Origin of the sequence: Vreelandella arctica (assembly GCF_037070215.1) — a bacterium.
GTDB lineage: Bacteria > Pseudomonadota > Gammaproteobacteria > Pseudomonadales > Halomonadaceae > Vreelandella > Vreelandella arctica.
In genome coordinates this window covers 1-57033 of sequence record NZ_JBANSN010000021.1, presented here as the reverse complement: position 1 = coordinate 57033, position 57033 = coordinate 1, and the positions used below count along the sequence as shown (strand labels likewise).

Here is a 57033-nt window from a genome sequence, read left to right as displayed (position 1 = left end):
TGATCGCACGCCACATCAGGCCCTGCAGAATACCGTTTACCCACATGGAGGCGATATACAGCACGGTACCGATCGTGGCCAGCCAGAAGTGCACGGCGATCAGGTTGACCGAGTACATTTCAGTGCGACCGAATACGCGCGGGATCAGGTGGTACATTGAGCCGATAGTGATCATCGCTACCCAGCCGAGCGCACCGGAGTGAACGTGGCCAATGGTCCAGTCCGTGTAGTGCGACAGCGCGTTGACCGTTTTAATGGCCATCATCGGGCCTTCAAACGTCGACATGCCGTAGAACGATAGGGCCACTACCAAGAAGCGCAGTGTCGGATCCGTGCGCAGCTTATGCCAGGCGCCTGACAAGGTCATCATGCCGTTGATCATGCCGCCCCAAGAGGGCGCCAACAGGATGATCGACATGATCATGCCCAGCGACTGTGCCCAGTTCGGCAGCGCCGTGTAGTGCAGGTGGTGCGGACCTGCCCACATGTAAATCATGATCAGCGCCCAGAAGTGGACGATGGAAAGACGGTAAGAGTAGATCGGTCGCTCAGCCTGCTTCGGCACGAAATAGTACATCATGCCCAGGAAGCCAGCGGTCAGGAAAAAGCCTACCGCGTTATGGCCGTACCACCACTGCACCATGGCATCCACCGCACCAGCGTAGATCGAGGTGGAGTACATTGGGGTAACCGGGATCGCCGCGTTGTTGACGATATGCAGCACTGCAACGGTTAAAATAAACGCCGCAAAGAACCAGTTCGCCACATAAATATGCGACGTGGTGCGCTTTTTAATCGTCATCAGGAACACGATGGCATAGCTGATCCAAACGACTGCAATCAATATATTGATCGGCCACTCTAGCTCAGCGTACTCCTTGGTCGTGGTGTAGCCCATGGGGAGCGACACGATCGCTGAGATAATAACGGCTTGCCAGCCCCAGAACGTAAAGGCCGCCAGCCTGTCCGAGAATAGCCGTGTCTGGCACGTTCGTTGGACAACGTAATAGGACGTTGCAAAGAGCGCTGAGCCACCAAAGGCGAAGATAACGGCGTTAGTATGTAACGGACGCAGGCGCCCGAAGCTAGTCCAAGGTAGGCCGAGGTTCAGCTGCGGCCAGACCAGTTGGGAGGCAAGGATAACGCCAAGCGCCATACCTACGATGCCCCACACAACGGTCATAATCGCGAACTGCCGAACCACCTTGTAATTGTAGGTCGGGTGTTCCAATGCTGTGCTCATTTCATGTTCCCATCGAACGCGGTTAGGGGGTAACCCGTGGCATTTTGCACGGATGCGGCCACCCGCTTGATGATGCAGGTCAAGATCCGACGAGGATTCTAGCGCAGCCGAGGCTTAAGCTGAACATGCCAATAGGTTAATCATTGAATTATTAGGAGCGGTGCATGTCACATTACGCTTTGTCTGACTATATTTCGCTAACGCCAGACGCATTAAACGAAGAGACTCATCTCGACTCAAACGGCTGTTATCTGGTGCAGGGCATGGGGCCGTTGGCGGTTCATGGTGAGGCCAAGATAGGACGCTTGCTGTTTGCCCATGGCGCTGGCGCCGGCCAGCAGTCCGCTTTCATGCGTCAATTTGTCACCTCTTTGGCTGGGCGGGGCATACAAGTTCTATGTATTGATTTCCCCTATATGCAGCAAATGCAGGAAACCGGCAAGCGACGCCCACCGCCGCCGATCGCGCAGACGCTTGCCCAGTTTGCCGAGTGGTATGCGCTACTTGATTCCCTGTTTGACGGGCCGCTGTGGGTTGGGGGGAAATCAATGGGCGGCCGCGTGGCGACGCTGTTAGCCAGTCAACAACCGTGCCCTGGTGTCGTGGTGGCCGGTTACCCGTTTCATCCCACCAAAGTGCCGGAAAAGCTTCGTTTGGAACACTGGCCGACGATTACTTGCCCCATGCTAGTGATACAAGGCGAGCGAGATCCTTTCGGTACTCAGGAGGAGGTCACAAGCTATACGCTGCCCGCTAATGCACAGCTGGCTTGGCTGAAAGATGGCGATCACGATTTCAAGCCACGGCGCTCTTCTGGGCTAACGCAAACGTTTTTGATTGACGAAGCCACCCAGGTTGCGGCATCCTTCGTCCGCGTTCACAGCCAAGGCTTGAAAGAAGAGGGCAACGCGCTAGCTTAAAAGCAGTTTTTAAGCGCAGCATGTTGACATTGAAACAACCTTCTGTAGAATGCAGCGCCACGTGACCAGCGGGTGGTTAGCTCAGTTGGGAGAGCACCAGCCTTACAAGCTGGGGGTCACTGGTTCGAACCCAGTACCACCCACCATATTTAGTAATCGCTAAAATGGTTGGAATCGTGAAGTAAAAAGTAAGATTAAGCTTTGATGTGCATAACGGACCGGTAGTTCAGTCGGTTAGAATGCCGGCCTGTCACGCCGGAGGTCGCGAGTTCGAGTCTCGTCCGGTCCGCCAACATCAAATCAGTATCTGCTTTATGAGCAAGTAGCATTAAAGTACGTTATCGCTATTCGGACCGGTAGTTCAGTCGGTTAGAATGCCGGCCTGTCACGCCGGAGGTCGCGAGTTCGAGTCTCGTCCGGTCCGCCACGATAACTGCTAAGCAAGGTTGATAAGTGCCTGTAGGACTTATTAGCAGATTGGGTGGTTAGCTCAGTTGGGAGAGCACCAGCCTTACAAGCTGGGGGTCACTGGTTCGAACCCAGTACCACCCACCATCGCCTACCATTTAAAGCGCCTCTGAACCGCTGCAAATGCTATGCATACGATGGTTGTAGTAGTAATGCGCCTTAACGTGGACCGGTAGTTCAGTCGGTTAGAATGCCGGCCTGTCACGCCGGAGGTCGCGAGTTCGAGTCTCGTCCGGTCCGCCATTAAGCGTTTAGATTGAAAATGTAATATCGGCATCAGCCGAACGAATTCCAAAAAAAGCCCGGATCATTGATCCGGGCTTTTTTATTGCGTGCAGCCCGTAGGCTGCACGCTAGCCTTAGCCGATAGCGCTGACACCCGCTTTGGCAACTTGTACGTCCTGGTCGGGTTTAACGCCGGAAATGCCCACGGCACCCACCACATGGCCATCCACTGTGATCGGCACGCCACCTGAAAGTAGACCCTGCAGCGGCGCAGAAATAAACGCTGTACGGCCGCCGTTAATCATCTCTTCAAATACCTGGGTCTCTTTACGACCTAGCGCTGCGCTGCGCGCTTTTTGCGTGGCAACATCGGCACTGAAAGGGGCGGCACCATCTAAGCGGCGCAGGCCCAATAAGTGGCCGCCGTCGTCGGTTACTGCGATAGTGACCGGCCAGTTATTGCTGTCGGCTTCTTTTTGCGCCGCGTCTAATACATTGATGACATCGGCTTGAGCGAGGATGGCTTTTGTTTGCATGGTGTAATCCTTTTTAAGGCAGGGAGTGAGTCGCCGCGCTATTAAGTAGCAGCGCGGCGGTAGGGGTTAAAGAGTAACCACTAGCGCTAGGGAAGTGCCGCATCGACGATTTCAACCCAGTGGCGCACCGGCGTACGGTTGGCGCCAGCCAAGTGGGTTTGACAGCCGATATTGGCAGTGACAATCATCTCTGGATTACCGGCCTCCAGGGCATTGAGCTTATTGTCGCGCAGTTGGGTGGCAATTTCCGGTTGAGTAATCGAGTAAGTGCCCGCCGAGCCGCAGCAGAGGTGCGCATCCTGCACCGGCGTTAACGAAAAGCCGAGCTTGGTGAGTACGCCTTCCACTGCACCGTTAAGCTTTTGCGCGTGTTGCAGCGTACAAGGGCAGTGAAATGCCAGCCGCTTGGATTCTTTAACGTTCAATGCTTCCAGGGGCTCATCGCGCAAGATTTCGACAATGTCTTTGGCCAAGGTGCTGACCTTTTGCGCTTTAACGGCGTACTCAGGATCATCCTTGAGCATATAGCCATACTCTTTAACAAAGGCGCCGCAACCGCTGGCGGTTTGAACGATGGCTTCAGCGCCTTGTTCAATGTAGGGCCACCAAGCGTCGATATTGGCGCGCATACGAGCCCGCCCATCGTCCTGGGCGTTGAGGTGAAAATCAACCGCGCCACAGCAGCCTGCTTCAGCCACCGGCGTTACACTAATGCCGAGCCGATCTAGGATCCGCGCGGTAGCCGCATTGGTATTGGGTGACAGCCCCGGCTGCACGCAGCCTTCCAGAATCAGCACTTGCCGGGTATGACGGTGCGCATCAGGGCGTACGCCTGCATCTATCGGTTCAGCGGGCATTTTATTGCGTAGCTTGCTAGGCACCAGCGGCTTAAAGGTTTGACCCAGCTTTAGCAGCGCCTGAAAGCGTTTAGGTTCGACCATCATCTTACGCAGCGCATAGCGCTGAGCCCGCTCGCCAGCAGGGCGGGGCACCCGGCGCTCAATTTCGGCACGGCCAATGTTGAGCAGCTTGTGGTACTCCACGCCTGAAGGGCAGGTGGTTTCACAGTTAAGGCAGGTCAGGCAGCGGTCAAGGTGCAGGCGAGTCTCTTCGGTGACCTGGTCGTCATCGTCGCGGCTCTCAAGCAGCTCCTTCATTAGATAGATGCGTCCGCGGGGGCCGTCACGCTCATCGCCCAACAGCTGGTAGGTGGGGCAGGTGGCGTTACAGAAACCGCAGTGAACGCAGGTGCGCAAAATGCTATCTGCTTCCTGAATGTGCGGCTTCTGACGGTCGGCATCGGTAAATTGCGTCTGCATGTCAGCTCTCCTGATTAAAACGCCGCATAAAGACGACCGGGATTGAATATGCCATGGGCATCCAGCTCCGCCTTTAAGTTACGATGATATTTTTCCACCACCGCATTCAGCGGTGTGAAAGGCTCAACGGCGCCGCCCTGGGCATGGGGTGTGTAACAGGTGGCATGGCCGCCTACTGCTTTGCAGGCGGCGCGCAGCGTATCAGCGTCCAGCGCTGTTTTTACCCAGCGCTGACTGCCTGCCCAGTCGTAAAAAATATCGGTTTCGGCAATATCCAGGTTCAGCGGCGCGGTATTGGGCGGCAGCGATAGCCGCCACAATGCTTGGCCGTCGTTGAGCTGGAAAAATGGATGGCTATGGTCGCGTAGGGATGTCCAGAAGCTTGGATCAAGCGATTCGCCGCCTAAGCGCTCCTGGGTTGCCTGTACTGAGCTTTTACCCCCCTCTAGGCGCAGAAAGAGCTCACCGTTATGCCAGGCAGCCGCCGTGATCGGTAGCGGCTGACGGCCCAGCTCGGCCAGCTTTTTCAGCGCATCGTTAAGGTTGAGCGATAAACGCAGGCTGTGCGTGGCGTTAGGGATCGGCAGCACCTTAAACGAAATATCGGTCAGTACGCCAAGCGTTCCCTGGGCGCCAGCCATCATGCGCGAAAGATCGTAACCGGCGACATTCTTCATCACTTCGCCACCAAAGCGCAGCAGCTTGCCCTCTTGAGTGATTATCCGTGTGCCGAGCACAAAATCCCGCGCCGCACCCGCCCAGGGGCGGCGTGGGCCGGAAAGGCCGGTCGCAACGGCACCACCAATGGTCGAGGCTTCGCCAAACATGGGCGGCTCAAACCCTAACATTTGGTGTTTTTCTGCCAGCGCAGCTTGAAGGGCGCTTAGCCGCGTGCCAGCGCGCACGGTGACGATCAATTCCACCGGGTCGTAGCTGACAATGCCACTATGTTCGGCCATCTGCAGCGCTTGGCCTTCCACCGGTCGGCCATAAAAAGCGCGGGTATCTCCGCCTACAATACGTAGCGGAGTGCGTGCGTCATATGCACTGCGCACCTGCTCACACAGCGTGTCAGCGATATCGCGGTCGGCGGCATGCATCGCTAGTTCGGTCATGGTCTATTCCAATATTTATTTTGCCTAGTGGTTATCTTGACTAGGTCACTATTAAAAACGGGGCAGATCCGGGTGCGGCAGTTCGTTATTGTGAACATGCATGGCGCCAAACTCTGCGCAGCGCGCCAGGGTTGGAATATTCTTGCCGGGGTTGAGCAGTCGCTTAGGGTCAAATGCCGCTTTCAGGGCATGAAAAACGCTAATCTCATCCGGCTGGAACTGGCTGCACATTTGGTTGATCTTTTCGCGCCCAACACCGTGCTCACCTGTGATCGAGCCGCCTGCCGCGACACAAAGCTCAAGAATCTTGCCGCCCACCTCTTCGGCAAGCGCCAACTGTCCCTCTTTATTGGCATCAAACAGGATCAGCGGGTGCATGTTGCCATCACCTGCGTGGAATACGTTGGCAACTGCCAGGCCGCTTTCCTCGGAAAGCGCGGCAATGCCTTTGAGTACGCGGGGGAGTTCGCGGCGTGGAATCGTGCCGTCCATGCAATAATAATCGGGTGACATACGGCCCACTGCAGGAAAGGCATTCTTACGCCCGGCCCAGAACTTGGCGCGCTCGGCTTCATCGCGGGCCTGCTGGATATTGGTGGCCCCAGCTTTTTCAAGTACCCGCCGTACGGTATCGCAATCGTCGTCCACGTCGGCTTCTACGCCATCCAGCTCGCAGAGCAAAATCGCTTCGGCGTCGAGGGGGTAGCCTGCTTTGACAAAATCTTCGGCGGCTTTGATGGCAAGTTTATCCATCATCTCCAGGCCGCCGGGGATAATGCCAGCGGCAATAATGTCGCCCACGGCGCGTCCCGCTTTTTCGACATCGTCGAAGCTGGCCATCAGTACTTTGGCGGTTTCGGGCTTGGGCAGCAGCTTAACGGTAATTTCGGTGACCACGCCAAGCATGCCTTCTGAGCCATTCATCAACGCCAGCAGATCAAAGCCGGGCGCATCGAAAGACTCGGCGCCCAAGGTCATGTGCTCTCCCTCAATGGTGAGCACGTCGACGCGCATCACGTTATGCACTGTCAGGCCGTATTTGAGGCAGTGTACGCCACCAGCATTTTCGGCCACGTTACCGCCGATCGAGCAGGCAATTTGCGAGGAGGGGTCCGGCGCGTAGTAAAGTCCGTAAGGCGCAGCAGCTTCAGAAATTGCCAGGTTACGCACGCCAGGCTGAACCCGCGCCATGCGGGCATCGGGGTCCACACTCAGTATTTTGCTAAAGCGCGACATGACCAGCAGCACGCCTTGCTCCAGTGGCAGCGCGCCGCCAGAAAGGCCAGTGCCCGCGCCGCGGGTAACGACGGGCACGCCCAGCGCATAGCAGCGCTTCAGCAGCCCTTTTACCTGCTCCAGGGTTTCAGGCAGTGCCACCAGCATCGGTAGCACGCGATAGGCCGCTAGCCCATCGCACTCAAAGGGGCGGAGGTCTTCTTCACGGTGCAGCAGCGTCATATCCGGGACCGCTTGCTGCAGGTCGCTCAAGACCTCGCTTTTATCTCGCTGAACCAATTCGCCGTCCAGACGCTCATCAAAGAGGATATTCATCACGACATCCCATGCTTATTATCATTAAAGGCAAACGTTGAAAATTTAGGCGCATACCGCCAGCTAGCATGGCCTCAATTTGAGCTTTTTTTATCCATCTGTCTAGGTGGTGGTGCATTGGTCTGACCAGTAATTGGTCGACAGTGATGCCTTCTTTGTTTAGTACTGGGTGAAGTGCTGGCAAGCTGGTCATATTGCCCATCAGGAGAGTTACCATGGCAGCAGAAAATCAAGCCTTGTCACCCGGGCAGCGAAGGCCGGATCAAGTGGCCACCCGGCTTGAGCGGCTTATTCTTGATGGCGTTTTTCGCCCCGGCCAGCTGCTTCCTTCGGAACGACGGCTGTGTGACCGGTTGGGCGTCTCCCGCGCATCGCTGCGCGAGGGATTAAGAATTCTGCGCAGCAAAGGAATTATCGATACCCGGCAGGGCCACGGCTCAACGGTAGCTACGCTACTGCCCGTCAGCAATCAAAGCCCTTTAATGCACTTGTTTAAAGACCATCCACGTACGCTGTTTGATCTGCTGGAAGTGCGTGCTTTACTGGAAGGGGAGTCGGCGTGGTTAGCGGCAAACAGAGGCACTTCCGCCGACCGAGTGTTGATCACGCGGCGTTATCGTGAAATGGCCGACTACGTGGAATCAGCCGAGACGATCGATGTCGAGCGTCTTGCCAGGCTCGATCACGCTTTTCATTTAGCGGTTTCCCAAGCCTCGCACAACCCGGTACTGGTACACACGCTGCAAAGCCTGACCGACTTACTGCTTAGCTCGGTTTTCGCTTCGGTCAAACACCTTTATCATTTGCCGGTACCGCGGGCGATGATCAATCAGCAGCATGCCCAATTGCATGATGCCGTTGTCAGCGGCGAGGCGGCGCAGGCAAAACAGGTAGCGCTGGAGCATCTCTCCAGCATTAGCCAGCTGCTGCGTGATTTAGAGGTAGAGCATGATCGGCTGGAGCGCTCCTCCATGCGCCTTGAAGAGTGGCAGTAGAAAAGCCAAGCACCAAGGGCCAAGAGTCCAAAACACCAATAACAACCCAGGAGGTTAATGTGGCACTTTATCAATACGGCGAGCATCGCCCAGAGGTTCACGACGACGTTTACATTGCGGAAACGGCAGATGTTATCGGCCAGGTCACCTTAAAGGCGCGCTCAAGCGTTTGGTATCAAGCCGTGTTGCGCGGTGATACCGACCATCTTGAAGTAGGTGAGGAGAGCAATATCCAGGATGGCGCCGTGCTGCACGCAGACCCAGGCTTTCCGCTCAAGGTAGGTAAAGGCGTAACGGTAGGGCACCAGGCGATGCTGCATGGCTGCACCATCGGTGACGGCTGCCTGATTGGTATCCAGGCGGTCGTGCTTAATGGTGCGGTGATCGGCGAGAACAGCTTGGTGGGTGCCGGTGCCTTTATTAAGGAAGGCGCAGTGTTTCCGCCCAACTCGCTAATCGTCGGCTCGCCGGCCAAGGTAGTGCGGGAGCTTTCCGAAGAAGTCGTGGCGGGACTGAAGAAGAACGCTCAAAGCTATGTTGAACGCGGCAAACTCCATAGCCAGCAGCTAAAACGCATTGATTAACGCGTAAAACTAGATGTGCTAAATAGCAACCCCCCAGGCCTTGGCCTGGGGGGTTGCGTTTCTAGCATCGTTATTACCGCCAGTTCTACTTCATGGTCACATTAACGGATCCGTTACGCCAATCACGTAGAACGCAATGAGAGCGATGATACCGGTAAAGATAAGGTAGTAGATCGTCGGCAGAATCGTCTTACGGATGGTGGCCCCTTCACGGCCGAGCAGGCCCACCGTTGCTGATGCCGCAACCACGTTGTGGATAGCGATCATATTACCCGCCGCCGCACCGACTGCTTGTAGTGCCACCATCATGGAGGTGGAAAGGCCCAGGGTTTCAGCAACACTGAACTGGAATTCTGCCAGCATCAGGTTCGAAACCGTGTTGGAGCCTGCGATGAAGGCGCCCATCGCACCGACCGCCGGGGCAAAGAAGGGGTAGATGCCGCCAACACTGTCGGCCACCGCCTGTGCCATCATCACCGGCATCGAGACCAGGTCCGCACCGTTAACGCCGGAGTTGATCAGGATACGTACCATCGGCACGGTAAAGATCAGCACGAAGCCAGCACCAAAAATGGTTTTAGTGGATTCCGACACCGCTGCGCTCATCTTTTGCGGATTCATGCGATGCAGGAAGTAGGTCACGATAACCACGGCCAGGATGATACCGCCCGGCAGGTAGAGCGGCTGAACACCGCCGCTAACACCCGCTTCACCCAGAATATTGTTCCAGCTAAGGTTAATCGAGGTCAGCGCGACGCGTAGCGGTTCGATGGTGCGCGAAGCGACCAGGAATAGCGCCAGCAATACGTAGGGTACCCAGCCTTTGAAGGTGGACATCGGGGCTCTGCCGACAACGTCATCCAGCTTGATCTGCAGGTTGCCGATCCACTCGTCTGGCCACGAAGTCGATTCAGGGAAGTCCCAGGTATCTTTAGGCATCAGGAAGCCGCGTTTGGCCGCCGGAACCACAATCGCCAAGCCTACCATCGCGCCGATCATCGACGGGAACTCAGGGCCAAGCAGCACGCCTACCAGCATGTAAGGCACCACGAAGCAGATACCGGTGAAGATGGCGAAGGGAGTAATCGACAGCCCCTCTTTCCAGGAGCGGTTAGCGCCGAAGAAACGCACCATGACGGTGACCAGAATCAGCGGCATTAAAATACCCACGATGCCGTGAGTGATCGCCACTTCGCTGGTTACCAGTTGGAAGAAGACATCCCAGCTGGAGCCTACCGAGTCAAGTTCAGTGGTAATGCCCGCCCGATCCAAGCCGCTACCAACACCCACCACAATAGGTGTACCTACTGCGCCAAAGGAGACCGGTGTTGATTGGATCATCATACCCACGACGACTGCCGCAAGAGCCGGGAAGCCGAGCGCGACCATCAGCGGTGCCGCCACGGCGGCTGGTGTACCGAAGCCAGACGCGCCTTCGATAAAGCAGCCGAACAGCCAAGCAACAATCAGCGCCTGTACGCGACGGTCAGGGCTAATACCGGAGAAGCCATTACGGATAGCCGTAATACCGCCGGAGTGCTTAAGCGTGTTAAGCAGCAGGATGGCACCAAAAATAATCCATAAAAGGCCAGCGGTTTGGATCAAGCCTTGAATGGTGGAAGCCGCGACACGGCTAAACGACATATCCCAAACGGTTAAGCCAATGATGGCGGCTGTCAGGAAGACGAGAGGCATCGCTATCTTGGCAGGTATTTTAAACCCAACGAGTAAAATACCGGCCATCAACAGCGGCAAGAAGGCCAGAAGTGCAAGTATCGTTTCATTCATGGAAGGAACTGCCCCTTGTTATTAATTTGGTATGCTCCGCAATAATCGCCCGGCGTTTGTATCGCCAGCCGGGTGTAGTAGAAAGATACGTTTAGGCTAACCAGATGACTACATTGGAAAATTGGTCTTACCAGTGTAACGGTCGTTTTGAACGTAAGCTTGCGCTACTGGTTTTTACCTAATTGGTTGTTTTTAAATTATTTTTAGGTGGATTTTCAAGGCGTGTGCCCAGCTGGCCCATTAGACTAATAGACAGTGCTAAGTAGTCTCTCTTGCACGGTTAGATGGTTGGGCTCATTGTTAACTACGCTAAATGTGTAAAAGAGCTTTCTAAGCCCTTTTTACCCATTGTTTTCACCAATGATCCTCTCAACAAAAAGGCGGTAGTGATGGCACTAAAGCTTTATGACCTGTGTGGCCGAGATGAACGGCTACGCTTTTCACCTTATTGCTGGCGCGTGCGCATGGCGCTCGCCCATAAAGGCTTGGAATTCACCACCGTGGCGTGGCGATTCCTCGACAAAAAAGCGTTGGAGTTTGCTGACTACGACAAAGTGCCGGTGCTCTGCGATGGCGATAAAGTGGTGACTGATAGCTTTGAAATCATGCGCTATCTGGATAAAGCCTATCCCGACGCTCCCATGCTGGGTGAAGGGGCCAGTTATCAGCGGGTTTTACTGTTCAAATACTTTGTTGAACGTAGCGTAACACCAGCACTGTTTCGCATTATTGCCATGGATCTGCTTGCGGCCATTCACCCAGACGATCGCGACTATTTCCGCAAAACTCGTGAAGCGCGGTTTGGTTGCACATTAGAAGAGTTCCATCAGCCAGAGCAGGGCAAACAGCAGCTCAAGCAGGTATTAGCACCTGTGCGCGACTTGCTACGGGACAGCGCCTTTTTAGACGGCGATGCACCTGCCGGTTCCGATTACCTACTGTTCGGCAGCATGATGTGGGCGCACGTCGTATCGACACAGACGCTAGTAGAGGCTGGCGACCCGGTCGATGAATGGTTTAAGCGTATGCTCAGCGTACACGGTGGGGAAGCTAGCAAGGCCCTGACCGTGCGTGATCTATAACGCCAACTGCGCGATATAGCTGACAGGGGCGGTACGCTAACGTACCGCCTGATTAATATGAAAGCTTGGTAAACTCATGGCGAGTGAATCAACGTTTTCAACAAGGAGATGGCAATGATTGACCTGTACTACTGGACAACACCTAACGGCCACAAAATCTCCATCATGCTCGAAGAAGCCAAACTGGCGTATCGAGTGAAGCCAATTAATATCGGCCGCGGTGAGCAGTTTGACCCTGAGTTTCTCACCATCGCCCCTAATAACCGCATTCCCGCCATTGTCGATCACGCGCCAAAGGATGGCGGGCAGCCGCTTTCGATGTTTGAGTCTGGCGCGATTCTGGAATACCTCGCCGATAAGAGCGGTCTTTTCCTGCCTGCTGCGGGCCGCGAACGCTACATCGTGCTGCAGTGGCTACACTGGCAAATGGGCGGTTTAGGCCCGATGGCAGGCCAAAACCACCACTTTTGCCACTACGCCCCGCAGAAAATTGAGTACGCCATCGAGCGTTACGTGCGTGAAACCAATCGCCTTTACAGCGTGTTGGATCAGCGCCTGGCGAATCACACTTATGTGGGCGGCGATGACTATTCGATTGCCGACATGGCGATCTACCCCTGGATTGTGCCCTGGGAAAAACAGCGTCAAACCATTGAAGAGTTTCCCGACCTGGAGCGCTGGTTTGAGATGGTCAAAGCACGCCCAGCCGTACGCCGGGCGTACGCATTGGTTGAAGAAGTAAATCCCCAGGCAGGTGTGGAAATGGACGAGCAAGCGCGTAAGCATTTGTTCGGTAACCGCTAGTCGTCGGGGTGCCGACAGCGTTTTGCACTAACCAGAAGTGAGCAGGCGCAGCATGAGTAAAAAACCATGTTGCGCTGCACAAAAAGCACTGCTAGCTTTAATGGCAGCAGAGGCAACAGCCTGGCTAACAACCGCCTAATGAGACGTGTTTATGTGCTAGCTCACACCTGGAGATATGAAGATGACGAAAGCTACTGATAAGACAACGCAACAGTTTGAATCCGCTTTTGTTTCACCCATGCGTTCTTACACTTTAACCGCCCTTGATTACTACGATCAGCTTTTCAGTGCGCAGATGGACGCTTTCCGTGCCTACTCTGATATGGCAATTTCACAAGCGCGCACTTGGCTTGATGTAAAAGACGCTGATAGTTTCAAGAAAGCGATGGAAAGTCAGCAGAAAACAGCCAGTGAATTCATGGAACGCGTAAAAGGTGACACTGAAAAAGTGACATCAATCGGTAAAAGTTTCGCTCAAGATAGCCAGCAACATGCGGAAGAATCCACGAAGAACGTGGTAGAAAAAGCGAAACAATAAGTTAGCTTTAGACTATCTAAAAGCGCTTTGCCCTATAGGGGCGCGGCGCTTTTTTGTATCTAGCTAACGGCAAAAGGTGTAATGACCGTTAACGCTTAGCTTTAGATTCAGCTTCAGCTTCTGCAGCAGCTAGCTTGGCTTGCCGGTCAGGCTTGCCCGGTAAGATGGCATCCAGCAATAAAGCGGCGAGGGCGGCAGGCACTAAGCCCGACTTAAGCAACAGCCCCAATTGACCAGGCATGGTTTCTGAGATTGCCTCGACGGCAGGCAGACCGATCCCCAGGCTTAGTGACACGGCGATGATCAGCATATTGCGCTGATCCAGCTCGCACTCTTTGATGATTTTAAGCCCCGCCGATGCGATCATACCGAACATCACTACGCCTGCTCCGCCAAGTACCGCAGGCGGCATGGCGGCGACCAGCCCACCCAGCTTGGGAAATAGCCCCATGGCGATTAATAGCAGCCCGCCGATAGTCACCACGTGGCGACTGACTACGCCAGTGAGGGTAATTAGGCCAACATTTTGCGCATAAGCGGTGTTGGGCAGGGTGTTGAAAACGGCGGCAAATGAAGTCGCTACCCCATCGGCCATAACGCCGCCAGAGAGCTCTCGGTCTTTTGCGGGGCGGCCAGCCCCGGTGGTGGTAATCGCGGAGATATTGCCAATCGTTTCTAGCCCCACCACAAACATAATCAGCGTCATGCCGATGATCGCGGTGCCTGAAAACGTCATGCCGTATTCCAGCGGCTTGGGCAGTGCGAACCAGGCAGCGTTACTTAGCGAGGTAAAATCGACCTTGCCAAGAGCGATGGCCACCGCGTAGCCAGCCATTAAGCCAAACAGAATGGAAGAGGCTTTAATAAAGCCCCGTCCATACTGGTGAATGGCAATCGTCACGCTGAGGACAAACAGCGCCAACAGCAAGTTACCAGGCGATGCGAAGTCATCCGCGCCAACGCCACCCGCGGCGTAATTGAGGCCTACCGGCATCAACGTAATACCGATCAGCAGCACCACGATGCCGGTCACTACCGGCGAGAACCAGTGGCGAATCTTCTTTAAAAAAGCGCCGAGAACAATTTGCAGCAGCCCAGCCACAAAGGAAGCACCGAGCACAGCGGGCAGGCCAAATGCTTTAGCCAATGGTAGTGCCACCGGCAAAAAACCAAAGCTGGTGCCCTGCACAATAGGCAGGCGGGCGCCTATTGGTCCAATACCGATGGTTTGTACCAGAGTGGATACCCCCGCCACAAACAGCGCCACCTGGATTAAAAAGATCTGCTCCGCCGGATTGGCGCCAATCACGCCGGCAATAATAATTGGCGGCGTTACGTTACCCGCGAACATGGCCATGATGTGCTGTAGGCCGAGTGGAATCGCTTTTGAGAGCGGCGGCATCGCATCAGGGTTTTGATTGATAGTACGCGAAGGCCGCGTTTGGGCATCGGGCGGAGAAGACATTAGGGAGCCTTTATTCGCAGTGGGTGGCATTGTTTATTTATTGCATCCAGTTACTAATAAAAGTGTATACAAGAAATAAATGCAAGCAGCCATTGGCGAATAGTCTTTAACGCTTCAGCTTATTGTTCGGCACGCGCCCTTAACCGAAAACGTGCAATACGGATAATTTGCTCAATGGCCGTTTGTCGTTCGGTGGCTGCGTCGTTGTGCAGGCGCTTTTCAAAGGCAGCAAGAATGTCATGCCGATCTAGCCCTTTAACGGCAATCACGAAAGGAAAACCGAACTTCTCCTTGTACGCAGCGTTAAGGTCTTCAAAGCGCGCAAACTCCTCAGGGCTGCACTGGTCGAGCCCGGCGCCTGCCTGTTCGCTGGTTGAATCTTGAGTGAGTTCACCTGCCATGGCGGCTTTGCCTGCCAAGTCTGGGTGCGCCTGAATCACTTTAATTTGCTGTTCACTGCTTGCCTGCTGCAACATAAGACCCATCAGCGCGGCCAGTGCGTCGGGCGCATCGTGGGCGTCAGTCAGGCCATGCTGCCAAGCCGCTTCGGCTACCCAGGGGGAGTGCTCATAAACATCCCCATAGTGATGGGTAAGCATTTCCAGGCTGCACTGACTCGGTGCGGGGGAAAGCAGTAACGGGTGAGTTGTAGGCATTGGCACTCTCCAAAACGAATAATATTAAAGCGACGATTGTTCAAATGTGCTGGAATGGAATTACTGTATACAATAAATAGCAGTAACGGTACTCTTTGACCAATAGGTCAAGACAACCAAACAACGTTATAAATAAGGAGTGGCCATGGGGCGTTTAACCACCCACGTACTGGATACCGCCAGAGGTCAGCCCGGTCAGGGCATTATCATTGAGGTGTTTCACCTTACCGGCAGTGATCGCCAGCATCTGAGTACCGTCATCACCAACAGTGACGGGCGTTGCGATGCACCTATTTTAGAAGGTGATGCGCTTACACCAGGGGAGTATGAGCTGGTGTTCCATGCCGGTGATTACCTGCGTGCCCAGGGCGTTGAAGCTAATGAGCCGCGCTTTTTAGACGTAATCCCGCTGCGCTTTGGCGTTGCCGATGCCAGCCAGCACTACCATGTGCCGCTACTCCTCTCGCCCTATGGCTACTCAACTTATCGCGGTAGCTGATTTGTCTGAAACCTGGCTGCTCTCGCTGAGTTTTCAGGCAAACCTAACGGGATTTATTTTATGCAAGCGTACCTAATCGAGTTTGTTAACTTACTGCTGCGCTGGCTGCATGTGATTGCTGCCATCGCCTGGATCGGTGAGTCGATCTATTTTGTCATGCTGGATAATAGCCTGCGCGCACCGAAAGCTGAGGAGGACCGCGAGAAGGGCGTCTTTGGTGAAATGTGGTCGGTGCATGGCGGTGGTTTTTACCACAACCAGAAGTACGCCACCGCGCCCGCCAAGCTACCCAACGATCTGCACTGGTCATTCTGGAAAGCCTATACCACCTGGCTTTCCGGCTTTGCGCTGTTTGTGATTCTCTACATGGTCAATCCGGGCTTCTATCTGGTAAACCCCAATAGCCCCTGGGAGTGGGCCGCCAACATGACCGGCTGGCAGGCCAACGTGCTGGCACTGGCATTTCTACTCGGTGGCTGGGTGGTTTATAACGAGCTGTGTAAGCGCATTAGCCCCAACATGGATCGCGACGGCCTGCTCAGCATTGCGGTTGCCGTGATGATGGTGATAGTTGCCTATCTAAGCACGCAAATGTTTACCGGCCGCGCCGCCTTACTACTCACTGGCGCGGTGATGGCGACGGCGATGTCGGCTAACGTCTTCTTCTGGATTATCCCCGGCCAGCGCCGCATGGTAAAAGCCATGAAGGCAGGTGATGCCCCCAATCCGCTGGATGGCAAACGCGGCAAGCAGCGCTCGGTGCATAACACCTACTTCACGCTGCCGGTCGTGTTGCTGATGGTGAGTAATCACTACTCCTTTATTTACTCCCACGAGCTTGCCTGGGTGGTGATGGTGCTGTTTATCTTTGCCGGTGCCTTGATCCGTCAGTTCTTTGTATTGATGCATGCAGGCAAAACCCAGCCCGCCTATCCCGCCTTTGGGGTAGGGCTTATTCTGTTAGCCTTTTGGGTGGCGGCGCCGAGTGCTTCATCACCGAGCGGTGATGAAGGTGCGCAAGGGCCGGATCAGGCGCAAATCACTGGCTTGATCGAGCAGCACTGTGTTCAGTGCCACGCTCGCAACCCCGAACACGCCGGTTTTTCAGCGCCGCCCGCCGGGTTTGCTTTCGATAGCTGGGATGAGATTCTGAGCCAAAAGGCGCAAATTCAGCAGGTTGTCGCCAGCCAATATATGCCGTTGGGCAATATGACCAACATGAGCGATGAAGAGCGCGATATCATCGCCGCTTGGGAGGAATGATCAGAGAGGCTAGCTATGAGTGATGCGCAGGCGCCGGTAAAGCGGCGCGCTCCTGCTAAAGAAGTTAAAAATAGCAAAGAGGGCGATGAGCGCCACGATGCTATCTATCGCTCCGTCAGCGACGCGATTGTTGAGCAGCGCTTAAAGCCCGGCGCCCGGCTGCGCGAGGATGCCCTGGCGGACGTGTTCGGCATTAGCCGCACCGGTATTCGTAAAATCCTGCAACGTTTGGCATTGGAGCAGTTAGTCACGCTAACACCGCGTCGTGGCGCCAGCGTCACCCGACCCACCGCCGACGAAGCCAAAGACGTATTCGATGCCCGCCAGTTAATCGAATGCGGGCTGATGCCCGATGTAGCCCGGCGCATGAGTGAAAAAGAAGCAGCAGAACTGCGCGAAATGGCCCGCCAAGAGCGCCAAGCGCTGCGCAGCGGCCAGCAGAGCGTGGCCATTCGGCTCTCGGCCGATTTTCACGTGCGCCTTGCGCAGCTCTCAGGTAACGCCACCCTGGCAGAGTTTGTCGAACGGCTCTGCTCGCGCTCATCGCTGATACTCGCCGTCTACGGCCATCGCGGCCACCTGGGCTGCGAATCTCACGATCACGACGACCTGATCGGCTACCTGGAAGCAGGCAACGGCGAGCGCGCCAAAGCCTTTATGAGCCGCCACCTAAAAGCTATCGAAGCCTCGCTATCGATGGTCGAAGAGGAAGAGAACGTGCCGGATTTGCAGCAGATATTTGGGGGTTAGGGGGAGTAGTTTGTAGTGTTAGCGCTTTTAACACGGCTTGAGGCTCTTTAGATACGACTTTTAATAGCACTAGAGCGGGGCCGTGAAGCCCTGTGTGGATCGCCGATCCGATGCCTCGGTGCAGGAGGTGGTGCGGGCTTGAGGCTATAATCCCTCGGCTAACCGATTATGCCCGTTGGAGCCAATAACCCGGCTTGCGGCTTTGATGCATTAGCGCCACTACGTGACAGGTAGAAATTGAAGGCTTATAGACGATAGCGTACGGAAATTTTGTCAGCAAAAATCTGCGTGTTTGCTTACCGAATTTCGGCCACGTTTCTGGCAAAGACTTTATCGATTCGAAAGCAGACTCCAGTTCGCTGATGAATCATCCCCCAAACCAACTGCCTGCTGTTCGTACCATGAATAAGCCTCTTGTAGCTCGCCATAAATCTCTGGATGAAAACTCAGCTCAGCCATTATGTGGGACGCTTAATTTGGCCTTTAATTTCTTCCCATGACACCCCTTGAACTTTGCCAGTCTCAAGCTCATCGAGCCGCTGTTCAGCAAGAGAGAGCTAAGCCGCATCCACCCCCTTCATCGTGCTGAGTTTCAAGGCTAGAAATCAGACAGTGGGCAAGCAAAGCTCGATCATTGGCTGAAAGCCTTTTTGTCTCTTGAATGACTTGTTCGAGTCTCATGATCGTGGAACCTCTTCGCCTTAGCAGATTTACTCTTTAATTCTAGCATGCCGGAGACGGGGGGAGAGAAACGGCATAACGCCGCATTCAGCGGCTCGTTCGCTGCAATGCTTTGTTGGAAGCGCTCATTTCATCCATTTCATCTGGATTACTGAGGTACATCTTAACAAGTTGGTATTTATCCAAACCTCTATTGCTAAGACCAATGTCCTCTCGAATAGCCTTGTACAAATGGTCAACGGCTTTCAGAACGTTACCACCTTCAGAAGATATCTTTTGAAAGTTTAGCTGGGCATTTATTACCTTTGGTGAACCCCACAGAACTACGTTCGTTTTGAATCCCACCATAAAATCGACAAGCTCTTGTTGAGTAGGTGGCTTGAGTGAAACACTTTCGTTGCCTTCAGCCATCATGCGGGCCGCTATGTCCAAAAAATCTTTGTATATTTCAACTTTCCTTGCACGATGCGCCTCTTCAATCTCTCGCTTCTTTATCTGAGATTGAGTGTAGAGGGCTCCGCCAACACCAACCAAAACAGTTGCCATTGCACCAACAATGGCTGCAGATACTGACGGGTTGGCACTTTCTAAGAACGTCAGAAGTCGGGCAGCCACAAGCCAAAGGAGATAGATCGACCCGAAAATCAGTGCAAATCCGAACAGGATGCTGACAAACTGCCAAACTTTAGAAGTTTTGCTCATAGCTATCCTTTAGCTTCTAAACGTTTATTCATACGTATGCGCGTTTTCCTGGGAAGCCAAAAACTACCAATAAGCAACAAGTGACTGATATAAAATGAAAATACTCACCTTATCCTGATAAAGGCCAGCAGAAAATTACGTATGCGCTTAAACATATATAATCTTTTTATAACTCATCGTTTTTAATTATTCTAATGTAGTGAAGTACTTTCAGAAAAATGAGCACACATTCCCTAGAGCCTACCAGAAAAAAGCGCACTACAGATCGAAAATAGCTCATTCCGCTGAGTTTTGATACCACGAGATATGTTGCTTGGTAGCGCCAGGGGGAGAATATCGAAAGGTTCCCAACTGGCCGCGGTAGCCCGCGACCCAAAAAAAGCGCCATCGGCAAAACCGATGACGCTTGCATGAGCTTCTAATCAGCTAGTTACGACCCGCTTGTCTACTGCTCAGCATACGCAGGCGCAGCCTTAAACTGCCGCATCAACCCATAGTAGAACAGCCCTCCTAGACCTGCACCAATCAGCCAGCCATAGCCGCCCAAGCTGGATAGCGCAGGCACTAACACGGTAGAGAGCGAGAACAGGGCCGCAACGCCAAAGGCGATAAGCGCGCGGGTGTTCCAGCCGTTTACATAGTAGTAGGCGCTGCCCGGTGCTGATGAGAACAGCTCCTGCATGTTTAGGTGCTGACGCTTAATCAGGTAGTAGTCGACCACGATAATGCCGTAGAAAGGCGCGACGATGGCCCCTAGCGCATTTACAAAGCCGGGCACGCCAATCTGGCTGATAACCGAGAGCCATAGTGCGCCGACAAAGAACGCGATTACTGCGGTAATCAGACCGCCCATCTTGAAGCTGATCTTGCTGGGGAACAGGTTGGCCAGATCGTAAGCGGGTGGAATGAAGTTGGCGACTAGGTTGATGCCGACTGTAGCGGCAAAGAAGGTTAGCGCGGCGATAATGGTTAGCGGCAGTGAATCGACCCGTTCAACGATATCGGCGGGGTTGGTCAGCGCCTCGCCAAACAGCACCAGGGTACCGGCGGTAATAATCAGTGCGATAAACGAGAAGAACGCGACATTGAGCGGCAAGCCTAGCAGGTTGCCCAGCTTCATCTGGCGTTCGGTTTTCACAAAGCGGGTGAAGTCGCCGAAGTTGATCACCACCGCCGCGAAATAGGCCACCATGGTGCCCACAATCGCCATAAAGGCCGCGATCGAACTGCCGCTGGTTTCACTGCCACCGCTAAAAATGGTGCCAATGGCAGGGATCAGTTCACTTCCTGCCTGGTACCAAACAATGATCATCAGCACCAACATCACTACGTAGACCAGCGGGCCAGCCCAGTTCAAGAAGTGTTTAATGCGTTCAATGCCTTGCCAGAAAATTGCGATCTGAAACAGCCATACAATCACAAACGACACCCAGGCCACGCCGGAAAGCCCCAGGAAGGTGCTGCCGCTGCCTGCGCCCACAAAGGCGGTAATGAGTAGGGTGACAGCGGTGGAGGCGAAGTAGGTCTGCACGCCGTACCAAAATATCCCCACGATGGCGCGCAGCATCGCGGGCAGGTTCGCACCGCGTACGCCCATGCTGGCACGCACCATGACGGGGAAAGGAATGCCGTATTTAACGCTGGGCTTACCGGTGAGGTTGACCAGAAACATCACGATCACGCCCGCCAGAATAATCGCCGCCATTACCGCCCAGCCGTTCAGGCCGTAGGTTAAAAACAGTGAGGCAGCGAGTGTGTAACCAAACAGGCTCTGGATATCGTTAGACCAAACGTTAAATATCTCAAAGGCGCCCCAGTTACGATCCTGGGGTTTAAGCGGCGCCAGATCCTCGTTATAGAGCGTGGGATCGATGTGTTTAATATCCAGGTCACTAACGTCGTTACTCTCTTTCATCTTATTAGCTCTTCGGTTGGCAAATGGAGTTACTGACTAAAGCGCTGGCAGGGAGCCCAGTACTTCATCAACAAATAGTAGGTAACACCGGCGGGGATCAGGCTGGCGTACCACGAGATCGCCGAGAAAGAGAGCGCCGCCACAATACCCACCGCTGTGGCGATGAAAGCGGCCAAGTTAATACCCTGATAAGGTCCGTTACCGTCATACAGTTTGTCGATATCCAGCGTGCGACGACGAATCACATAATAATCGACCACCAGAATGGCGAAGATAGGGCCTAGGAAAGCAGAGTAAGTTTGTACAAACAGCTGGAGGCCTGCCGCAGAACCCGGCTGAACCAGTTTCCAGGGGAAAGTGGCGAAGGCCAGCAAGCCAACGATCACCGTGGCGACCGAGAACTTAATCTTGAAGACGTCCATCAACACATAGGTCGGCGGTACCACGTTGTTAAGCACGTTGGTGGTGACCTGGGCAAAGGCGATGAACAGCAGGGTGGTCATTAACAGCGGGGTGTTGTCGACGGCGTTGGCAAACACCTGAATAGGATCGGCGGTGCCAGTAGCCTGGGAGACCATATAGCCGATCAAGCCCATAAACAGCGTGCAGGGCAGAATCGACATGGCGTAGATGGTGGTCAGCAGGCTCTGGGCCGTGCCCTTTTTATGCTCGCGAGAGTAGTCGCTGACGTTGAGCATCATGGTGCTGTAGATGCCCAGGAACAGCATGGTCGCGCCCCAGAACGGCATGCCCCAGGAGCCTTCCATGGTTAGTAGACTGGCGGAAAGCTCATCGCCATAGCGTTGCACCGTGGCGTAAAACATATACACCAGCGAGGCGAGGATAAAGGCACTGCCGATATTCTCTAACCACTTGATGCCCTGAAAGCCCATCACCGACAGGCCGATTTGCAGAAACTGGAAGGTAATGAAGTAGAAGATAAGGTTGTCGAAACCGAACAGGGTAGCCGACACCATATTGAGCGCCCCGGCACCAATCCAGCTTTGAAAGCCGTACCACACAACCGCCGGTACCGCGCGTACCAAGCCCGGTAAGCGCGTGCCCGTAAAACCAAATGCGCTGCGCGCCTGCACCATAAACGGAATGCCGTACTTGTAGCCTGCGGCCCCGTTAATGGCCAGGGCAATCCCGATCACAAAGCAGCCGATGGCAATGGCCAGCGTGGCTTGTAACAGGTTCAGAGTGCCGACCACGTTGGAGCCCATGGCAAAGGTGCCGATGGAAACGCAGCCGCCGAACCATGCCAGAAAGTAGGAGCCGCGCCCCATAATCCGAGTGTGTTGAGGGGCCAGGCTTTCCGCCCCGAGTGCTTTTGATCCAGCATCGGATCGTTCTTCTGACGCAAGAGCCGAGGGTGAAGCGCTCATGATGTCGTCCTCGCAAGATTATCGGTTTTATTGGCAGCTTGGGTACGTTGAGTACCCAAGCAACGCTTGCGGCGTGGCGTGCTAATGGACGTACTGGTTTTTAAAATATAGTTTTCGAAATTCTGTTTAATCTATTGTTATTAAATGCTTTGTAGTCATTTTTATGCTTTTTTCAGCTGTTATGACTTATGCGGTAAATCCAGATTGGAAAGTTCAGAAAACTTACCGGTGAAGGTCTTTGGCCGTGGGTAGGCAAGATCACCATGCTTACTGGTGTAAAGCCCTAAACTGATCAGCGATTCCGCCAGTTTCAGCGCGGCGGTAACACCTTCTACTACCGGCAGGCCCACTTCGTGACTAATCTGTTGGGTCAAGTTGGCCATGCCGCCGCAGCCTAAAACGATGGCGCCAATGCCATCTTCATCCCTCGCGCGGCAGCACTCTTCAACAATGCGCGTAAACGCCGCGTCAGGGTGATGCTCAAGATCCAACACGGGGATTTCAGCGGCGCGTATACGACGGCAGTGGTGACTAAAGCCGTACTGTTGAAGTAGATGCTCGGCGATAATGCCGGTGCGGCCCAGGGTCGTGACGATGGAAAAGCGGGTGCTTACCAGAGTGGCCAGATGAAATGCTGCTTCGGCAATCCCAATTACCGGCGCACGGGTCAGTTCTCGTGCGGCAAGCAAGCCAGGGTCGCCAAAGCAGGCCACTACATAAGCATCGATACCGCCTTCGCGCTCGCCTTTTAGCACTTCCTCGGCCACGCCCACCGCACTGACCACTTCGTCAAAATGGCTCTCGATGGAAACCGGCCCCGCGTCAGGCTGGGAAGCGCTTACGGTAGTGCCAGCGCATGCCTGTTGCTGTGCTGCCTGATGAATAGCAGCGGTCATCGAGGCCGTGGTGTTAGGGTTAATAATTCGTATATGCACGTTAAATAATCCGCATGTAAACAATATAACTTTTCTTGTATACAAAAATAGGGCGGTTTCTAGCCAGACGCAAGGGTCTAGCCGCGAATACACGACGAAAGTGATAGGCTAAAAGTTTGACCAATTGTTCAAGATTCAATGGCTTAACGGTTTTGATAGCGAGAAAGGCTATTGGTGTCAGATGATTAGCGTCCAGCTGCGTTGCGGTACGCTATTAATGTCGCTATTTTGTATACAAATAATTAGTTGCCGCACTGGCATTGCTCATCGAATAGAAGCTAATCAGTGCTGGTCAGAAATATGACTGAAGGAGCTAACCATGTCGTCCTCATCCAAGGTGCATTACCCACGCGATTTGATCGGTTACGGACGCAATCCGCCTCACGCCAATTGGCCCAATAAAGCCAAAATTGCCGTCCAGTTCGTGCTTAATTACGAAGAAGGCGGCGAAAATAGCGTGCTGCATGGCGATACCGGCTCGGAGCAGTTTCTGTCGGAAATCATCGGTGCACCGGCTTATCCAGATCGCCACTTGAGTATGGAGTCGATCTACGAATATGGCTCCCGCGCCGGGGTGTGGCGCATTCTGCGCGAGTTTGAGAAACGCGACCTACCGCTCACCGTGTTTGGCGTTGCCATGGCGCTGGAGCGCAACCCGGATGTGGCTCTGGCCTTTAAAGAGCTGGGCCACGAGATTGCCTGCCACGGCTACCGCTGGATTCACTATCAGGAAGTGCCCGAGCATGTTGAGCGGGAGCATCTACAGCAGGCCATGGAAATTTTTCAGCGTCTTTACGGTGAAAAGCCCGAAGGTTGGTACACCGGCCGCGATAGCCCCAATACCCGGCGGCTAGTACTGGACGAAGGCGGTTTCCTTTACGATAGCGACTACTACGGCGACGACTTGCCTTTTTGGACGCAGGTGACCGATAGTCAGGGCAGTGACCACAACCATCTGATTGTGCCCTACACGTTGGACAGTAACGATATGCGCTTCGCCGCGCCGCAAGGTTTCAACACCGCGGATCACTTCTTTACCTACCTGCGCGATGCCTTTGATGTACTTTACGCAGAAGGGGAGGAGGCGCCCAAAATGCTCTCGGTGGGCATGCACTGTCGTTTGTTGGGGCGCCCGGGGCGTTTTCGCGCGCTGCAGCGCTTTTTGGATTATATCGAAACCCACGACCGCGTTTGGGTGGCCCGCCGGGTCGATATCGCCCGTCACTGGGCGGAACATCACCCGGCAACTCGTTAATAAAGCAGCTTAATAGGATGCCATGACGCCGCATATCGGACAGCGAATTACTGCCCAGTTTGACGCGCTAACTGCTCAAGAGCAGCGGGTGGCGAGCTTTATTCTTGATCATTTTGATGATCTAGCGGTATACAGTGCCGCTGATTTGGCGCGCTTGACCGGGGTATCCAAATCGACGGTCAGCCGCTTGTTCAAGCGCTTGGGGTTCGAGAGCTACCGCACCGTTAAAGACCACGCCCGGCAGCTACGTAACCTGGGCGTGCCTTTGGTGATCGACGCTAACGCCATGCAGGAAGAGGCCGGCGCGCCGTTCCAGCGTCATTTGCAGCGGGAGCAGGATAATCTGCAGCGCTGCTTGAACGGCATTGCGGCGGATCAATTTGCTGCGCTGGTAGAGCGGTTGGATAGCGCGCGTCATGTGGTCGTAATCGGTTTTCGTAACAGCTACCCGCTAGCGCTGCATTTTCGCCAGCAGTTGATTCAGGCGCGCACCCAGGTGCGGGTGGTTCCTCACCCAAACCAATCGTTAGCGGAAGAGATCGTCGATCTGACCGAGCAGGATGTGGTGGTGCTGTTTGGTTTTCGCCGCCGTCCAGCGGCCTTTGCTTCGCTAATCGATGCACTTGAGCGCTCACCTGCCAAGGTAGCCTTACTGGCTGACCCCACCGCGGTCAATTTCGCCTCACAGGTAACGTGGTTTTTTGAAACGCCGCTGGAAAGCCTCTCCGCCTTCGATAGCTACGCCGCTGCCAATAGCCTGATCTGCCTGATTGCCAACGGCGTTCTGCATCGTCGTCTTGCAGAAGGTCGAGAGCGCATCAGCGCCATCAGCGATGTTTACGCTGAGCTTAGTGAGTTGGAAGCGCCCACCATGAGCGTGGATTGGAGCGCTCAGTAGCTGGAGTCTCTTCATGGTGCACCTCAGCGTATTGGCCGCTGAAAACTGCACCAACTCGTTGCATCACTCTCCTTTTATCCCTTCTTTTCAATGCGTCAGTCACTGCATTTTGGTTCTTGATGCTCTCTAAGCTGCTGTTCTGAAAAACGTTAGCCACTTCTGGTATCGCTGTTGCTATTAGCTGGTCAAGTGAAACGAAAGTTTCTTTGTTAGAAATAATGCAACAAAGCTTTCATTCGCTTTGCTTCCATCGCCAAGACCACCACTGCTAATTATTCAGCGATGCGTCTCTAGCAAAACCCAGATTTTGCAGAGCATGCGCCTGCCAGGAGATCTTTATGAAATCGCTATCCCACCGCTTCAATCACTCTTTTTCGAGCCGCTTTAAGCGCTTGCAGTCCGGCATTTTAGCTACAGGGTTGAGTGCCGCTGTTGTCCTCGGCGCTATTACTACTAGCCCAAATGTTCAGGCGGATGCGCTAGAAGATATCGAATCACGCGGCACTATCCGGGTGGCTGTCCCGCAAGACTTCCCGCCGTTTGGCTCGGTAGGCACCGACCTGCAGCCTCGGGGCTACGATATTGATATGGCCCAATACCTCGCTGACGAAATGGGCGTGGAGCTGGAAATTATCCCCGTCACCAGCGCTAACCGTATTCCCTATTTGCAGACCGGCCAGGCGGATCTGGTGATCTCCAGCCTGGGTAAAAATCCTGAGCGCGAAGCGGCGATTGATTTTTCTGATGCCTACGCACCGTTCTTCCTAGGCGTGTTCAGCGCTGATGAAGATGAAAGCGTGGAAGGCCCAGAAGGCTTGGCCGATAAAACCGTCGGGGTAACCCGCGGCGCCGTGGAAGATATGGAGCTTTCCAATATTGCCCCGGACTCCACGACGGTGCAGCGCTTTGAAGATAACGCCACTACCATTTCTGCGTTTCTTTCCGGCCAGGTCGATTACGTCGCCACCGGTAACGTCGTCGCCGCTGAGATTGCCGAGCGAAACAGTGACCGTGCGCCCTCGCTGATTTATCAGCTCAAAGATTCACCCTGCTATGTAGGAATGAATAAAAATGAGCCTGCGTTGATGGAAGAAGTGAATCGCCTGATCGCCCAGGGCCTGGAAGATGGCACCTTGAATGAGCTGTCCCAGCGTTGGTTCAGTGCCGACCTACCTGAAAACTTCGGTAGCTGAGGGGCGACATGGGGCCAACACTCGATTTTCTTACCCTGTTGCCCTACGTCAGTGAGCTTCTCAAAGGATTTACCACCACGGTCATTTTGACCGTGGTGACGACCTTAACGGGATTGTCGCTGGCAGTGGCGGTAGCATATTTACGCGTGAATGCGCAGCCATGGGTGCGCTGGGGGCTAGGCGGCTACGTCGAAGTCACCCGCAACACACCCTTCATTGTGCAACTGTTCTTTATCTTCTTCGGGCTACCGGGGCTCGGCATCAAAATTGATGCCATTACTGCAGCGTTTATTGCCATGACGCTCAACCTGGCCGCTTACAGCGCCGAGATTCTACGTGCCGGTATCAGCGCCACGGCGAAAGGGCAGTTGGAAGCCGGGCGGGCATTGGGTATGACCACGCTGCAAAGTTATCGCCATGTGGTGTTAGTGCCTGCTTTTGCGCGCGTTTACCCCGCGCTCATTAGTCAGTCGATCATCGTGATGCTGGGGTCGGCGGTGGTGTCGCAGATTTCGGTTTTCGATCTGACCTATGCCGCCAACTTTATCCAGTCACGCAACTTCCGCAGCTTTGAAGTCTACCTGCTGATTACGCTGGTCTATTTGCTCCTCGCCTTCGGTATGCGGCGCAGCTTTATGCTGGTGGGTAAGCGCGTATTCGCCTATCAGCAAGGAGAGCAACGATGATTGAGTTCACCTTATGGGACATTTTACGCAACCTGCTGCTGGCAACCCGCTGGACGATTGTGCTGTCGCTGATTGCCTTTGTGGGCGGTGCGACGGTGGGGTTGCTGTTGACCTTTATGCGTCTCTCCAGCAACCGCTGGCTGCAGCGCTTAACGTCTCTTTATGTCGACCTGTTCCAAGGCACGCCGCTATTGATGCAGCTGTTCTTGATCTTCTTCGGCGCCGCCGCCATGGGGCGCCCTATCTCTGCCTGGCTGGCGGCTTCCATCGCACTAACGCTGTTCACCAGTGCTTTCCTATGTGACATCTGGCGCGGCTGTTTAGAGGCGGTGGCCAAAGGGCAGTGGCACGCATCGCGGGTGTTAGGGATGAACTACTTCCAGACCATGCGCCATGTGATTTTGCCTCAGGCGCTGCGGCTTTCGATTCCGCCCACGGTGGGGTTCTCGGTGCAGGTCATCAAAGGCACGGCTCTGGCCTCTATCATTGGCTTTGTCGAGCTGACCAAGGCGGGCACCATGCTTAATAACGCCACCTTCGAACCCTTCACCATCTTCGCCCTTGTGGCTCTGCTTTACTTCGCGCTGTGCTACCCACTTTCCTGCTACGCGCGCTATCTGGAGAAAAAGCTCTATGACGCTGGTTTACGTTGATAACGTTCATAAAGCCTTTGGCGACCTGGAAGTGCTTAAAGGTATTAACCTTTCGGTTGCGCAAGGCGAAGTGGTGGCGATTATTGGTCGCAGCGGCTCGGGTAAAAGCACCCTGCTGCGTTGTCTGAATCAGCTGGAAAAACATGACAGCGGCCAGATTACCATTGCCGATAAGCAGCTGGATGCGGCGTCAATGTCGCCCAAAGAGCTGAGTGAAAACGTCGGCATGGTCTTCCAAAGCTTTAACCTGTTTCCCCATAAAACCGTGGGTGAAAACGTCTGCTTGGCGCCGCTGGTAGTGCGTGGTGAAGAGAAGGCTGACGTCGATAAAATTGCCCGCGAAGTGCTTGAGAAAGTCGGCCTCTCAGACAAATACGATGCTTACCCGGCGCAGCTCTCTGGTGGGCAGCAGCAGCGGGTCGCCATCGCTCGGGCGCTGGCCATGCGCCCTAAAGTGATGCTGTGCGATGAGGTGACTTCAGCGCTCGACCCAGAACTGGTCGGAGAAGTGCTGCGCGTACTGGAAGCGCTGGCGGCCGAGGGCATGACGCTCATTCTGGTCACCCACGAGATGAGCTTTGCCCGTGATGTGGCCGACCGCGTGGTGTTTATGCACCAGGGGCGCATCCACGAAGAGGGCGCCCCCAGCGAACTGTTCAGCAACCCACAAACGCCTGAGTTGAAGCAGTTTATTTCAGCAGTGCTCTAGTCGATCCACTTCTAGCCGGTCCACTGCGTTGCCTGGGCGAAAATAAGAAAGCCCAGGGCAATCACGATCCAGACGCAAAAAAGTGGGAAGAAGAATTTGACCCACTTTTGCCACGGCACGCCCGCCAGCGCCAGGGTCGCCATGAAGTAGCCCGAGGTTGGGTAGAAGATATTGCCGATGCCATCACCCAGCTGGAAAGCCAGCACCGACGTTTGACGAGTAACGCCGATAATGTCGGAAAGCGGGGCCATCAGCGGCATCGTCACCAGGGCCTGGCCACTGCCGGAAGGGACGATGAAGTTAAAACCTAGCTGAGCGAAGAACATGCCAATTGCCGAAAGCAGGGTGGGTAAGCCACCGACGAGGTTGCCGAGCCCGAACACCAGCGTGTCCATGATCTGGCCATCTTCCAGCATCACGGCAACGCCCCTTGCGACGCCGGCGATCATGGCCCCGACCAATACGTCGCGGAAGCCCTGGTTGAAGCCTGAACATATTTCGTCGGTATCGAGGCCCGCAATAAGGCCCACTACGATGCCCATGATGATAAACAGGCCCGCCATTTCCATCATGAACCAGCCTTGCTGCAGTACGCCATAAACGAGTACCGCGAAGAAAGCGAAGGTGGCGATGGCCGCCAGCTTCTGGCGAGCAGTGGCGATTAAGGCTGAGCTATTGTCAGCATGCTGATAAAGCGAGCGCTTTTCAGACTCGGTGGCGTCGCTGCTCATCAGGCTAAGAGCCGGTGTCTGGCGCACACTGCGGGCGTAGCGCATAACGAAGAAAATGGCCGCGGCCAGCATTACTACAAACGCCATGATGCGCAGGCCATAACCGGAATAGAGAGGCAGATCTGAGAGTTGCTGGCCTAGCCCCGTATTGATGGGGTTGAGCACGCCCGTTGTGAATCCAACCGTGGTGGCGCAGAGGGCCACCGCCGCGGCGGTGACGGAATCAAAGCGCAAGGCAATCATCAACGGCAAGATGACCGGCACATAGACCAGGGCTAACTCTTGGGTGCCGATAACGGTTGCGATGAGGGCAAACACCGTCATCAGCACGGGGATAGTGAGCAGGCTCTTTTGCGCAAAGCGGCGCGTTAACTTATCCACACCTATTTCAATAATGCCGGTGCGCCTTAGCACCATGAACATACCGCCGATCATAAAGGTAAAAAAGACGACTTCCCCGGCACTCATCAAGCCATTCGGGATCGCCAGCATGAAATCGACGAGACCAACCGGGGAAGAAGCGATCTGCTCATAAGTGGTGGGGTCAATAGTGATTCGTCCGTTCGGGCCCGGAACACGCTCGAACTGCCCGGCAGGTACAAAATGCGTTGCTATCGCGGCCAGGCCGATAAATATGAACAGCACCACGTAAATATCCGGGATTCTGCACCAGCTTTTTTTCGGCGCTCGGCTATCCGGCGAAGAGGGAGTTTGTTGGGTCATGCTATGCCTCGCGTTTGTTATAAGTAGCCGACCTGAGCAACGGTGAGCGGACGTCATGCCGCGTTGAGGTTGCTGTTTTGGACATGCTCGTATGATCTTGGAATTATGAAACGAAAGTTTCTAAAGAAATTACTATTGGGAGGAGTGTTTCACAAGGTCTTTGCTAAAGATTGCTTTATTGTGCTTCGCTAATCTTGTATACAAGACATATATCGCCTGTTTTTACTACGTTATATAGGTTAAAAAATGCCAGCTAACTACTACGCCCCTACCGGCGGGCACCCGCCGCAAACCCAAATAACCGCTGACCGTGCGGTATTCACTGAAGCATACGCGCTGATTCCTAAAGGGGTGATGCGCGATATCGTCACCAGCAACCTACCGTTTTGGGAAAGCACCCGGTTGTGGGTGCTGGCGCGGCCGCTGTCGGGGTTTGCCGAGACGTTCTCCCAGTACATTATGGAAGTCCAGCCCCAGGGTGGTAGTGATAAGCCCGAGCCAGACCCCCAGGCGGAAGGCGTGCTGTTTATTGTGGAAGGTGAGTTAACGCTTACTTTGTCAGGCGAGCACCACGTTATGCAGCCCGGCGGCTATGCGTTTATTCCCCCTGGTAGTAACTGGCAGGTGCGAAACGAATCTAACGCGCCGGTGCGTTTCCACTGGGTACGCAAGGCGTACGAGTTTGTGGAAGGGCTTGAGGTGCCAAAGGCGTTTGTCACCAATGAGCAGGATATTGCGCCGATCGAGATGCCGGGCACCGAAGGGCGCTGGGCTACCACGCGTTTTGTCGACCCGGCGGACGTTCGCCACGATATGCACGTCAATATCGTGACCTTTCAGCCCGGCGGCGTGATCCCCTTTGATGAAACCCATGTCATGGAGCACGGCCTGTACGTGCTTGAAGGCAAGGCCGTTTATCACCTGAATCAAAATTGGGTCGAGGTGGAAGCGGGGGACTTTATGTGGCTACGCGCCTTCTGCCCCCAGGCTTGCTACGCCGCTGGCCCAGGGCCGTTCCGTTATTTGTTGTATAAAGATGTTAATCGTCATGCTTCTCTTCGCCTAAATGCACGATAAAAAGGCGAGGGCAGGCCGAAGAGGAGGTCCTACGCCAAGGATGGCGTCGGTAGCGCCCACGGATGGGTTCACAGCGCCTCCTCGTAGGCCTACCCTCGACTGAGATATATCTCAAGGGCAGCTTTCAAGGATAACTCTATGCTAGAACTAAAAGCCGAGCCGCTAACGGCTGAAGCCTTCTCTCCTTTTGGCGATGTGATGGATGCGCGTACTTCCGCGTCGTTTCCTATTAACGCCGGGCGCACCCAGCGTCACCATGATCTGGCTAAGGTAGAAACCTTGGGCGATAACGCCCGCACGCTGATTAATATCTTCGTGAGCCAGCCGATTACACTACCGCTGGAGCTAACGTTTCTAGAGCGTCACCCCCAGGGCAGCCAAGCGTTTATGCCGCTGCATCAGGAACGTTTTATCGTTGTAGTGGCGCCGCCCGGGGAACATATCAATCCTGACGAAGTGCGTGCTTTTGTGACCGATGGCCGCCAAGGCGTGAATTACTGTGCAGGCACTTGGCACGCCATCCAGTCAGTGCTAGAACGTGAGGGCGAGTTCTTGGTGGTGGATCGGGGCGGCGATGGCAATAACTGCGATGAGTTTCCCCTGGCAATGACCGTTATGTTGGAATAATACGTACATTTCGTGTTGCAGGGCTGTCATATAGAACGCGTTAAACTGATAAGCTAGTGTTATTAAACAAAGTCACTACACGCTCATTAGCATGGTTGGAATATTATGAACGCACTGCACTTCTCTACGATCCGTCGTACCAAAATTGTCGCCACCCTTGGGCCTGCCAGCGACCGTGAAGGCGTATTGGAGGCCATGCTCAAGGCGGGTGTTGATGTGGTGCGTCTTAATTTCTCTCACGGTACCGCCGATGATCACCGCCGCCGGTTAACCGAGGTGCGTGAAATTGCCGCCAAACTGGGCCGCAGCGTAGCGGCTCTAGGCGACCTCCAAGGCCCCAAGATCCGCATTGCACGGTTTAGAGATGGCTCCGTAGTGCTTAAAGAAGGCCAGCCGTTCATTCTCGATATGGAACTCGACGGCGATGCCGGTGATATCCACCAAGTGGGTTGTGACTATAAAACCTTGTCACAAGATGTGGTCGCCGGTGACCGCCTGCTGCTAGATGACGGACGTTTGGTGCTGGATGTGGCTCGCGTTGAAGGACAACAGGTTCATACCACCGTGGTTGTGGGCGGCAAGCTCTCCAACCATAAAGGCATCAACAAGCAGGGCGGCGGCCTCTCCGCCCCGGCGTTGACCGAGAAAGACAAGGAAGACCTCAAAACCGCTGTTGATATTGGCGTCGACTATCTAGCCATTTCCTTCCCTCGTCATGCCGAAGACATGCTGGAAGCACGCCGTTTACTGGGCGAAGCGGGTAAGGGAATTGGCCTAGTCGCCAAGGTCGAGCGCGCTGAAGCGGTCGCTGATGACGCCACCCTGGACGGCATTATCGAAGCGTCTGAAGCAGTCATGGTGGCGCGCGGCGATCTAGGTGTGGAAATTGGCGATGCTAAGCTGGTGGGCGTTCAGAAACGCATGATCAAGCGCGCCCGCTCGCTCAACCGTGCTGTCATTACTGCCACACAGATGATGGAAAGCATGATTTCAGCGCCGCTACCTACGCGTGCCGAAGTCTTTGACGTCGCTAACGCGGTATTGGATGGCAGCGATGCGGTCATGCTCTCAGCGGAAACCGCCGCGGGTGACTATCCCTTGGAAACCGTCGAAGCGATGTCGCGTGTTTGCCTGGGCGCTGAGCGGGAGAAATCTGCCCAGGAATCCGGCCACCGCATTCATGAAGGCTTTACCCGCCCAGACGAAACCATTGCGCTTTCCGCTATGTACGCGGCCAACCACATGACCGGCGTCACAGCCATTGCCTGCATGACCTCATCTGGCTATACGCCATTGATCGCGTCGCGCATTCGTTCCGGCCTGCCGATTGTTGGCTTGGCGCATAACCCCATCGCTCAGCGCCGCATGGCACTCTACCGTGGGGTCGTTTCGCTGCCGTTCGATACCTCTGATATGACACCCACCGAGCTAAACGACCGTGCGCTGGAACTGCTGGTGAAGACCGGTATCTCCAAGGCAGGGGATCACGTGATCCTTACCCGCGGCGACCATATGAACGCTCATGGCGGTACCAATACCATGAAGGTGATGGAGATTACCGATCAGCATGCTGAGCCTAGCAACAGCTAATGTAGCTCGCGGGCTGCTGCTGGTCTGCTTGCTATTAACAGGTTCCCCCGCAGCAGCGGGGGGACCTCCTATTGTGGCGGCGGCCTCTGATCTGCAGTTTGCGCTGACGGAGGCCGCGGAGCAGTTTCAACAAGAAACAGGCCACGCGCTGCGGCTAAACTTTGGTTCGTCGGGCAACTTCCGTCGCCAAATCGCCCAAGGCGCACCTTTCGAACTGTATCTTTCTGCTGATGAGCGTTATGTTCAGGCGCTTTATAAAGAGGGCCACACCCAAGACGAGGGCGTTATTTACGCCATTGGTCGGTTAGTGTGGCTGCAGCGCGCCGGGCGCGGTGATTTGCCCAGTGCTGATGCGCCGCTTACTGGGGTAGAGGCCGCGCTGGAAGCACAAGGAACTACGGAACGTATCGCCCTGGCGAATCCTGAGCACGCGCCTTATGGCGTGGCGGCGCAGCAGGCGCTTGAGCACGCTGGGCTTTGGCAGCAAACCGAGCCGCTGCGAGTGCTGGGCGAAAATGTCTCACAAGCGGCGCAGTTTGCGCTTTCCGACGATGCGCGCGGTGGTCTGGTGGCTTATTCCTTGGCCTTAGCGCCTGCGCTTAGTGAGCGAAGTGAGTACGCACTCATCCCTGAGGGCTGGCATAGCTCGCTTCGACAACGCATGGTGTTGACTAATCAGGCGGGAGAAGTGGCCAGTAATTTTTATCACTGGTTACAGCAAGACGAAGGGCAATCCATCTTGCGCCGCTACGGTTTTAGCGTTGAATAATGGATGGCTCTTAATGGATTGGTCGGCACTCTCAGTCTCGCTACGCCTTGCAGGCTTTACCTGCTTACTACTTATCCCCATCGCTATTTGGCTAGGCCGCGCCCTGGCCTACGCGCGTTTCCGGGGCAAAGGTCTATGCGAAGCGCTGATTGCCCTCCCGCTGGTACTGCCGCCTACCGTACTGGGCTTTTATCTGCTGTTGAGCTTTGGCCGCGATGCGCCGGTGGGTTCGTTTTGGGCAGAAATGACCGGCAGCGGGCTGAATTTTACCTTCACAGGCATATTACTGGCCTCACTGATCGCCAATCTGCCGTTTGCCGTGCAGCCCATTCAGCGCGCCTTTGAACATGTGCCCCACAACCTACGAGAAGCGGCCTGGTGCAGCGGCTTGAGCCCCTGGCAAACGCTGCTGCGTATCGAACTGCCCTTGGTATGGCCAGGCATTATGTCCGCGGCAGCGCTAACGTTTGCCCATACGCTGGGCGAATTCGGCGTCATCTTGATGGTGGGGGGCGCTATTGATGGCGAAACCCGCACCCTTGCCATTGCCATCTATGATCGCGTTCAAGCCTTTGACGAACAGGGCGCGGCACAGATGTCGGCGCTGTTGCTGTTGGTGTCGTTTATTACCTTGGGGCTTGTCTATGGACTGGCCGGGCGCAGGCGGTGGGTACGTGGCTAATTCGCGCATCACCGGGCCGATCGAAGGACTAGGCGTGGCGGTCCACCAAACGGGGCCGATTCCGCTGGCCGCCGAGTTTATCTGCCAACCCGGCGAACTGCTGGCGCTGGTAGGGCCGTCGGGCAGCGGGAAAACCACTCTGCTGCGGACTATTGCCGGGCTTTATCGCCCTCAAAATGGGCGTGTGGAATGCGCTGGCGACGTTTGGTTTGATGCTGAACGTAAGCATTCACTTCCGCCCCAGCGTCGGCAAGTCGGCATGGTGTTTCAGGACTATGCGCTGTTTCCCCACTTAACCGCGTTAGAAAATATTCAACTGCCGCTGCGTCATCTGCCTCAACCTCAGCGCCGAGAACAAGCGGAACAGTGGCTGGCCAAGGTGCGTTTAGACGGGCTGGGCAAGCGCTACCCCAACGCGCTTTCCGGTGGGCAACGCCAGCGTGTCGCGCTAGCCCGCGCCTTGGCCCGCGATCCGAAAGTGCTGTTGCTCGATGAACCGTTTTCAGCGGTGGATCAAGTGACCCGTCGGCGTTTGCAGCGCGAACTGGCACTGCTCCGCCAGCAAATCGAGATTCCCATCGTGCTGGTAACGCATGACCTGGAAGAAGCCACGGCACTGGCGGATCAAATCTGCGTGTTGCATAACGGCGTAAGCCTTCAGCAGGGTTCGCCCGAGGTGCTGTTCAGTCGCCCAGCCACGCCGCTAGTAGCACGCTTGCTGGACCGCCATAATCTCTTTGAAGGCACCGTCGTAGAGTTAGAAGGCCAGCGTCGCCTGCAGTGGGGGAAAACTTACCTGGAAGTCGCTGAAGGACTTACCAACCTGCCACTGGGAGAGACCGTGGCCTGGTATTTGCCGCCTTCCGATATTGTGCTTCACCGTCGTGATCGGCCTTCGCAAGGCGAGCGGGAAAACCCGCTGGCTGCCACGGTCAGTGAGGTAGTGGTGTTGGGTGGCATTACGTCAGTTTCCTTAAGCGTTGACCACGGTGATATGTTACGTTTCGACATTGCCACCCATGCTGCACGTCGCAATCAGTTAACCCGCGGGGCAGTGGTGAATGTTTCACTGCTGGCGGCAGGAATACACCTGTTGCCAGGCCACCGAGTTCGCGCAGATGCGCATGACAAAAGGAAGTAAGCATGGATCACACGCGTCGCACGCTGCTTAAAGCATCGTTACTGTTACCGCTGGCGGCGCTGTTGCCGATGTCGTTACTCAGCTCGTTTGCCTGGGGGCAGGCAACGAAAGAGATGCAGACGCTGGCGCTGGCTATTCATAGCGAGGGCGGGCCGCACCGTTTAGAGGTCGAGGTGGCAGAAACATCCTCTCAGCGACAGCGCGGATTGATGGGGCGTGAGAGCCTGCCGAAAGCGCAGGGCATGCTATTTCGTTTTGAGAATGAGCAATCGGCCAACAATGCCTTTTGGATGTATAACACGTTGATTCCTCTCGACATTGCTTTTATCGATGCGAATGGCCATATCGTGGCGATCAACACCATGCAGCCCTGCGAATCTACTTCGCCGAGTGAGTGCCCCTCTTATCCAGCGGGTGCGACGTATCATTCAGCGCTAGAGGTTAATGGCGGCTACTTTGCCGAGCGCGGCATCAAAGTAGGTGACTGTGTGTCTATCCCTGAAGAAGCCGGTTTCTGCCAACCTGCGAATTAAGCGGGGCGAGGGTTGCGGCGAAACTTCAGCACAATCAGAGCGATACCCGCGACTACTAAGCCACCGCCCACCAGTTTATGAAAGCCTAGGCTGTCGCCCATCAATAGCGCGCCTAGGCCGACCGCCAATACCGGTACGAGCAGCGTCATGGGTACTACGCGATTAACCGGATGGCGGCGCAACAGCGCGTACCAAATCCCGTAAGCCACAATCGATGACATGACCGCGGTGTACACCATCGCCCCCCAGCCTACCCAGCTTGCCTGCCGCATCGCCTGCCACTGACCGCTTTCAAACAGCCACGAGCCCAGCGCTACCTGGGGCACTGCAAATAGCGCCACCCAACCTGCAAGCGCTAAGGGGGCGATGGGTGGGCCGCGTTTAATCAATAGCTGCGATACCGCCCAACCGAGAGCGCTCATCAATAAAATACTGAGCGGCAGAGGCGAAGGCAGTGTGGGCCCTCCGGCGAGCACGATCACTCCGGCAAACGAGAGTAGCAGCCCCGCGATACGTTTGGGTCCCAGCTTCTCTTTAAGAAATACCACGGCTAGCAGCGTCGCAAAAGGCGTACCCATTTGTACCAACAGCGCCCCAGTGCCTGCTTCGGCCTGCCCCAAGCCAATAAATAGCAGGGCAAAGTGGAGACTGCCGAAGGTGATGGATAACAGCAGCAAAAACGGCAGCTGTGCCCGCGCTACCGGGTAGAAGGGCACCAGCAGCACCGCGACCAGCATAAAGCGCAGCGTGGTCATCAACAGCGGCGGCAACTCCACCACACCGACCTTGATCACAATGATATTCAGCGCCCAAATGACGATAACAAATAGGCCAAGCAGCAGGTCGCGTAGGGGCACATTGATGTCCGTTCATTGATGTTTTTTGCTAGATGAAAACGAGCGTCATTGCATACGCTGCGCGATCTCTCGCCACAGTGCAGCGTAGGCGCGACCGCCTGGACTGCTGCGGGCGAAATGCCCGACCGGCGCGCGTTCGACACCCATGCGCTCGACCGCACTAGCGTTTGGCACGGTCGTGGACAAGCGCCTCGGCCAGCGCTCGCTGAGACTCTCCATCACCTCGCGGTGGAGGGTTTTGCGGCGGTCGGCGAGGGTTACGAACGGCCAGATTGGGCAAGCCTGCTCGACCGCGTCCAGGTGAGTGTCCAGTTGCTCGAGGGTGCGCAAAGACAGGGTCGTCGGCACCACCGGCACCAGTAGGGCATCGACGCTGGAGAATATCTGGTCGGCGAGCGCCGACAAGCTCGGCGGGCAGTCGAGTATCACCAGGTCGTAACTGGTCATTACTGGCTTGAGGATCTTGCGCAGTCGACTAGGCTTGCGGGTTTCCATCGACGCTTCCAGGTCGCGTGAGCCCAGCGCCGCAGGCAGCAGGTCGAGCCCTTCAATGTCGGTCTCGCGGATCGCCCGATCAAGGTCGGCCTTGCCCTTGACCAGTTTGTCGACACCACCGCGCACTTTGGGTTTGCTGCGCAGGTAGAAGGTGGTGGCTGCCTGGGGGTCAATATCCCACAGCAACACTCGCTTGCCGTCGCGTGCCGCTTCAGCGGCGAGATTGACGGCGGAGGCGGTCTTGCCCACGCCGCCCTTGATACTGTAAAGCGCCAGCATCTGCATGGGAAACTCCTTGATTGGTAACTGTTTTAGTCTAACCGATTGGCCCACACGGATACGTGACGTTTCTATGACGGCGGCGGTGGTAGTAGCGTCACACCGCTGTGATACACGCCGAAAGTCGGTCATTAATAGCCGATAGAATGGCTTTCCTTCCCCTCAAGAATACCTACAATGGAGTGCTTATCGCCAACATGCACGCAATGCGCACCGTTATTTAGGCGATACAGTGATAGACCTCCTAATAAAGTCACCATAAAAATCGATAAAAAAGGATCTACTATGACGCTTACACGCTCAATGGCTCGTTTCACTGCCGGCTTGGCCGGTGCGGCACTGCTTTCCGCTTCTCTATCAGCACAAGCTCGTGAACTCTCGGTTTCTACCGTTTTGTCTGACGCTTTCCCCTGGGGTCAGGCGGCGGAGAAGTGGGCAGAATTGGTCGAGGAACGCAGCGGTGGTGAACTCACGCTGCGCGTTTACCCCAACTCTCAACTGGTTTCCGGCGACCAAACCCGCGAATTTTCCGCTATGCGTTCTGGTCTAATCGACGCTGCTGTGGGCTCGACGATTAACTGGTCGCCCCAGGTGCCGGAACTCAATTTGTTCTCCTTACCGTTTTTCATTCCCGATGAAGCCGCCGTGGATGCGGTCACCGGTGGTGAAGCGGGGGGGCTAGTGTTTGAAGCAATCGAATCACGTGGGGTTATCCCGTTAGCCTGGGGTGAAAACGGTTTCCGCCAGGTTTCCAATTCGCGCGGGCCAATCAGCCAGCCGGATGACTTGGATGGTCTGAAGATTCGTGTGGTGGGTTCGCCGTTGTTCCAGGATACGTTCTCAGCACTGGGCGCCGATCCCACCCAAATGAGCTGGACCGATGCTCAGCCAGCGTTAACGACTGGTGCGGTAGATGGCCAGGAAAACCCGCTTTCGGTGTTTGACGTGGCGCGTATTGATCAAGTGGGCCAAGAGCATTTAACACTCTGGAACTACATGAATGATCCGCTGATTTTTGCCGTTAACCAGCAGGTTTGGCAGTCGCTCGATGAAGAGCAGCAAACCATGCTGCGTGAAACCGCCAAGGAAGCTGGTGAGTGGGAAATCGCCATGACCCGTGAAGAGGAGAGCGAACGCTTAGCGGCGATTCAAGAGCGCGGTGTGACGGTGACCGAGCTTTCTGATGAGCAGTACCAGGCGTTTGTCGATGCGACACAGTCCGTTTATGAGAAATGGGCGCCGCGCATTGGTGAAGAAGTGGTCAACGCCGCACAAACGGCTATCGACGCACGTTAATTACCTATGTTGTTCTAACTCCCGGCCCTCAAGGCTGGGAGTTTTTTGCTGTGAGGCTGCCATGAAAGGCTTTCCTGATGCACGCCCCGAGCGCTGGCTGGGCGCGCTGGCGTTAATCATTATCTCATTGATCAGCCTGGGTAATGTCATTACCCGCTATCTGACCGGTGGCTCTTTTTCATTTACGGAGGAGTTTTCGGTGTTTTTGTTGGTAGTGCTGACGTTTGCCGGGGCCTCGGTGGCGTTGCGGCGCAATCGCCATATCCGTATTGGCTTTCTGGAGCGTGCGTTGCCGCCTAAATACCGCCGTGCCTTAATCCTTTTTCAAACGCTGTGCGTTGCCATTGTGCTGGGTTTGATCACTTGGTATGGCGGCAAGTTGGCTTGGCAGGAGTACCAGTGGGAGTCGCTTTCGCCGGGGCTGGGGTTACCTCAGTGGTGGTATTTAGTCTGGTTGCCAGTGCTTTCCGCGGCCATGTTATGGCGCTTGTTCCAGCAAACCGCTGACCGTTTGACGGGGAGGCTCACCGATGAGCCCTGATGTTTGGATGATTCTGGCCTTTGCAGGCTTGCTGATTGCGGGTGTGCCGGTGGCGTTTTCATTAGCGCTTTCCGGGGCTGTCGGTATCGTGCTTGGCTTGTCTCCGGATATGCTGGCGACCCTGGGCACTAATACCTATAACAGCATCGCCAAGTACCCCTTGATTGCGATTCCGTTATTCATTTTAACCGGGCTTATCTTTGAGCGTTCCGGTGTGGCGCTTCGCTTGGTGCGTTTTGCCCAGGCGCTGATTGGCCCTCGCCACGGCGGCTTGGCGCTGGTCGCAGTATTGGTATGTATGATTATGGGCGGCATGAGCGGCTCTGGCCCTGCCGATGCGGCGGCCGTGGCGATGGTGATGCTGCCCAGCATGACCAAAGCGGGCTACCCCAAGCCGTTTTCGGCCACGCTGATTGCGGCCTCAGCCTCGACGGCGATTCTTATACCGCCTTCAGTGGCACTGATTCTTTACTCGATTGTGGTGCCCGGTGTTGATTTGCGGGCGCTGTTTGCGGCGGGGCTGTTTCCTGGCATGTTGGCGGGGATAGCACTGCTGGTGCCTGCCATGATCGTTTCCAAACGCTATGGTTGGGAGGGCGGCACGCCGGTAGAGGGTGCTGAACAGCTCAGTGTGCGCACCACTTTTAAACAGGCGATACCGGCGCTGTTTGCGCCGGTGCTGATTTTAGGCGGCTTGCGTTCAGGCTTGTTTACACCCACTGAAGCCGCCGTGGTGGCGGTGGCCTATGGCGCGATTGTCGGGCTTTTTCTTACTCGCGAACTGTCGCTACGCGATTTGTGGGAACTGTTAGGCGAGGCGGCGATTATCTCGGGGGTGGTGATGCTGATTATCGCGCTGGCCGGAATTTTTGCCTGGGCGGGCACCATGCTGGGCACCTTCCGCCACTTGGCGGAGTGGATCATTAGCCTGACCGATAACGGCGTGCTGCTGCTTATTCTGGTGATGTTGGCGGTGCTGGTCGCCGGGATGCTGCTGGATGCGATCTCGATTTATCTGATTATGATGCCGATCTTGATACCCGTGATGCAGCACTTTGAATGGAACCCGGTGTGGTTCGGCATTCTATTGGCAATGAACATTGCTATTGGCCAGTTTACCCCGCCGGTGGCGGTGAATTTGATGGTGACGACCGAGGTGGCCAAAATTCGTTTGGAGCAAACGCTCGGCTGGGCGCTGCTGTTTGTGGTGGCAATGGGGTGTGCGCTGGCGCTGGTGGCTATTTTCCCCGCTATCGCGCTGTGGCTGCCTACCGTGTTGGGCTATAACGTTTGATGTGGGCTCAGAAATTAGTGACCATAAGGCATTGCTCATGTCTAACAAGCAGTGCATATCCTTATCCCCTATGCCAAAACGGTATAGGGATTAACGCTTACTAAACGTTACCAACCACTAAACTACTATCTACCAAGCTGAAATGCGTTTTAAATAGCGATAGGTACTGCGGCATGTCGTTAAGCACGCTTTTTTCGCTAAAGGCTTAGTTTTTCGCTAAAGTAGTATTAGCAGGCATCCAACGGGTGCTTGTAACAGATTGTCTTAAAAACAGTTTGCCTTGAAAATAGAATGTCTTGAAAAACGTTTTGGAGCAGAATCACCTATGGGAACAATTCACTAGGTGAGCCCAAAGCGTGTAGTGCTCATAACATCAATATAAAGAGGTGTGTTCATGAAACGCCATACGTTTTCTACCGCTGCTTTCTCCGGTGCGCTACTGGCCGCCGCTGCTTTCGCCTCTCCGGCGATGGCACAGGACGACGAACAATTCATCACCATCGGCACCGGTGGCCAAACCGGCGTTTACTACGTCGTAGGGCAGTCGATCTGTCGTTTGGTTAATCGTCTTGAAGACGCTGATATTAAGTGTAACGCACCTTCCACCGGTGGTTCTGTCGCCAATATCAATGGCATCAAGTCCGGCGAATTGGACATGGGTGTCGCTCAATCGGATGTCCAGTACCAAGCCTACAATGGTACCGGGAATTTCGAAGGCGAGCCCTATGAGGACCTGCGGGCTGTGTTCCGTGTCCACGGCGAGCCATTGACCCTGCTTGCACGTGCTGATTCAGGCATCGAGACACTCGATGATTTGGAAGGCAAACGCGTCAATATCGGTAACCCAGGCTCAGGCCAGCGCAACACCATGGAAGTGGTGATGGACGCCAAGGGCTGGACCGAAGATACGTTCTCTTTGGCATCTCAGCTTGATGCGGCCGAGCAAGCAGCGGCACTCTCCGACAATAACGTCGATGCCATGGTGTATGTCGTTGGTCACCCCAATGGTTCCATCCAAGAAGCGACCACCACTGTTGATGCTCGTTTGATTCCGCTGAATGACGAAGACATTCAGGGCATCATCGATGAATACCCGTACTACTCCGCATCGGTTATTCCGGGTGGTCTGTATCGCGGCAATGACGAAGATGTCGAAACTTTCGGTGTAGCAGCGACATTTGTCACCACTGCTGAAGCTGACGAAGAAGTTATCTACCAGACTGTAAAAGCGGTTTTTGATAACTTTGATCGTTTCAAGCAGCTGCATCCGGCTTTCGAGAACCTAGTTCCAGAAGAGATGGTAACTCAGGGCCTTTCCGCACCGTTGCATGATGGGGCGGCGCGTTACTACCGTGAGCAAGGCTGGATTGAGTAATCCTTCAGCCTGAGGTGTTGCTACCTTAGTAAGAAATGCGCGGTTACCCCAGGGTGCCGCGCATTTTGGTTTAGAATGTTGATAGGGCACTTAGAATGTTGATAAGGCACTTAGAATGTTGATAGGGCATTTCGATATGGCAATGATGCGTCAATCGACTCGGAGAAGGGCAGTCATATGACAGAAGATAAGAACAGGCCTTCGGGAGTCGGAGGAGACTTGGAGGATATGGTCGCCTCCAGCGACACGGGAGCCCGCAAACCGGCCGGTATGCCCGGCAAGCTCTTGGTAAGCATTGCGGCAGCGTGGTCCCTTTTTCAATTGTGGATTGCATCCCCAGTGCCCTTCGTTCTGGGCTTTGGCGTGTTTAGTGCCACGGAAGCCCGCTCTATTCATTTAGCCTTTGCGTTGTTCCTGGCGTATATGGCCTATCCGGCACTCAAGCGCTCGCCGCGAGACCGTGTGCCGATCCAGGATTGGGTACTGGCGGCGGCGGCGGCCTTTTGTGGCGCTTACATGTTCATGTTTTATGAGCAGTTATCGCAACGCCCCGGCGCACCGATACTGCAGGACGTTATTATTGGCATCGCCGGGATACTGCTGTTGCTCGAGGCGACACGTCGAGCGCTTGGCCCGCCGTTAATGATTGTGGCGTCTGTTTTTCTTCTCTATAGCCTGGCTGGCCCTTGGATGCCGGGGATTCTTTCCCATGGTGGGGTGAGTCTCTTTGGTTTGATTAATCATCAGTGGTTAACAACTCAAGGGGTCTTCGGTATTGCGCTGGGTGTCTCAACCAGCTTCGTATTCCTGTTTGTTTTGTTCGGTGCTCTGCTCGATAAGGCGGGCGCTGGCAATTACTTTATCAAAGTGGCGTTTTCGCTGCTTGGTCACTATCGCGGTGGGCCAGCGAAAGCCGCCGTGGTGGCGTCGGCCATGACCGGTCTGATTTCCGGGTCCTCTATTGCTAACGTGGTAACCACCGGTACCTTTACGGTGCCGATGATGAAGCGTGTTGGGTTTTCCGCTGAAAAGGCGGGGGCTGTCGAAGTGGCGTCATCGGTCAATGGACAGATTATGCCGCCGGTGATGGGGGCGGCCGCTTTTTTGATGGTCGAGTATGTGGGCATTTCGTATGTCGAGGTGATTAAGCATGCCTTCCTGCCTGCGCTGATCTCCTATATAGCGCTGGTCTATATCGTTCACCTTGAGGCCCTCAAAGCCAATATGAAGGGGCTGCAAAGCAGCAACCCACCTAAGCCGCTGGTCAATAAAGTGATCGGTTTTCTTGGTGGCCTGCTGCTGATGATGGTCACCGCGTTGGCAGTCTATTATGGTCTTGGCTGGCTCAAGCCGGTGTTGGGTGAGGCGACGCCCTGGGTGGTGGCTGTTGGGCTTACGGTTATTTATATCGCTCTGCTCAAGCTGGCGGCCGGCTACCCCGAGCTTGAGCTCGATGATCCTAACGAACCGATTTATTCGCTGCCGCAAACCAAGCCCACGGTGCTGGTTGGCTTGCAGTACATCCTGCCGGTGATTGTGCTGGTCTGGTGTCTGATGGTGGAGCGCTTATCGCCAGGGTTGTCGGCGTTCTGGGCCACTGTGTTCATGATTTTTATCATTCTTACTCAGCGCCCGATCACGTCGATTTTTCGCGGACGCAGCGATATGCGTGCGGATCTGCGTGAAGGTGCGATGGATCTGTGGAATGGCCTGGTCACCGGTGCCCGCAACATGATCGGCATCGGCATTGCGACGGCTACCGCCGGTATTATCGTCGGTGCCGTCTCGCAAACCGGGGTGGGCCTGGTGCTAGCCGAGGTGGTGGAAACGCTGGCCATGGGCAACTTGATGCTGATCTTGCTGCTTACCGCAGTGCTTAGTTTGATTCTCGGCATGGGGCTACCTACAACGGCTAACTACATCGTCGTCTCGGCACTACTGGCGCCGGTCATCGTTAACTTGGGCGCTGAAAATGGCTTGCTGGTGCCGTTGATTGCGGTACACCTGTTTGTGTTCTATTTCGGCATCATGGCCGACGTTACCCCGCCGGTGGGGCTTGCGTCCTTTGCGGCGGCGGCAGTATCCGGTGGTGACCCTATTCGAACCGGCTTTCAGGCGTTCTATTACAGCCTTCGTACCGCAGCGCTGCCTTTCCTGTTCATCTTTAATACCGACCTGCTGCTCATCGATGTGACCTTCCTTCAGGGGGTGCTGATCTTTGTAGTGTCGACCATCGCGATGCTGATCTTCGCCGCGGCGACCCAGGGCTTCATGATTACGCGCAACCGTTGGTATGAGTCTATTGTACTGCTGCTGATTGCGTTCACGCTGTTCCGCCCCGGCTTCTGGATGGACATGATTCATGATCCCTACGAATCCATCCCGCCCGCGCAATTTGTCGAAGCATTGGGTAGTGTCGATGAAGACTCCACGCTGCGCTTGCAGATTGCCGGTCTTGATGATTATGGCGATCCCATGACCACTTACATGACCCTGCCGGTGCCTGAAGGTGAAACAGGCCAAGAGCGGCTTGATAACTTGGGTATGGAGCTCTTTATCGAGGATGGCACGGCGACCGTTGACATGGTGACCTACGGCAGCCAAGCGGCAGAGCTTGGTTTCGACTTCGATCAAGAAATTATCGAGGTTCTGGCCCCCGTTGATCGCTGGACGAAAGAGCTAATGTGGATTCCTGCCTTCTTGCTCTTTGGGTTGATTGTATTGATGCAGCGTCGGCGTCGTGATAACACGCAAGCTGCTGCCACCGCATGAAGGAGAGTGCCATGTACAGTAAGATCATGTTGCCGGTGGATTTGAACGAGGAGTCTTCCTGGTCGAAGGCGCTGCCCACGGCATTGACGCTATGTCGCACTTTCGGCGCCTCGCTTCATGTGGTGACGGTACTGCCGGACTATCGCATGCCCATGGTGGGTTCCTACTTCCCCAAGGACTTCGCTAAAAAAGCGCATGTCGCGATCACCGATGCGCTTCACGCGTTCATCAAGACGAATGTGCCCGATGACATTCAGGTGCAAAGTGTCATTGTGGATGGTTCGCCTTGGGAGGCCATTATCAAAGCCGGTAAGAAACTGGACGTGGATCTGATCGTCATGGCCTCTCACAATAAGCGTAAGTTTGTCGATTATGTGCTTGGTCCTAATGCAGAGCACGTTGTGCACCATGCCAAAATGTCGGTAATGATTGTGCGCTAGACATTCAAAGCGTCACGTAGCAACAACCAAAAACTCCGGGCAGCTAGCCCGGAGTTTTTTTATGGCTGGTACCTAACGTTGGCTACATACGCTTTTGCTAACGCAGCAATTAAATTGGCGTTTTAAGGCCATCTCATGGATTTTTTGTACGCATAGCCTTTCAGTCAACGCCTCGGGTCTTCAGGTCAGCTACATTAAGAGAGCATTAAGAAAGCACTGAGAAAAAGCACTGAAAGATAGTGTTAAGCCATTAAGTTGGCATTAATGCCAGCAGCGCTAACAAGCGTTGATGCTTTGAGGTAAACCCTGAGTTCAGGACCTAGTATCAGGTACAACAGGAGTGATGCCATGAATGCGGCTACAACAAAAACAAACCACCATTCAGATCAGCCCAGCGTTAAAATTACTATTAATAAGGTCGGATTGGATCGGCCTAGAGCGTGGTTGGCTGCGGGGGTAGAAGATTTTCGCCGCGCAACGGTGGTCAGTCTTTCGTATGGCATGTTTTGGGTGGGCTTGAGTATCGCGATCACCCTTGGCGCATTTACGCTGGGGTACTGGTATTGGCTGCTGCCCATGATTGCTGGCTTTATGTTTATCGGGCCCTTGGTCGCGGTCGGTTCGTATGGCATCAGCCGAGCCTTAGAACGGGGGCAAGTGCCTAACCTGGGAGATGCATTCGGAAGCTGGAGACCCCATGCCGGTCAATTGGCGATGATGGGGGTCATGATGATGATCTTCTTCCTGGCCTGGATTCGTTTAGCCACTCTGCTATTTGCCCTGTTTTTTGGATTTGAAGTTCCTAGTCCCGCGACCCTCTATACATCGCTACTGACCACCTCAGAAGGCTTAGGCATGCTTGCCGTTGGCACAGTGGCAGGTGGCATTTTAGCATTCGGCGCGTTTGCTATTAGCGTCGTGGCGATACCCACACTGATGGATCAAGACTTAACCTTCATGGAAGGGATTGAAGCCAGCGTACGCTGTGTTGCCCGTAACTTTCGCGTGATGTTGTTGTGGGCGGTGATTTTAACGCTGTGTGTGTTGGTAGGTGTGATGACATTCTATATTGGCTTGGCGCTCATCTTGCCGGTATTAGGTCACGCCAGTTGGCATGCCTACGAAGAATTAGTGCGTTTTGAGCCGCTTGAGAAAATTAGCTCGTAACTCAGCTGTGAGCGAATAACGCTTCCATTACGATAAAAACATTACGAAAAAACAGTATTGAGCCTGACCTATTTAAGGAGATAGCGTAATCTTTATGCTGTCTCCTTTTATTTCTGGGCGTTTAAACCAACGGGTCTTTTGGCGTGAGGTGTTTACTGTGAAAGCGTTATTAATGGGGTGGGCTGTGCTGATATTCAGCATTCCCCTAGCGGGACTCGCTGAAACAGCCGATGGCTTAGAGGAACCCAGCGGGCCGGTTATTTTGACCGTTAGCGGTAATGTTGGCCTTACGAACGTGGGTGGTGAAGCGCAGTTTGACCGCGCCATGTTAGAGGCGTTACCACAGCACGAGTTCGATACTACCACACCCTGGACAGAAGCTAGTAACCACTATCGTGGGCCTTTAATGCGCGACTTGCTGGCGCGTTTAAACGCGGAAAGCGATACGGTACATGTCGCCGCCCTGAACGGCTACGAAGCGGAAATACCGGTGAGCGATTTTGAAGAGTATGACGTTATCTTAGCCCTTGAAAAGGATGAAAAAGCGATCCCCATTCGTGAGTACGGTCCGTTATGGGTGCTTTATCCCTTTGATGAGGATGAAGCGCTGTTAAGCGAAAAAATACGCTTCAGGGCGGTATGGCAGGTTATGCATATTGATGTTCGCTAGCGCTTCAACCGCACAGGCTTCCAGCCTGCTGCGTTATCCTCGCCGTTTTAAGCTCGTTGCCATCGTTGCGGTTTTGCTATTTGCCGCGGCGTTGGTCGTCGCTACCCTGGCTGCCTGGCGGCAGGAAAATCTCACTCAGAGTCTGCGTGAAGATACCGCCTGGGTGGTTTATAAGCTGGACCGCGATGCGGTACAGCTCTTGAACCATCTATTGGCTGTGACGCGTGAGTCGCTTACGTCCGAGACGCATGATGAGCTAAACCTACGCTTTGAACTGTTATATAGCCGCATTACGTTGCTCAATGAGGGTGAGGTCAGCACGTTATTGCAACAGATCGGTACGGCTCGGGAATTATTGGGCCAAATCCAGCAACAGCTGGATGTGCTGGATAGTATGTTTTATCCCTATGGTGGGCCTGAAGCCGAGGGGGGAATTGATCAATTACCGTTGACGGTGCTGGAAGAGGAATTGCAGGCGCTAACGCAGTTAACAGAGCGCCTGGTTATTGCGATTAATGGCTATTTGGCCGAGTCGGCGACCGAAGAGCGCGCCCAGCTCAGCCTGCTCTACAAGCTCCTCATGTCACTAATCGTCGGAATGAGCTTAGCGGCTTTTCTGGTGATTGCTTTCCTGGTGCGCGAAATGCGCGAAAGTGCGGCGGTCAGGCGCGAGCAGGAGCAATTAGGCCAGCAATTGGAGGTTACTGCCAAACAGGCGCAGGCGGCGAATCAAGCTAAGTCAGACTTCCTCGCCATGGTCAGTCACGAAATTCGTACCCCGCTGAACGGTGTGATTGGTATGAGTGAGTTATTACGGGAATCGGCGAGTCCCGCTCAGGTAGAGGATTACGCTCACACGATTTACGATAGTGCCAATCAACTGCTGGCAATGATTAATGAAATCCTCGATTTTTCTAAAATCGAAGCCGGTCACTTAACCCTGGAAACATCGCCTACTGCGCTAAAACCACTTATCGATAGTGTGGTGGTGCTGCTTGCACCCAGGGCAAAAGTTAAAGGATTGACGCTTACGGTTAACGTCGACCCCCTGGTGCCTGCGTGGGTGTTGGTCGATGCTGCCCGCCTGCGGCAGATACTGCTAAACCTGATCGCCAATGCGATCAAGTTCACTGACCATGGCGAGGTAAGCGTCAAGGTCTCCTCTACGGTAGAACAGCTATTATTTGAGGTGATCGATACCGGTTGTGGCTTGAGCGAGCAGCAGCAAGAGCGGCTTTTTGAGCCTTTTCAGCAGGCGGATGAGTCAGTGGCCCGCCGCTTTGGTGGAACGGGGCTGGGGCTGGCGATCTGCAAGCGGTTAAGCGAAGCCATGCAAGGGCGGTTAGGGGTCAAGAGCCAATTAGGCCAGGGAAGTATCTTCTGGTGCCAGTTGCCCTTGGTAGAAGTCGATCCTGTTTCAGCGTCACTGCCCGTGATACCTAAACGCGATTTTTCCGGCACAACGCTGCTGCTAGTGGAGGACAATGCGGTCAACCGCAAAGTCGCTATTGGCTTGTTATCGCGCCTAGGCTGCGATGTGATCTGGGCCGAGAATGGTCATGACGCCTTGGCAATGGCCCAGTCACAGCAGGTACAACTCATCTTTATGGATATCCAGTTGCCCGATATAGATGGCTTGTTGGTCACTCAGCGCTTACGCGAACAGGGTGGCTGGCTGGCGAGTGTTCCTATCGTCGCCATGACGGCAGGCGGCGCTGAAGATGATCGTCAACGCTGCCTAGCTGCGGGCATGAATGATTACATTACCAAGCCACTGTCGCTTTCGGCGTTAAGTAATGTGCTGGCGTTACAGCTTTTTGCCGCTCCCGACACGGCTCCTGTACCAGCATTAGCGGGAACACAAACGCCAACCGAGGAGCCGCCGTTACTGAATGTCGACACTCTCACTATGCTGAAAACGTCACTGGAAGAGTCGAGCCTGAGCCAACTGGCGATGCTTTACCATCAGCAAGTCAGCGATTACACCGAGCAACTGGCTGCTTGTCTGGTGGCAACACCACTGACACCAGAGCAGCACCATCAAGTCATGCGTTTGGCGCACCAGCTGCGCGGCGAGTCAGTGAGCATGGGCGCTGACCAGCTAGCCGAATTGGCGAAGCAGTTGGAGATATTGGCCAAGACAGAGCAAGCCACCACAAGCCAGCTCAATGATGCTTTCAGCACGTTAAAGCTTGCCGCTGTGCGCACCCATGCCGCTCTGGAGAGGTGGTGTCGTGACCATTTATCCCGTTGAAAAGGGCATTATTACGGCGGCTAGTCAGCAGGCAGACGCTTGGAACGCAGCGTCGGAATTAGCCGACGCTCTCTATCACGCACACTTGGGCTTCGTGCTGTTCTTCTGCAGTGCGGAGTATGATTTAGCGGAGCTGGCGGCCGCATTAGAGCGAAGCTTTCCCTCCACGCCGCTTAGCGGCTGCACTACCGCTGGGGAAATAACGCCGCTTGGTTATGATCGCGGTTCGATCGTCGCGATGGGCTTTGATCGTCGTTGGTTCGCCATCGAAACAGCGCTGATCGATGACCTGGATCATTTTGAGTTGACCAACGCTCAGCCGCTAGTCGATACACTCTTGGAGCGTTGCCGTCGACAGGCCGTCGCGCCTATTAATGAGCACAGCTTTGCGCTCACCTTATTGGATGGCTTATCGAGTCGCGAAGAGCAAGTGCTTGCCACCTTGGATGCCGCGCTGGGGCGTATACCCAGCTTTGGCGGCTCTGCCGGCGATGATAATCATCTCAGCCATACCCACGTGTACACCGCCGGGCGCTTTTATACCCGGGCTGCGGTGGTGGTGATGATTAATACCCAGTTGCCCTTTGACGTCTTTTCGACTCACCATTTGACCCCAATGGCCCACAAACTCGTGGTAACGGAGGCGAATCGTGAGCAACGGCGGGTAATAGAATTGAATGGTTTGCCCGCCGCGAAGGTGTATGCCGATTTGGTTGGGGTTGCGCCTGAACAGCTCAATGCAGCGATTTTTGCTCGTCACCCTTTAGCGGTGCGTATCGGTGGGCAGCACTATGTGCGCTCCATCCAGAGCGTTAACCGCGACAGCAGCCTGAGTTTTTACTGTGCAGTGGAAAATGGCATCGTGCTCACGGCCATGCAACCAACACCGCTGCTCGATGATCTCAATGTCATGCTTGAAGGCGTGAGTGCCCGGCTAGGCGCGCCTAGCGTCATCATTGCCTGCGACTGTTTTTTACGCCGTATGGAGCTTGAAGCACTGGATCATTTAGACCAGGCGTCGCAACTGCTGCGCCAGGCTGGGGTAGTGGGGTTCAATACCTACGGTGAGCAGCACCACGGCATGCATGTGAATCAAACGTTTACGGGGGTGGCGTTTGGATCTCTTCCAGCTAACGACAACCACTGAAGCCACCAATAGCCAGGATGAAGCCGAGGTCGCCGCGCTGCGAGAAGAGAACCGTCGCCTGCGCAAAGTCTGCCAAGCGTTAATGGAGCGGGTCGAAGGTGATGGTAGTGCCGAGGGCGCCCCTTACGCCGCCTTTGAGCGTTCAGTGCTGCTTGCCGAGCAGGTGCGAGAACGCACCGATACCTTGCACCGAACCTTGGATGAACTGGGGCAGGTCAACACACGATTACTGGCGGCCAAAGCCGAGGCTGAAGCGGCCAACCTTTCTAAAACAAAATTCCTTGCGGCGGTCAGCCATGACCTGTTGCAACCGCTCAACGCGGCCCGCCTGTTTGCCAGCGCTTTAGAAACCCACTCACTGCCTGAAAACTCGCAAAAACTAGTGGGCCATATCGGCCGCTCGCTGAAAGATGTGGAAGGCCTGATCGGCACGCTGGTGGATATCTCGCGCTTGGATGCGGGGGTGCTGCGCGCCGATAAATCACCGTTCGCGGTGAGTACACTGCTCGATACGCTGGCGGAAGAGTACCGCCAAGTGGCGGGCGTGCGTGGCTTAGCGTTGCACTATGTGCCCTCCAGTATGATGATTGAATCAGACTTGGCGCTGCTGGCGCGGGTCATACGCAACTTCCTCAGTAATGCGGTGCGCTATACCGAACATGGCCGCGTGCTGCTGGGCTGCCGACGACGCCCTCATGGATTGGAAATTATGGTGGGCGATACCGGCCCCGGCATTCCAGAGCAGCAGCGCGAAGCGATCTTTCTGGAGTTCCGGCGGGTTAACCAGCCCCATAGTGCTAATAGCCGTGGCTTAGGGCTGGGGCTAGCCATCGTTGACCGGATCAGCAGTATGCTGGAGCAACCGGTATCCCTCACTTCACGCCCCGGCATAGGAGCTCTTTTTTCTATCACCGTGCCTTACGCGGCGGTCCCGTCATCGGCTCTGCCCGCACGCTACATCTCTCCATTGGCGGAAATAGATGATCCGCTGCAGGGCTGTATCGTCTGGGTGATCGATGATGACTTGGCCATTATTGAGGGCATGCAGGCACTGCTAAGCAGTTGGGGCTGTCGGGTACGCGCGGCAGCCACGGTGAGTGCCCTTGAGGCCGCCAGCGATGGTGAACGCCCTGCGGTACTCCTGGTTGATTATCACTTAGGGGAACATCGTGAAACCGGTATCGATCTGGCCGCGCGCTTGCAGCGGCGCTATCCTGGACTGGCCGCCGTGGTCATAACGGCGAATCACGAGGCAGAGATTAAGCGGGCCACCCGTGAGGCGGGTATGCACTGTTTGCTAAAACCGCTCAAACCGCTGCGGCTGCGCATGCTGCTTGCCTCACTGTTGCATAAGCATTAGTGAGCCCGGTTGGCGCGATAAAAACTTAAATCCTCCTCTCCGGCAATGACGATCGCATGCACCCGACTGGTCGCATTTAATTTACGCAAAATCGCCGAGACATGGGTTTTAACGGTGGTTTCGGCAATCAACAATTCTCGCGCAATATGCTTATTGGACATGCCTTTGGCCATACAGCCCAAGACCATCAGCTGCTTTTCGGTCAGGCGCGCCAACCGCTCGCTGGGCGTTGTGGCGGTGACGGTCGTGGGGGGCAAAGACGCGCGGGGCGCAGGCCGTCGCATGATGTCGGGCGGCAGGTAGAGCTGACCTTCAAGAATCTGCGTTAAGGCTGCCAGCATTGCTTCCCGGGGCGTAGATTTGGGGATATAGCCCACCGCGCCCAGGGTAATAGCATCCAGCACCAGTTGGCGCTCTTGATGCGCAGAGACAATCGCTACCGGCAGCCATGGAAACACCTCGCGCAGGCGGGTCAGCCCCTCTAGCCCCTCGGCATCAGGCAGGCTTAAATCCAGTAGCAGCAAATCCAACTCCGCATGCTGTTCCACCAACGTCATCGCATCAGCGAGACTCTCCGCTTCCGCCAGTTGGCTGCCTGCCAAGCCCCCGCTAATCACGGTTTGCAGCGCATCACGGAACAGCGGGTGGTCATCGGCCACTAACAGGGAATACATGGCGTCTCCTACCAAGGGATGAGGGCTAATCCTGCCATCGGGCTATATCGCCATTTGCTTTAGTGAACAACACTGTTTAGGCACCTTAAAAAAGCACCTTTAATAATCATAATACTCAGGAGCATGACAATGATCTACGCCAACCCTGGTGACACCGGTTCTGTGGTGTCATTTGAAAAACGTTACGGCAACTATATCGGCGGCGAATTCGTTGCCCCGGTGAAAGGCCAATACTTCGATAATATTAGTCCCGTGAATGGTCACGTCTTCTGTGAAATCCCTCGCTCAACGGCAGAAGATATCGATAAAGCACTAGATGCGGCCCACAAAGCGGCACCTGCCTGGGGGAAAACCTCCGTTCAAGAGCGTAGCAATATTCTGCTGAAAATCGCCGACCGCATTGAGCAAAACCTGGAAATGCTCGCCGTCGCCGAAACCTGGGATAACGGCAAAGCGGTACGCGAAACCATCAATGCCGATCTTCCATTGGCTGTCGATCACTTCCGCTATTTTGCAGGCTGCCTGCGCTCGCAGGAGGGCACCGCAGCGGATATCGATGCCAACACGGTTTCCTATCACTTCCACGAACCGCTAGGCGTGGTGGGCCAGATCATCCCCTGGAACTTCCCGATCCTGATGGCCGCCTGGAAACTGGCGCCTGCGCTGGCAGCGGGTAACTGTGTGGTCTTGAAGCCCGCAGAACAAACCCCCGCGTCGATTCTGAAAGTGATGGAAGTGATTGGCGATTTGCTGCCGCCTGGCGTTCTCAATATCGTCAATGGCTTTGGTGCCGAAGCGGGTCAGGCACTGGCTAGCAGCAAGCGTATCGCCAAGATCGCTTTTACCGGCTCCACGCCTGTCGGTTCGCATATTTTGAAATGCGCGGCAGAAAACATTATTCCCTCTACCGTGGAGCTAGGCGGCAAATCCCCCAACATCTACTTTGCCGACATTATGAACGCCGAGCCGACGTTTATTGATAAAGCGGTAGAAGGCCTGGTGCTGGCGTTCTTTAACCAGGGCGAAGTGTGTACCTGTCCTTCTCGCGCGCTCATTCAAGAGAGTATGTACGACGAGTTCATGGCCAAGGTTATTGAGCGCACCCAAACCATCAAGCGTGGCAACCCGCTGGATACCGATGTGCAGGTAGGTGCTCAGGCATCCCAAGAGCAGTTCGACAAGATCATGTCGTACATGGACATTGCCCGCGACGAAGGCGCCGAGTTCCTCACCGGTGGCAATAAAGAAACCCTGGACGACAGCCTTAACAGTGGCTATTACATCCAGCCAACGTTGCTCAAGGGCAACAACAAGATGCGTGTTTTCCAGGAAGAGATCTTTGGCCCAGTCGTGGCGGTGACCACCTTCAAGGATGAGGAAGAAGCGCTGGCGATTGCCAACGACACCGAGTTCGGTCTGGGCGCTGGCCTGTGGAGCCGCGATATCAACGTCGCTTTCCGTATGGGCCGGGGCATTCAAGCCGGGCGAGTGTGGACCAACTGCTACCATCAATATCCCGCCCACGCGGCATTCGGTGGCTACAAGAAATCCGGCGTCGGCCGCGAAACCCACAAGGTGGCGCTTGAGCACTACCAGCAAACCAAAAACCTGCTGGTCAGCTACGACATCAATCCGCTGGGCTTCTTTTAACGCCTGACGTTTTGTAACTCAATAGCCTCCCTGCGCTGTTTGCCGGGAGGCTTTTTTGTAGCCCCAACTTGCCTGGCCAGCCTTTTCTAATCAGACCTTTCTAGTCAGTCGTTCCTAACCAGCGGCGTGACATACGCTCGGCGTGGGCAAGGTTGTTAACCACGGCTAATTTGCCCACTTCGCGACGAATACCCGCACGCTTTATTTTCAACGCCATGCGCGGCGGCAGCCCAACAAACATTACTCCCACGCCTTGCTCGCCGAGCTCGCGGCGCAGTGTGTCCAGCGCCACCATCGCCGTGGTATCCAGGCTAGGCACATCTCGCATATCCAAAACGACGATTCTCACGCTGTGATCAATGATCCGCAGCGTAGCAATGGCTTTTTCTGCGGCGCCAAAAAACAGCGGGCCGCTAATTTTGTAGAGCGCTACTTCTGGCGGGAAGTGTTCGCCAGTGCTGGGTGAGGAAAGGCGCTGGGTATGGGTTAGCTGCGCCATTCGGCGGATAAACAGTGCGGCGGCCAGACCAATACCGACGGCCACGGCGATCACCATGTCGAAAATAACCGTCAGTGCGAAACAGATTACCAATACCCATACATCGCTGGCAGGCGCGCTTTTTAGCGTGTGCATAAAATGCCGCGCTTCACTCATGTTCCAAGCAATAATAAACAGCAGCGCGGCCAACGCGGCCATGGGGACATACCCCAACACGCCCGCCAGTGCGACGACGGCCAGCAGCACCACTAACGAGTGCACCAGCGCGGCGACAGGTGAAAACGCGCCACTTTTGATATTGGTCGCGGTGCGTGCCAATGCGGCCGTAGCGGTAATGCCGCCAAAGAAGGGCACCACCAGGTTGCCGAGCCCTTGGCCAATCAGTTCGGCATTGGGGTCATGGCGGGTGCGGGTTAGGCCATCTGCGACGACGGCGCACAGCAACGATTCAATCGCAGCGAGTAAAGCGATCGCCAGTGCCGGGCCCAGCAGCGCTTGAATTAACGCAAAGTCGATTTCAAGCGGTGTGCCATCTGCCCCCGGGAGGCGCCAAGGGGCCACAAAGCTGGGCGCAAAGGGCGGAATGCCGCTGCCGCTTTCACCCTGAAACTCCCAGCTAAATCGCGAGGCGATCGTATCGACCTCAACGCCACTCATTAGCAGTAGCGAGGCTGCCAGCGTACCCACCGCTAACCCTACCAGCGGGGCAGGTATTGGGGTATTTAAGCGCGGCCAAACGAGCAGTGTTGCTAAGGTGATAAGTCCGACGCTGATCTCCGCCAGCGACAGCGTGGGCAGCGCTTGGCCGATCAGCATCAAGTTATCCAGGGTGCTATCGCCAAGCTCGACCCCCGCCAAACCCAAAAAGTCCGGCAGCTGTAACAGCGCAATCACCACGCCGATGCCCGCCGTAAAGCCAAGAATGACCGGGTAAGGCACGTACTGAATGAGACTGCCCAATCGCGAAAGACCCAGCGCGACCAAAATAGCGCCCGCCATAAAGGTGGCAATCAGCAGCCCACCCAAGCCATGGTTGGCAACAATCGGGAAAAGAATAACCACAAACGCAGCGGTGGGGCCGGAGATGTTAAACCGCGAACCACCGGTTAGCGCGATCACCGCCCCTGCCACAATGGCCGTATAGAGCCCGTGTTGGGGCGGTACCCCAGTGGCAATCGCCAGTGCCATGGAAAGCGGTACGGCAACGACGCCAATCGTCAGCCCCGCCATCACGTCGCGCTTTAATTTACCCAGCGAATAACCTTCACGCCAGGCGTTGAGTAACGCACTGCCAGGCATCGGGAAAACGTACCCCGAGGGTCGATGTGCGCGGGACATGTGGCCAGCCTCCTAAGTGTTAGGGAAAACAGGCTACTACGCTACGCCTACCCTGGAGTTCCCACAACAAAGCGTTTTTTCAGAGCCGTTCGCGCACAAAAAATCCCGGCGCACATGAACTGACCCCATAAACTTGGACAGTGAACAACTAAGCGGCCAAGGCCTGATTCCGGTACTGCACCGGACTCAGGCCTTTTAGTTTGGTCTTAATACGCTCGTGGTTATAGTAATGGATA

52 protein-coding genes, 5 tRNA genes and 1 pseudogene (1 of these 58 only partly in view) are annotated in these 57033 nt (G+C 55.0%); 39 read left to right on the top strand and 19 right to left on the bottom strand.

The features are described from left to right. A protein-coding gene (gene ccoN / locus V8L70_RS16545) for a cytochrome-c oxidase, cbb3-type subunit I (RefSeq protein ID WP_101147524.1) crosses the window boundary here: on the bottom strand, positions 1 to 1243 show its 5' portion. The gene continues 182 nt to the left of window position 1, outside the view; the window shows 1243 of its 1425 coding nt (coding positions 1-1243); its start codon is at positions 1241 to 1243; its stop codon lies off the left edge, out of view. A 164-nt stretch (positions 1244 to 1407) separates the two neighbouring features. Here ccoN and V8L70_RS16540 point away from each other — a divergent pair, with 164 nt between their 5' ends. The 6 genes from V8L70_RS16540 (at position 1408) to V8L70_RS16515 (ending at position 2874) form a co-directional block, all read left to right on the top strand. Then, on the top strand, positions 1408 to 2163 hold the full coding sequence (locus V8L70_RS16540) for an alpha/beta fold hydrolase (RefSeq protein ID WP_101147523.1): 756 nt from the start codon (positions 1408 to 1410) through the stop codon (positions 2161 to 2163). A gap of 70 nt (positions 2164 to 2233) precedes the next feature. After that, positions 2234 to 2309: transfer RNA gene (locus tag V8L70_RS16535), tRNA-Val, on the top strand. A 69-nt stretch (positions 2310 to 2378) separates the two neighbouring features. Then, positions 2379 to 2455 (top strand) — tRNA-Asp (locus tag V8L70_RS16530). 58 nt (positions 2456 to 2513) lie between these two features. Beyond that, a tRNA-Asp gene (locus V8L70_RS16525) sits at positions 2514 to 2590 on the top strand. A gap of 52 nt (positions 2591 to 2642) precedes the next feature. Then, positions 2643 to 2718 (top strand) — tRNA-Val (locus tag V8L70_RS16520). Positions 2719 to 2797: 79 nt separating this feature from the next. Next, positions 2798 to 2874: transfer RNA gene (locus V8L70_RS16515), tRNA-Asp, on the top strand. Between the two features lie 116 nt (positions 2875 to 2990). On the opposite strand, the gene V8L70_RS16510 is transcribed toward V8L70_RS16515, so the two are convergent. The 4 genes from V8L70_RS16510 to glcD form a co-directional block, all read right to left on the bottom strand. Beyond that, complete coding sequence (locus tag V8L70_RS16510; RefSeq protein WP_008955984.1) at positions 2991 to 3392, bottom strand: heme-binding protein; 402 nt, start codon at positions 3390 to 3392, stop codon at positions 2991 to 2993. Positions 3393 to 3478: 86 nt separating this feature from the next. Continuing rightward, complete coding sequence (glcF, locus tag V8L70_RS16505; RefSeq protein WP_101147522.1) at positions 3479 to 4711, bottom strand: glycolate oxidase subunit GlcF; 1233 nt, start codon at positions 4709 to 4711, stop codon at positions 3479 to 3481. Between the two features lie 14 nt (positions 4712 to 4725). After that, positions 4726 to 5826 carry a glycolate oxidase subunit GlcE gene (gene glcE / locus V8L70_RS16500; protein WP_101147521.1) on the bottom strand — a complete coding sequence of 367 codons (1101 nt, stop codon included), beginning with the start codon at positions 5824 to 5826 and terminating at the stop codon, positions 4726 to 4728. Positions 5827 to 5877: 51 nt separating this feature from the next. Beyond that, on the bottom strand, positions 5878 to 7377 hold the full coding sequence (glcD, locus tag V8L70_RS16495) for a glycolate oxidase subunit GlcD (RefSeq protein ID WP_101147520.1): 1500 nt from the start codon (positions 7375 to 7377) through the stop codon (positions 5878 to 5880). Between the two features lie 215 nt (positions 7378 to 7592). Here glcD and glcC point away from each other — a divergent pair, with 215 nt between their 5' ends. Together glcC and V8L70_RS16485 are read left to right on the top strand one after the other, a co-directional pair. Beyond that, the gene (gene glcC, locus V8L70_RS16490) at positions 7593 to 8372 is read left to right on the top strand and encodes a transcriptional regulator GlcC (protein ID WP_101147519.1); all 780 of its coding nucleotides are present in this window, start codon (positions 7593 to 7595) and stop codon (positions 8370 to 8372) included. A 59-nt stretch (positions 8373 to 8431) separates the two neighbouring features. Next, complete coding sequence (locus V8L70_RS16485; RefSeq protein ID WP_101147518.1) at positions 8432 to 8956, top strand: gamma carbonic anhydrase family protein; 525 nt, start codon at positions 8432 to 8434, stop codon at positions 8954 to 8956. Between the two features lie 96 nt (positions 8957 to 9052). On the opposite strand, the gene V8L70_RS16480 is transcribed toward V8L70_RS16485, so the two are convergent. Then, positions 9053 to 10744, bottom strand: a complete 1692-nt coding sequence (locus tag V8L70_RS16480; RefSeq protein ID WP_101147517.1) for an L-lactate permease — start codon at positions 10742 to 10744, stop codon at positions 9053 to 9055. A 389-nt stretch (positions 10745 to 11133) separates the two neighbouring features. Here V8L70_RS16480 and V8L70_RS16475 point away from each other — a divergent pair, with 389 nt between their 5' ends. The 3 genes from V8L70_RS16475 (at position 11134) to V8L70_RS16465 (ending at position 13168) form a co-directional block, all read left to right on the top strand. Next, complete coding sequence (locus V8L70_RS16475; RefSeq protein ID WP_101147538.1) at positions 11134 to 11826, top strand: glutathione S-transferase family protein; 693 nt, start codon at positions 11134 to 11136, stop codon at positions 11824 to 11826. Positions 11827 to 11940: 114 nt separating this feature from the next. After that, positions 11941 to 12630 carry a glutathione binding-like protein gene (locus V8L70_RS16470; RefSeq protein WP_008955992.1) on the top strand — a complete coding sequence of 230 codons (690 nt, stop codon included), beginning with the start codon at positions 11941 to 11943 and terminating at the stop codon, positions 12628 to 12630. Positions 12631 to 12811: 181 nt separating this feature from the next. After that, entirely contained in the window at positions 12812 to 13168 is a 357-nt protein-coding gene (locus tag V8L70_RS16465) for a phasin family protein (protein ID WP_101147516.1), read from the top strand. 88 nt (positions 13169 to 13256) lie between these two features. Here the strand turns inward: V8L70_RS16465 and V8L70_RS16460 are convergent, their stop codons facing one another. Next, positions 13257 to 14633: a uracil-xanthine permease family protein gene (locus V8L70_RS16460; protein WP_101147515.1), complete on the bottom strand. Its 1377-nt coding sequence runs from the start codon at positions 14631 to 14633 to the stop codon at positions 13257 to 13259. A gap of 119 nt (positions 14634 to 14752) precedes the next feature. Further along, the gene (gene uraD / locus V8L70_RS16455) at positions 14753 to 15289 is read right to left on the bottom strand and encodes a 2-oxo-4-hydroxy-4-carboxy-5-ureidoimidazoline decarboxylase (protein WP_101147514.1); all 537 of its coding nucleotides are present in this window, start codon (positions 15287 to 15289) and stop codon (positions 14753 to 14755) included. A gap of 145 nt (positions 15290 to 15434) precedes the next feature. Between uraD and uraH the strand changes: the two genes are divergently transcribed. Genes uraH through V8L70_RS16440 form a run of 3 tightly spaced genes read left to right on the top strand, consistent with a single transcriptional unit; the run spans position 15435 to position 17801 of the window. Then, a complete protein-coding gene (gene uraH / locus V8L70_RS16450) occupies positions 15435 to 15788 on the top strand; it encodes a hydroxyisourate hydrolase (protein ID WP_101147513.1) in 354 nt (117 codons plus the stop codon). A 60-nt stretch (positions 15789 to 15848) separates the two neighbouring features. Continuing rightward, complete coding sequence (locus tag V8L70_RS16445; RefSeq protein ID WP_101147512.1) at positions 15849 to 17051, top strand: urate hydroxylase PuuD; 1203 nt, start codon at positions 15849 to 15851, stop codon at positions 17049 to 17051. A 15-nt stretch (positions 17052 to 17066) separates the two neighbouring features. Further along, positions 17067 to 17801: a GntR family transcriptional regulator gene (locus V8L70_RS16440; protein ID WP_101147511.1), complete on the top strand. Its 735-nt coding sequence runs from the start codon at positions 17067 to 17069 to the stop codon at positions 17799 to 17801. A gap of 458 nt (positions 17802 to 18259) precedes the next feature. On the opposite strand, the pseudogene V8L70_RS22950 reads toward V8L70_RS16440, so the two are convergent. The 5 genes and pseudogenes from V8L70_RS22950 to V8L70_RS16420 form a co-directional block, all read right to left on the bottom strand. After that, positions 18260 to 18346, bottom strand: a pseudogene (locus V8L70_RS22950) (addiction module protein); the annotation flags it as partial. A gap of 223 nt (positions 18347 to 18569) precedes the next feature. Then, on the bottom strand, positions 18570 to 19184 hold the full coding sequence (locus tag V8L70_RS16435) for a hypothetical protein (RefSeq protein WP_198556127.1): 615 nt from the start codon (positions 19182 to 19184) through the stop codon (positions 18570 to 18572). Positions 19185 to 19629: 445 nt separating this feature from the next. Beyond that, positions 19630 to 21099: an NCS1 family nucleobase:cation symporter-1 gene (locus V8L70_RS16430; RefSeq protein ID WP_101147510.1), complete on the bottom strand. Its 1470-nt coding sequence runs from the start codon at positions 21097 to 21099 to the stop codon at positions 19630 to 19632. 29 nt (positions 21100 to 21128) lie between these two features. Continuing rightward, the gene (locus tag V8L70_RS16425) at positions 21129 to 22487 is read right to left on the bottom strand and encodes an NCS1 family transporter (RefSeq protein ID WP_101147509.1); all 1359 of its coding nucleotides are present in this window, start codon (positions 22485 to 22487) and stop codon (positions 21129 to 21131) included. A 179-nt stretch (positions 22488 to 22666) separates the two neighbouring features. Next, entirely contained in the window at positions 22667 to 23422 is a 756-nt protein-coding gene (locus tag V8L70_RS16420; RefSeq protein WP_101147508.1) for an aspartate/glutamate racemase family protein, read from the bottom strand. Positions 23423 to 23741: 319 nt separating this feature from the next. Between V8L70_RS16420 and puuE the strand changes: the two genes are divergently transcribed. The 6 genes from puuE (at position 23742) to V8L70_RS16390 (ending at position 28816) form a co-directional block, all read left to right on the top strand. Next, positions 23742 to 24677, top strand: coding sequence for an allantoinase PuuE (puuE, locus tag V8L70_RS16415; RefSeq protein WP_101147507.1), 936 nt, complete (start codon positions 23742 to 23744; stop codon positions 24675 to 24677). Positions 24678 to 24699: 22 nt separating this feature from the next. Beyond that, positions 24700 to 25575: a MurR/RpiR family transcriptional regulator gene (locus tag V8L70_RS16410; RefSeq protein ID WP_101147506.1), complete on the top strand. Its 876-nt coding sequence runs from the start codon at positions 24700 to 24702 to the stop codon at positions 25573 to 25575. Positions 25576 to 25913: 338 nt separating this feature from the next. Further along, a complete protein-coding gene (locus V8L70_RS16405; protein ID WP_198556126.1) occupies positions 25914 to 26768 on the top strand; it encodes a transporter substrate-binding domain-containing protein in 855 nt (284 codons plus the stop codon). A gap of 8 nt (positions 26769 to 26776) precedes the next feature. Then, complete coding sequence (locus tag V8L70_RS16400; protein WP_101147505.1) at positions 26777 to 27454, top strand: amino acid ABC transporter permease; 678 nt, start codon at positions 26777 to 26779, stop codon at positions 27452 to 27454. Next, positions 27451 to 28107, top strand: coding sequence for an amino acid ABC transporter permease (locus V8L70_RS16395; protein WP_101147504.1), 657 nt, complete (start codon positions 27451 to 27453; stop codon positions 28105 to 28107). Before V8L70_RS16400 ends, V8L70_RS16395 begins: the two co-directional genes overlap by 4 nt. Beyond that, complete coding sequence (locus V8L70_RS16390) at positions 28088 to 28816, top strand: amino acid ABC transporter ATP-binding protein (RefSeq protein WP_101147503.1); 729 nt, start codon at positions 28088 to 28090, stop codon at positions 28814 to 28816. Before V8L70_RS16395 ends, V8L70_RS16390 begins: the two co-directional genes overlap by 20 nt. An 11-nt stretch (positions 28817 to 28827) precedes the next feature. On the opposite strand, the gene V8L70_RS16385 is transcribed toward V8L70_RS16390, so the two are convergent. Further along, positions 28828 to 30270, bottom strand: coding sequence for a YfcC family protein (locus V8L70_RS16385; RefSeq protein ID WP_101147502.1), 1443 nt, complete (start codon positions 30268 to 30270; stop codon positions 28828 to 28830). Positions 30271 to 30516: 246 nt separating this feature from the next. On the opposite strand from V8L70_RS16385, the gene V8L70_RS16380 reads away from it, so the two are divergent. The 7 genes from V8L70_RS16380 to V8L70_RS16350 all read left to right on the top strand — a co-directional run bounded on the left by V8L70_RS16380 (position 30517) and on the right by V8L70_RS16350 (position 36689). After that, entirely contained in the window at positions 30517 to 31347 is an 831-nt protein-coding gene (locus tag V8L70_RS16380) for a bifunctional allantoicase/(S)-ureidoglycine aminohydrolase (RefSeq protein ID WP_101147501.1), read from the top strand. A gap of 138 nt (positions 31348 to 31485) precedes the next feature. Continuing rightward, the gene (locus V8L70_RS16375) at positions 31486 to 31974 is read left to right on the top strand and encodes an ureidoglycolate lyase (RefSeq protein ID WP_101147500.1); all 489 of its coding nucleotides are present in this window, start codon (positions 31486 to 31488) and stop codon (positions 31972 to 31974) included. A gap of 105 nt (positions 31975 to 32079) precedes the next feature. After that, positions 32080 to 33564 (top strand): pyruvate kinase, encoded by a 1485-nt coding sequence (gene pyk / locus V8L70_RS16370; RefSeq protein ID WP_336270173.1) that lies wholly within the window; start codon positions 32080 to 32082, stop codon positions 33562 to 33564. Continuing rightward, on the top strand, positions 33542 to 34333 hold the full coding sequence (gene modA / locus V8L70_RS16365; protein ID WP_101147498.1) for a molybdate ABC transporter substrate-binding protein: 792 nt from the start codon (positions 33542 to 33544) through the stop codon (positions 34331 to 34333). The genes pyk and modA overlap by 23 nt, the downstream gene beginning before the upstream one ends. Positions 34334 to 34346: 13 nt before the next feature. After that, positions 34347 to 35015 carry a molybdate ABC transporter permease subunit gene (gene modB / locus V8L70_RS16360; protein ID WP_008956011.1) on the top strand — a complete coding sequence of 223 codons (669 nt, stop codon included), beginning with the start codon at positions 34347 to 34349 and terminating at the stop codon, positions 35013 to 35015. Next, positions 34978 to 36156 (top strand): ABC transporter ATP-binding protein, encoded by a 1179-nt coding sequence (locus V8L70_RS16355; protein WP_101147497.1) that lies wholly within the window; start codon positions 34978 to 34980, stop codon positions 36154 to 36156. The genes modB and V8L70_RS16355 overlap by 38 nt, the downstream gene beginning before the upstream one ends. A 2-nt stretch (positions 36157 to 36158) precedes the next feature. Continuing rightward, the gene (locus V8L70_RS16350; protein ID WP_101147496.1) at positions 36159 to 36689 is read left to right on the top strand and encodes a DUF192 domain-containing protein; all 531 of its coding nucleotides are present in this window, start codon (positions 36159 to 36161) and stop codon (positions 36687 to 36689) included. On the opposite strand, the gene V8L70_RS16345 is transcribed toward V8L70_RS16350, so the two are convergent. Then, positions 36686 to 37546, bottom strand: a complete 861-nt coding sequence (locus V8L70_RS16345) for a DMT family transporter (RefSeq protein WP_101147495.1) — start codon at positions 37544 to 37546, stop codon at positions 36686 to 36688. The two genes, V8L70_RS16350 and V8L70_RS16345, sit on opposite strands and share 4 nt — an antisense overlap. A gap of 45 nt (positions 37547 to 37591) precedes the next feature. Next, positions 37592 to 38326, bottom strand: a complete 735-nt coding sequence (locus V8L70_RS16340) for a ParA family protein (RefSeq protein ID WP_101147494.1) — start codon at positions 38324 to 38326, stop codon at positions 37592 to 37594. A gap of 279 nt (positions 38327 to 38605) precedes the next feature. Here V8L70_RS16340 and V8L70_RS16335 point away from each other — a divergent pair, with 279 nt between their 5' ends. The 11 genes from V8L70_RS16335 (at position 38606) to V8L70_RS16285 (ending at position 52636) form a co-directional block, all read left to right on the top strand. Further along, positions 38606 to 39616, top strand: coding sequence for a DctP family TRAP transporter solute-binding subunit (locus tag V8L70_RS16335; protein ID WP_101147493.1), 1011 nt, complete (start codon positions 38606 to 38608; stop codon positions 39614 to 39616). Between the two features lie 61 nt (positions 39617 to 39677). Further along, positions 39678 to 40157, top strand: coding sequence for a TRAP transporter small permease (locus tag V8L70_RS16330; RefSeq protein WP_101147492.1), 480 nt, complete (start codon positions 39678 to 39680; stop codon positions 40155 to 40157). Next, positions 40147 to 41451 (top strand): TRAP transporter large permease, encoded by a 1305-nt coding sequence (locus V8L70_RS16325; protein ID WP_101147491.1) that lies wholly within the window; start codon positions 40147 to 40149, stop codon positions 41449 to 41451. Before V8L70_RS16330 ends, V8L70_RS16325 begins: the two co-directional genes overlap by 11 nt. Before the next feature lie 394 nt (positions 41452 to 41845). After that, positions 41846 to 42826, top strand: coding sequence for a TAXI family TRAP transporter solute-binding subunit (locus tag V8L70_RS16320; protein ID WP_008956019.1), 981 nt, complete (start codon positions 41846 to 41848; stop codon positions 42824 to 42826). Between the two features lie 177 nt (positions 42827 to 43003). Next, positions 43004 to 45598, top strand: coding sequence for a TRAP transporter permease (locus V8L70_RS16315; RefSeq protein ID WP_101147490.1), 2595 nt, complete (start codon positions 43004 to 43006; stop codon positions 45596 to 45598). Positions 45599 to 45609: 11 nt separating this feature from the next. After that, positions 45610 to 46038: a universal stress protein gene (locus tag V8L70_RS16310; protein WP_101147489.1), complete on the top strand. Its 429-nt coding sequence runs from the start codon at positions 45610 to 45612 to the stop codon at positions 46036 to 46038. 348 nt (positions 46039 to 46386) lie between these two features. Next, positions 46387 to 47205: a DUF2189 domain-containing protein gene (locus V8L70_RS16305; RefSeq protein WP_101147488.1), complete on the top strand. Its 819-nt coding sequence runs from the start codon at positions 46387 to 46389 to the stop codon at positions 47203 to 47205. Positions 47206 to 47299: 94 nt separating this feature from the next. Then, entirely contained in the window at positions 47300 to 47875 is a 576-nt protein-coding gene (locus V8L70_RS16300; RefSeq protein WP_101147487.1) for a putative pterin-binding protein, read from the top strand. Next, positions 47865 to 50129: a hybrid sensor histidine kinase/response regulator gene (locus V8L70_RS16295; RefSeq protein ID WP_101147486.1), complete on the top strand. Its 2265-nt coding sequence runs from the start codon at positions 47865 to 47867 to the stop codon at positions 50127 to 50129. Before V8L70_RS16300 ends, V8L70_RS16295 begins: the two co-directional genes overlap by 11 nt. Next, entirely contained in the window at positions 50110 to 51276 is a 1167-nt protein-coding gene (gene nosP, locus V8L70_RS16290) for a nitric oxide-sensing protein NosP (RefSeq protein ID WP_101147485.1), read from the top strand. The genes V8L70_RS16295 and nosP overlap by 20 nt, the downstream gene beginning before the upstream one ends. Continuing rightward, the gene (locus V8L70_RS16285) at positions 51245 to 52636 is read left to right on the top strand and encodes a hybrid sensor histidine kinase/response regulator (RefSeq protein ID WP_101147484.1); all 1392 of its coding nucleotides are present in this window, start codon (positions 51245 to 51247) and stop codon (positions 52634 to 52636) included. Before nosP ends, V8L70_RS16285 begins: the two co-directional genes overlap by 32 nt. Here V8L70_RS16285 and V8L70_RS16280 read toward each other — a convergent pair. Further along, entirely contained in the window at positions 52633 to 53310 is a 678-nt protein-coding gene (locus V8L70_RS16280) for a response regulator (RefSeq protein ID WP_101147483.1), read from the bottom strand. The genes V8L70_RS16285 and V8L70_RS16280 overlap by 4 nt on opposite strands. A 129-nt stretch (positions 53311 to 53439) precedes the next feature. Between V8L70_RS16280 and exaC the strand changes: the two genes are divergently transcribed. Continuing rightward, positions 53440 to 54960: an acetaldehyde dehydrogenase ExaC gene (exaC, locus tag V8L70_RS16275; protein WP_101147482.1), complete on the top strand. Its 1521-nt coding sequence runs from the start codon at positions 53440 to 53442 to the stop codon at positions 54958 to 54960. A gap of 100 nt (positions 54961 to 55060) precedes the next feature. Here the strand turns inward: exaC and dauA are convergent, their stop codons facing one another. Beyond that, positions 55061 to 56797: a C4-dicarboxylic acid transporter DauA gene (dauA, locus tag V8L70_RS16270; RefSeq protein WP_336270160.1), complete on the bottom strand. Its 1737-nt coding sequence runs from the start codon at positions 56795 to 56797 to the stop codon at positions 55061 to 55063. A gap of 148 nt (positions 56798 to 56945) precedes the next feature. After that, positions 56946 to 57033: IS3 family transposase (locus V8L70_RS16265; RefSeq protein ID WP_336270183.1), on the bottom strand; the 88-nt coding region annotated here is incomplete at its 5' end.

Excerpts from the sequence above, each read along its gene's own strand:
- V8L70_RS16540 (WP_101147523.1), top strand. The coding sequence starts at position 1,408 with ATGTCACATTACGCTTTGTCTGACTATATTTCGCTAACGCCAGACGCA.
- V8L70_RS16510 (WP_008955984.1), bottom strand. The coding sequence starts at position 3,392 with ATGCAAACAAAAGCCATCCTCGCTCAAGCCGATGTCATCAATGTATTA.
- glcF (WP_101147522.1), bottom strand. The coding sequence starts at position 4,711 with ATGCAGACGCAATTTACCGATGCCGACCGTCAGAAGCCGCACATTCAG.
- glcE (WP_101147521.1), bottom strand. The coding sequence starts at position 5,826 with ATGACCGAACTAGCGATGCATGCCGCCGACCGCGATATCGCTGACACG.
- glcD (WP_101147520.1), bottom strand. The coding sequence starts at position 7,377 with ATGAATATCCTCTTTGATGAGCGTCTGGACGGCGAATTGGTTCAGCGA.
- glcC (WP_101147519.1), top strand. The coding sequence starts at position 7,593 with ATGGCAGCAGAAAATCAAGCCTTGTCACCCGGGCAGCGAAGGCCGGAT.
- V8L70_RS16480 (WP_101147517.1), bottom strand. The coding sequence starts at position 10,744 with ATGAATGAAACGATACTTGCACTTCTGGCCTTCTTGCCGCTGTTGATG.
- V8L70_RS16475 (WP_101147538.1), top strand. The coding sequence starts at position 11,134 with ATGGCACTAAAGCTTTATGACCTGTGTGGCCGAGATGAACGGCTACGC.
- V8L70_RS16470 (WP_008955992.1), top strand. The coding sequence starts at position 11,941 with ATGATTGACCTGTACTACTGGACAACACCTAACGGCCACAAAATCTCC.
- V8L70_RS16465 (WP_101147516.1), top strand. The coding sequence starts at position 12,812 with ATGACGAAAGCTACTGATAAGACAACGCAACAGTTTGAATCCGCTTTT.
- V8L70_RS16460 (WP_101147515.1), bottom strand. The coding sequence starts at position 14,633 with ATGTCTTCTCCGCCCGATGCCCAAACGCGGCCTTCGCGTACTATCAAT.
- uraD (WP_101147514.1), bottom strand. The coding sequence starts at position 15,289 with ATGCCTACAACTCACCCGTTACTGCTTTCCCCCGCACCGAGTCAGTGC.
- uraH (WP_101147513.1), top strand. The coding sequence starts at position 15,435 with ATGGGGCGTTTAACCACCCACGTACTGGATACCGCCAGAGGTCAGCCC.
- V8L70_RS16445 (WP_101147512.1), top strand. The coding sequence starts at position 15,849 with ATGCAAGCGTACCTAATCGAGTTTGTTAACTTACTGCTGCGCTGGCTG.
- V8L70_RS16440 (WP_101147511.1), top strand. The coding sequence starts at position 17,067 with ATGAGTGATGCGCAGGCGCCGGTAAAGCGGCGCGCTCCTGCTAAAGAA.
- V8L70_RS16435 (WP_198556127.1), bottom strand. The coding sequence starts at position 19,184 with ATGAGCAAAACTTCTAAAGTTTGGCAGTTTGTCAGCATCCTGTTCGGA.
- V8L70_RS16430 (WP_101147510.1), bottom strand. The coding sequence starts at position 21,099 with ATGAAAGAGAGTAACGACGTTAGTGACCTGGATATTAAACACATCGAT.
- V8L70_RS16425 (WP_101147509.1), bottom strand. The coding sequence starts at position 22,487 with ATGAGCGCTTCACCCTCGGCTCTTGCGTCAGAAGAACGATCCGATGCT.
- puuE (WP_101147507.1), top strand. The coding sequence starts at position 23,742 with ATGTCGTCCTCATCCAAGGTGCATTACCCACGCGATTTGATCGGTTAC.
- V8L70_RS16410 (WP_101147506.1), top strand. The coding sequence starts at position 24,700 with ATGACGCCGCATATCGGACAGCGAATTACTGCCCAGTTTGACGCGCTA.
- V8L70_RS16405 (WP_198556126.1), top strand. The coding sequence starts at position 25,914 with ATGAAATCGCTATCCCACCGCTTCAATCACTCTTTTTCGAGCCGCTTT.
- V8L70_RS16400 (WP_101147505.1), top strand. The coding sequence starts at position 26,777 with ATGGGGCCAACACTCGATTTTCTTACCCTGTTGCCCTACGTCAGTGAG.
- V8L70_RS16395 (WP_101147504.1), top strand. The coding sequence starts at position 27,451 with ATGATTGAGTTCACCTTATGGGACATTTTACGCAACCTGCTGCTGGCA.
- V8L70_RS16390 (WP_101147503.1), top strand. The coding sequence starts at position 28,088 with ATGACGCTGGTTTACGTTGATAACGTTCATAAAGCCTTTGGCGACCTG.
- V8L70_RS16385 (WP_101147502.1), bottom strand. The coding sequence starts at position 30,270 with ATGACCCAACAAACTCCCTCTTCGCCGGATAGCCGAGCGCCGAAAAAA.
- V8L70_RS16380 (WP_101147501.1), top strand. The coding sequence starts at position 30,517 with ATGCCAGCTAACTACTACGCCCCTACCGGCGGGCACCCGCCGCAAACC.
- V8L70_RS16375 (WP_101147500.1), top strand. The coding sequence starts at position 31,486 with ATGCTAGAACTAAAAGCCGAGCCGCTAACGGCTGAAGCCTTCTCTCCT.
- pyk (WP_336270173.1), top strand. The coding sequence starts at position 32,080 with ATGAACGCACTGCACTTCTCTACGATCCGTCGTACCAAAATTGTCGCC.
- modA (WP_101147498.1), top strand. The coding sequence starts at position 33,542 with ATGCTGAGCCTAGCAACAGCTAATGTAGCTCGCGGGCTGCTGCTGGTC.
- modB (WP_008956011.1), top strand. The coding sequence starts at position 34,347 with ATGGATTGGTCGGCACTCTCAGTCTCGCTACGCCTTGCAGGCTTTACC.
- V8L70_RS16355 (WP_101147497.1), top strand. The coding sequence starts at position 34,978 with ATGGACTGGCCGGGCGCAGGCGGTGGGTACGTGGCTAATTCGCGCATC.
- V8L70_RS16350 (WP_101147496.1), top strand. The coding sequence starts at position 36,159 with ATGGATCACACGCGTCGCACGCTGCTTAAAGCATCGTTACTGTTACCG.
- V8L70_RS16340 (WP_101147494.1), bottom strand. The coding sequence starts at position 38,326 with ATGCAGATGCTGGCGCTTTACAGTATCAAGGGCGGCGTGGGCAAGACC.
- V8L70_RS16335 (WP_101147493.1), top strand. The coding sequence starts at position 38,606 with ATGACGCTTACACGCTCAATGGCTCGTTTCACTGCCGGCTTGGCCGGT.
- V8L70_RS16330 (WP_101147492.1), top strand. The coding sequence starts at position 39,678 with ATGAAAGGCTTTCCTGATGCACGCCCCGAGCGCTGGCTGGGCGCGCTG.
- V8L70_RS16325 (WP_101147491.1), top strand. The coding sequence starts at position 40,147 with ATGAGCCCTGATGTTTGGATGATTCTGGCCTTTGCAGGCTTGCTGATT.
- V8L70_RS16320 (WP_008956019.1), top strand. The coding sequence starts at position 41,846 with ATGAAACGCCATACGTTTTCTACCGCTGCTTTCTCCGGTGCGCTACTG.
- V8L70_RS16315 (WP_101147490.1), top strand. The coding sequence starts at position 43,004 with ATGACAGAAGATAAGAACAGGCCTTCGGGAGTCGGAGGAGACTTGGAG.
- V8L70_RS16310 (WP_101147489.1), top strand. The coding sequence starts at position 45,610 with ATGTACAGTAAGATCATGTTGCCGGTGGATTTGAACGAGGAGTCTTCC.
- V8L70_RS16305 (WP_101147488.1), top strand. The coding sequence starts at position 46,387 with ATGAATGCGGCTACAACAAAAACAAACCACCATTCAGATCAGCCCAGC.
- V8L70_RS16300 (WP_101147487.1), top strand. The coding sequence starts at position 47,300 with ATGCTGTCTCCTTTTATTTCTGGGCGTTTAAACCAACGGGTCTTTTGG.
- V8L70_RS16295 (WP_101147486.1), top strand. The coding sequence starts at position 47,865 with ATGTTCGCTAGCGCTTCAACCGCACAGGCTTCCAGCCTGCTGCGTTAT.
- V8L70_RS16280 (WP_101147483.1), bottom strand. The coding sequence starts at position 53,310 with ATGTATTCCCTGTTAGTGGCCGATGACCACCCGCTGTTCCGTGATGCG.
- exaC (WP_101147482.1), top strand. The coding sequence starts at position 53,440 with ATGATCTACGCCAACCCTGGTGACACCGGTTCTGTGGTGTCATTTGAA.
- dauA (WP_336270160.1), bottom strand. The coding sequence starts at position 56,797 with ATGTCCCGCGCACATCGACCCTCGGGGTACGTTTTCCCGATGCCTGGC.